Source organism: Lysobacter korlensis (assembly GCF_042434515.1).
In genome coordinates, this window is sequence record NZ_JBHLTG010000003.1 from 169698 (window position 1) to 226430 (window position 56733).

Annotated in this window: 47 protein-coding genes and 1 pseudogene (1 of these 48 cut by a window edge); 26 read left to right on the forward strand and 22 right to left on the reverse strand. The window is 67.9% G+C overall.

The window, feature by feature from the left end:
• The 3 genes from mutY to ftsY form a co-directional block, all read right to left on the reverse strand.
• Window positions 1-1060, reverse strand: partial view of an A/G-specific adenine glycosylase gene (gene mutY / locus ACFFGH_RS13920; RefSeq protein WP_386669221.1) — the 5' portion only. 47 nt of this gene lie to the left of the window's left edge; only the first 1060 of its 1107 coding nucleotides appear in the window; the start codon lies at window positions 1058-1060; its stop codon lies beyond the left edge, outside the window.
• Window positions 1050-2324: an AsmA family protein gene (locus ACFFGH_RS13925; RefSeq protein ID WP_386669223.1), complete on the reverse strand. Its 1275-nt coding sequence runs from the start codon at window positions 2322-2324 to the stop codon at window positions 1050-1052. The genes mutY and ACFFGH_RS13925 overlap by 11 nt, the downstream gene beginning before the upstream one ends.
• A 115-nt stretch (window positions 2325-2439) precedes the next feature.
• Window positions 2440-3849 carry a signal recognition particle-docking protein FtsY gene (ftsY, locus tag ACFFGH_RS13930; protein WP_386669225.1) on the reverse strand — a complete coding sequence of 470 codons (1410 nt, stop codon included), beginning with the start codon at window positions 3847-3849 and terminating at the stop codon, window positions 2440-2442.
• A gap of 65 nt (window positions 3850-3914) precedes the next feature.
• Here ftsY and rsmD point away from each other — a divergent pair, with 65 nt between their 5' ends.
• The 5 genes from rsmD to ggt all read left to right on the forward strand — a co-directional run bounded on the left by rsmD (window position 3915) and on the right by ggt (window position 7995).
• Entirely contained in the window at window positions 3915-4508 is a 594-nt protein-coding gene (gene rsmD, locus ACFFGH_RS13935) for a 16S rRNA (guanine(966)-N(2))-methyltransferase RsmD (RefSeq protein ID WP_386669227.1), read from the forward strand.
• Window positions 4509-4604: 96 nt separating this feature from the next.
• Complete coding sequence (gene coaD / locus ACFFGH_RS13940) at window positions 4605-5102, forward strand: pantetheine-phosphate adenylyltransferase (protein ID WP_386669229.1); 498 nt, start codon at window positions 4605-4607, stop codon at window positions 5100-5102.
• Window positions 5103-5268: 166 nt separating this feature from the next.
• The gene (locus tag ACFFGH_RS13945) at window positions 5269-5769 is read left to right on the forward strand and encodes a hypothetical protein (protein ID WP_386669231.1); all 501 of its coding nucleotides are present in this window, start codon (window positions 5269-5271) and stop codon (window positions 5767-5769) included.
• Window positions 5770-5995: 226 nt separating this feature from the next.
• On the forward strand, window positions 5996-6247 hold the full coding sequence (locus tag ACFFGH_RS13950) for a YfhL family 4Fe-4S dicluster ferredoxin (RefSeq protein ID WP_386669233.1): 252 nt from the start codon (window positions 5996-5998) through the stop codon (window positions 6245-6247).
• Window positions 6247-7995: a gamma-glutamyltransferase gene (gene ggt, locus ACFFGH_RS13955; protein ID WP_386669235.1), complete on the forward strand. Its 1749-nt coding sequence runs from the start codon at window positions 6247-6249 to the stop codon at window positions 7993-7995. Before ACFFGH_RS13950 ends, ggt begins: the two co-directional genes overlap by 1 nt.
• Before the next feature lie 151 nt (window positions 7996-8146).
• Here ggt and ACFFGH_RS13960 read toward each other — a convergent pair whose 3' ends face one another.
• From ACFFGH_RS13960 to lexA, 4 genes are read right to left on the reverse strand one after another with little or no spacing between them, the layout of a single operon-like run.
• Window positions 8147-11272: an error-prone DNA polymerase gene (locus ACFFGH_RS13960; protein ID WP_386669237.1), complete on the reverse strand. Its 3126-nt coding sequence runs from the start codon at window positions 11270-11272 to the stop codon at window positions 8147-8149.
• On the reverse strand, window positions 11269-12696 hold the full coding sequence (locus tag ACFFGH_RS13965; protein WP_386669239.1) for a Y-family DNA polymerase: 1428 nt from the start codon (window positions 12694-12696) through the stop codon (window positions 11269-11271). Before ACFFGH_RS13965 ends, ACFFGH_RS13960 begins: the two co-directional genes overlap by 4 nt.
• A gap of 9 nt (window positions 12697-12705) precedes the next feature.
• The gene (gene imuA, locus ACFFGH_RS13970) at window positions 12706-13323 is read right to left on the reverse strand and encodes a translesion DNA synthesis-associated protein ImuA (protein ID WP_386669241.1); all 618 of its coding nucleotides are present in this window, start codon (window positions 13321-13323) and stop codon (window positions 12706-12708) included.
• Window positions 13323-13940, reverse strand: a complete 618-nt coding sequence (lexA, locus tag ACFFGH_RS13975; RefSeq protein WP_386670210.1) for a transcriptional repressor LexA — start codon at window positions 13938-13940, stop codon at window positions 13323-13325. The genes imuA and lexA overlap by 1 nt, the downstream gene beginning before the upstream one ends.
• Before the next feature lie 207 nt (window positions 13941-14147).
• Between lexA and ACFFGH_RS13980 the strand changes: the two genes are divergently transcribed.
• Together ACFFGH_RS13980 and ACFFGH_RS13985 are read left to right on the forward strand one after the other, a co-directional pair.
• Window positions 14148-15038: an MBL fold metallo-hydrolase gene (locus ACFFGH_RS13980; protein WP_386669243.1), complete on the forward strand. Its 891-nt coding sequence runs from the start codon at window positions 14148-14150 to the stop codon at window positions 15036-15038.
• Window positions 15035-15763 carry a TMEM43 family protein gene (locus ACFFGH_RS13985; protein WP_386669245.1) on the forward strand — a complete coding sequence of 243 codons (729 nt, stop codon included), beginning with the start codon at window positions 15035-15037 and terminating at the stop codon, window positions 15761-15763. The genes ACFFGH_RS13980 and ACFFGH_RS13985 overlap by 4 nt, the downstream gene beginning before the upstream one ends.
• A gap of 89 nt (window positions 15764-15852) precedes the next feature.
• Here the strand turns inward: ACFFGH_RS13985 and ACFFGH_RS13990 are convergent, their stop codons facing one another.
• On the reverse strand, window positions 15853-17349 hold the full coding sequence (locus ACFFGH_RS13990; protein ID WP_386669247.1) for an aminotransferase class III-fold pyridoxal phosphate-dependent enzyme: 1497 nt from the start codon (window positions 17347-17349) through the stop codon (window positions 15853-15855).
• A 118-nt stretch (window positions 17350-17467) separates the two neighbouring features.
• Between ACFFGH_RS13990 and ACFFGH_RS13995 the strand changes: the two genes are divergently transcribed.
• The 6 genes from ACFFGH_RS13995 to secF all read left to right on the forward strand — a co-directional run bounded on the left by ACFFGH_RS13995 (window position 17468) and on the right by secF (window position 24112).
• Window positions 17468-17899, forward strand: coding sequence for an Lrp/AsnC family transcriptional regulator (locus ACFFGH_RS13995; protein WP_386669249.1), 432 nt, complete (start codon window positions 17468-17470; stop codon window positions 17897-17899).
• 66 nt (window positions 17900-17965) lie between these two features.
• Complete coding sequence (gene queA / locus ACFFGH_RS14000; RefSeq protein WP_386669251.1) at window positions 17966-19015, forward strand: tRNA preQ1(34) S-adenosylmethionine ribosyltransferase-isomerase QueA; 1050 nt, start codon at window positions 17966-17968, stop codon at window positions 19013-19015.
• Between the two features lie 356 nt (window positions 19016-19371).
• Window positions 19372-20508 (forward strand): tRNA guanosine(34) transglycosylase Tgt, encoded by a 1137-nt coding sequence (gene tgt / locus ACFFGH_RS14005; RefSeq protein ID WP_386669253.1) that lies wholly within the window; start codon window positions 19372-19374, stop codon window positions 20506-20508.
• Window positions 20509-20703: 195 nt separating this feature from the next.
• On the forward strand, window positions 20704-21042 hold the full coding sequence (gene yajC, locus ACFFGH_RS14010) for a preprotein translocase subunit YajC (RefSeq protein ID WP_386669255.1): 339 nt from the start codon (window positions 20704-20706) through the stop codon (window positions 21040-21042).
• 184 nt (window positions 21043-21226) lie between these two features.
• The gene (secD, locus tag ACFFGH_RS14015; protein ID WP_386669257.1) at window positions 21227-23086 is read left to right on the forward strand and encodes a protein translocase subunit SecD; all 1860 of its coding nucleotides are present in this window, start codon (window positions 21227-21229) and stop codon (window positions 23084-23086) included.
• A 66-nt stretch (window positions 23087-23152) separates the two neighbouring features.
• The gene (gene secF, locus ACFFGH_RS14020; protein ID WP_386669259.1) at window positions 23153-24112 is read left to right on the forward strand and encodes a protein translocase subunit SecF; all 960 of its coding nucleotides are present in this window, start codon (window positions 23153-23155) and stop codon (window positions 24110-24112) included.
• A gap of 93 nt (window positions 24113-24205) precedes the next feature.
• On the opposite strand, the gene ACFFGH_RS14025 is transcribed toward secF, so the two are convergent.
• Entirely contained in the window at window positions 24206-25033 is an 828-nt protein-coding gene (locus ACFFGH_RS14025; RefSeq protein WP_386670212.1) for an inositol monophosphatase family protein, read from the reverse strand.
• A 108-nt stretch (window positions 25034-25141) separates the two neighbouring features.
• Between ACFFGH_RS14025 and ACFFGH_RS14030 the strand changes: the two genes are divergently transcribed.
• From ACFFGH_RS14030 to ACFFGH_RS14040, 3 genes are all read left to right on the forward strand, one after another.
• Window positions 25142-25936 carry an RNA methyltransferase gene (locus tag ACFFGH_RS14030; protein WP_386669261.1) on the forward strand — a complete coding sequence of 265 codons (795 nt, stop codon included), beginning with the start codon at window positions 25142-25144 and terminating at the stop codon, window positions 25934-25936.
• A gap of 128 nt (window positions 25937-26064) precedes the next feature.
• Window positions 26065-26940, forward strand: a complete 876-nt coding sequence (locus ACFFGH_RS14035) for a phosphate/phosphite/phosphonate ABC transporter substrate-binding protein (RefSeq protein ID WP_386669263.1) — start codon at window positions 26065-26067, stop codon at window positions 26938-26940.
• Entirely contained in the window at window positions 26937-29072 is a 2136-nt protein-coding gene (locus tag ACFFGH_RS14040; RefSeq protein ID WP_386669265.1) for a putative bifunctional diguanylate cyclase/phosphodiesterase, read from the forward strand. Before ACFFGH_RS14035 ends, ACFFGH_RS14040 begins: the two co-directional genes overlap by 4 nt.
• A gap of 25 nt (window positions 29073-29097) precedes the next feature.
• On the opposite strand, the gene ACFFGH_RS14045 is transcribed toward ACFFGH_RS14040, so the two are convergent.
• From ACFFGH_RS14045 to ACFFGH_RS14055, 3 genes are all read right to left on the reverse strand, one after another.
• Window positions 29098-29733, reverse strand: coding sequence for an exopolysaccharide biosynthesis protein (locus ACFFGH_RS14045; RefSeq protein WP_386669267.1), 636 nt, complete (start codon window positions 29731-29733; stop codon window positions 29098-29100).
• Entirely contained in the window at window positions 29717-31045 is a 1329-nt protein-coding gene (locus ACFFGH_RS14050; protein ID WP_386669269.1) for a hemolysin family protein, read from the reverse strand. Before ACFFGH_RS14050 ends, ACFFGH_RS14045 begins: the two co-directional genes overlap by 17 nt.
• Window positions 31046-31465: 420 nt before the next feature.
• Complete coding sequence (locus ACFFGH_RS14055) at window positions 31466-31876, reverse strand: hypothetical protein (RefSeq protein WP_386669271.1); 411 nt, start codon at window positions 31874-31876, stop codon at window positions 31466-31468.
• Window positions 31877-31916: 40 nt separating this feature from the next.
• Between ACFFGH_RS14055 and ACFFGH_RS14060 the strand changes: the two genes are divergently transcribed.
• Together ACFFGH_RS14060 and ACFFGH_RS14065 are read left to right on the forward strand one after the other, a co-directional pair.
• Window positions 31917-32246: an MGMT family protein gene (locus ACFFGH_RS14060; protein WP_386669273.1), complete on the forward strand. Its 330-nt coding sequence runs from the start codon at window positions 31917-31919 to the stop codon at window positions 32244-32246.
• 155 nt (window positions 32247-32401) lie between these two features.
• Window positions 32402-33064 (forward strand): rhomboid family intramembrane serine protease, encoded by a 663-nt coding sequence (locus tag ACFFGH_RS14065; protein WP_386669275.1) that lies wholly within the window; start codon window positions 32402-32404, stop codon window positions 33062-33064.
• Between the two features lie 67 nt (window positions 33065-33131).
• Here ACFFGH_RS14065 and ACFFGH_RS14070 read toward each other — a convergent pair whose 3' ends face one another.
• A complete protein-coding gene (locus ACFFGH_RS14070; RefSeq protein ID WP_386669276.1) occupies window positions 33132-35150 on the reverse strand; it encodes a M13 family metallopeptidase in 2019 nt (672 codons plus the stop codon).
• Between the two features lie 184 nt (window positions 35151-35334).
• On the reverse strand, window positions 35335-37425 hold the full coding sequence (locus ACFFGH_RS14075) for a M13 family metallopeptidase (RefSeq protein WP_386670214.1): 2091 nt from the start codon (window positions 37423-37425) through the stop codon (window positions 35335-35337).
• Between the two features lie 597 nt (window positions 37426-38022).
• On the opposite strand from ACFFGH_RS14075, the gene ACFFGH_RS14080 reads away from it, so the two are divergent.
• Window positions 38023-39351, forward strand: a complete 1329-nt coding sequence (locus ACFFGH_RS14080; protein WP_386669278.1) for a DEAD/DEAH box helicase — start codon at window positions 38023-38025, stop codon at window positions 39349-39351.
• Window positions 39352-39588: 237 nt separating this feature from the next.
• Window positions 39589-39906 carry a hypothetical protein gene (locus ACFFGH_RS14085; protein WP_386669280.1) on the forward strand — a complete coding sequence of 106 codons (318 nt, stop codon included), beginning with the start codon at window positions 39589-39591 and terminating at the stop codon, window positions 39904-39906.
• Between the two features lie 231 nt (window positions 39907-40137).
• On the opposite strand, the gene ACFFGH_RS14090 is transcribed toward ACFFGH_RS14085, so the two are convergent.
• The 5 genes from ACFFGH_RS14090 to trxA form a co-directional block, all read right to left on the reverse strand.
• On the reverse strand, window positions 40138-41979 hold the full coding sequence (locus tag ACFFGH_RS14090) for a DUF885 domain-containing protein (RefSeq protein WP_386669282.1): 1842 nt from the start codon (window positions 41977-41979) through the stop codon (window positions 40138-40140).
• Between the two features lie 238 nt (window positions 41980-42217).
• Entirely contained in the window at window positions 42218-42895 is a 678-nt protein-coding gene (locus tag ACFFGH_RS14095) for a DUF502 domain-containing protein (protein ID WP_386669284.1), read from the reverse strand.
• 162 nt (window positions 42896-43057) lie between these two features.
• A complete protein-coding gene (locus ACFFGH_RS14100) occupies window positions 43058-45097 on the reverse strand; it encodes a bifunctional serine/threonine-protein kinase/formylglycine-generating enzyme family protein (RefSeq protein WP_386669286.1) in 2040 nt (679 codons plus the stop codon).
• 129 nt (window positions 45098-45226) lie between these two features.
• Window positions 45227-45676, reverse strand: a complete 450-nt coding sequence (locus ACFFGH_RS14105) for a DUF4442 domain-containing protein (protein ID WP_386669288.1) — start codon at window positions 45674-45676, stop codon at window positions 45227-45229.
• Between the two features lie 77 nt (window positions 45677-45753).
• A complete protein-coding gene (trxA, locus tag ACFFGH_RS14110; RefSeq protein WP_386669290.1) occupies window positions 45754-46620 on the reverse strand; it encodes a thioredoxin in 867 nt (288 codons plus the stop codon).
• A 150-nt stretch (window positions 46621-46770) separates the two neighbouring features.
• On the opposite strand from trxA, the gene ACFFGH_RS14115 reads away from it, so the two are divergent.
• On the forward strand, window positions 46771-47373 hold the full coding sequence (locus ACFFGH_RS14115) for a DUF998 domain-containing protein (RefSeq protein ID WP_386669292.1): 603 nt from the start codon (window positions 46771-46773) through the stop codon (window positions 47371-47373).
• A gap of 36 nt (window positions 47374-47409) precedes the next feature.
• On the opposite strand, the gene ACFFGH_RS14120 is transcribed toward ACFFGH_RS14115, so the two are convergent.
• From ACFFGH_RS14120 to ACFFGH_RS14130, 3 genes are all read right to left on the reverse strand, one after another.
• The gene (locus ACFFGH_RS14120) at window positions 47410-47661 is read right to left on the reverse strand and encodes an SWEET family sugar transporter (protein ID WP_386669294.1); all 252 of its coding nucleotides are present in this window, start codon (window positions 47659-47661) and stop codon (window positions 47410-47412) included.
• On the reverse strand, window positions 47658-49016 hold the full coding sequence (locus ACFFGH_RS14125) for a metal-dependent hydrolase family protein (RefSeq protein ID WP_386669296.1): 1359 nt from the start codon (window positions 49014-49016) through the stop codon (window positions 47658-47660). The genes ACFFGH_RS14120 and ACFFGH_RS14125 overlap by 4 nt, the downstream gene beginning before the upstream one ends.
• 84 nt (window positions 49017-49100) lie before the next feature.
• A complete protein-coding gene (locus ACFFGH_RS14130) occupies window positions 49101-50795 on the reverse strand; it encodes a sensor domain-containing diguanylate cyclase (protein ID WP_386669298.1) in 1695 nt (564 codons plus the stop codon).
• Between the two features lie 188 nt (window positions 50796-50983).
• Here ACFFGH_RS14130 and leuS point away from each other — a divergent pair, with 188 nt between their 5' ends.
• The 5 genes and pseudogenes from leuS to rsfS form a co-directional block, all read left to right on the forward strand.
• A complete protein-coding gene (gene leuS / locus ACFFGH_RS14135) occupies window positions 50984-53746 on the forward strand; it encodes a leucine--tRNA ligase (RefSeq protein ID WP_386670216.1) in 2763 nt (920 codons plus the stop codon).
• Between the two features lie 37 nt (window positions 53747-53783).
• Window positions 53784-54326: an LPS-assembly lipoprotein LptE gene (locus tag ACFFGH_RS14140; RefSeq protein WP_386669300.1), complete on the forward strand. Its 543-nt coding sequence runs from the start codon at window positions 53784-53786 to the stop codon at window positions 54324-54326.
• A 2-nt stretch (window positions 54327-54328) separates the two neighbouring features.
• The gene (holA, locus tag ACFFGH_RS14145; protein WP_386669302.1) at window positions 54329-55381 is read left to right on the forward strand and encodes a DNA polymerase III subunit delta; all 1053 of its coding nucleotides are present in this window, start codon (window positions 54329-54331) and stop codon (window positions 55379-55381) included.
• Complete coding sequence (gene nadD, locus ACFFGH_RS14150; protein ID WP_386669304.1) at window positions 55381-56070, forward strand: nicotinate-nucleotide adenylyltransferase; 690 nt, start codon at window positions 55381-55383, stop codon at window positions 56068-56070. The genes holA and nadD overlap by 1 nt, the downstream gene beginning before the upstream one ends.
• Before the next feature lie 30 nt (window positions 56071-56100).
• Window positions 56101-56514 (forward strand): annotated as a pseudogene (rsfS, locus tag ACFFGH_RS14155) (ribosome silencing factor); the annotation flags it as partial.
• Between the last annotated feature and the right edge of the window lie 219 nt (window positions 56515-56733).

Here is a 56733-nt window from a genome sequence, read left to right on the forward strand (position 1 = left end):
CAAGCTCGCCACGCGATACCCAGCGCAGGGCTTCATTGTCGGCTACGTGAGGCCGTAGCGATGCGTTGCGCCAACGCAGCGGCAGCAGATCGAGCCGGTAGTGGCTGAAGGCATGCGCGACGCTTGGCAGCACCTCGGCGCTGGCTGCAGGCGCGTCGACATGGGTGCGCAACCACGCGTCGACCGCGGCGCTGTCGGCGTCGAGCTGCGGCAACGACCACAGCGATGCCCAGATACCGACCGGCGGGCGCCGCTCGAGCAGCACGCGCCCCTCGGCGTCTTCAAGCCAGAGCACATGCGCATGCCGCTGCGGCAGTAGTTTGCCGGGGCGCGGCGTCGGCAGCTCCGCGACGCGTCCTTCAAGACGCGCGACGCAGATGTCCTGCAGCGGGCAGAGCATGCAGGCCGGATTCGAACGCGTGCACACGGTCGCGCCGAGGTCCATCTGCGCCTGCGTGTAATCGGCCATGCGGGCGGGGGTGAGCAAGGGATCGTCGACATGGCGCTCCGCGATCGCCCACAGGCGCTTTTCGACCGCGGGCAGTCCCGGCCAGCCTTCGATGCCGTGCACGCGCGCGAGCACCCGTTTGACGTTGCCGTCGAGGATCGCGTGGCGGTCGCCCCAGACCTGCGACAGGATGGCCGCGGCGGTGCTGCGGCCGATGCCGGGCAGGGCGATCAGCGCGTCGGGATCGCGCGGCAGTTCGCCATCGTGCTCGGCGACGCAGTGCCGCGCGGCGGCGTGCAGGTTGCGGGCACGCGCGTAGTAGCCCAGGCCCGACCACAGCGCGAGAACGCGGTCCTGCGGCGCGGCTGCAAGCGCGGGCAGATCGGGCAGGGCGGTGACGAAGCGCTCGAAGAACGGCGCCGCGGTCTTGACCTGCGTCTGCTGCAGCATGATCTCCGACAGCCACACACGGTACGGCGTGCGCGGGTTCTGCCACGGCAGGTCGTGGCGACCGCCACTGGCGTGCCATCGCAGCAACCGGCCTGCGAACGACTCGCACGGCGGCTGTGCAGCCCGCTGGCCGGCGGATGTGGGAACCGGGTCAGTCGTCATCGGTGGCAGTGCCGTCGGCGGCGTCAGATGCGGGCGCATCAGGTGCTTCGATTTCGATCTCCACGCCCTCGAGCGTTGCGCCAGCAATCTGCATCTCCGGCGTCTGCATGCGGCCGGTGAGCGGCGGCAGCGGCGATCCTTGATCACGGTGCTCGAGCCAATCGAGGATCAGCGGCAACCGGAAGTCGGTGTCGATCGTCGTGGCTCGGTGTTCGAGCTGCAGCGACGTCGCGCCCGACAGATCCCCCGGCCCGTTGTAGGCAAGCGCGAACGGAACCGGCGTCTGTGGTTTTCCGATCGGCGCCGGCAGCGCGGGCCACGCCTGTGGCCACCGCGCCAGTGCGCCCTGCAGATCAAGGCCAAGGCCGCTTTTCCACTCGATTCGCCCACCCGCGTCGAGTTGCGGCACCGCCCCGGTTCCGCGCAGCGCGACGCCGGCAGGCTGCAGCGAAACGCCCGCCTGCGCGAACCGCAAATTGCCGGCGAGGCCGAAAACAAACGGTGTGGTGGAGCTGCCCGAGCGGTGCTGCGCATCGGCTCCGAGCTTCAGTCCATCGATGCCCGGTACCCGTGCATCCAAACGCAGCTGGCCCGCCGCCTGAACCTGCATCGGCAACTGCCAGTCGCGGCTTTGCACCGCCACGGTGCCGCGCGCTTCGGCGCTGGCATCGCGCGCAGGCTGCGACAGCGCGATGGCCAGATCGAACGGCACGCGCAGCGCGTCGGTTTCGATACGGCCTTCGAGGTTGCCGCGCACCGGGCGCTGCGGGTGCAGTCGCGGCAGGTCGAGCGCGATGTCCCGCACGCGCCAGCCATCGCCGACCAGCTGGCCACTTCGCACCTGCAGCCCATCGGTGAGCGTCGGCACTCGGATCTCGCCCGACGGCGGACGCGTCGCCTGCCATCGCCGCAGCGCCTGCAGATCGAGCACCGGCCCGTCGATCTCGACCCGGTCAGCGGTCAGGTCGCCGCCTCGTGCCTGCACGGTCGACCACGGCAGCGAAAGCGCGATGCGCCGCGCGCTGAGCAGTGGATCGGATGCGCCCGGCTGGCGGGCGACGAGGTCGCGTACGACGAGGCGCGGGCCGCCACGCAGGCGGTACTCGCTGATGCCGGACGCGTTGATCTCCAGGCCCAGCGCATTGCCGATCCGGTCAACCAGCGCACCTGTCAGGCGCTGCGGTCGTGATGCCCAGTGCACTGCGCCTGCGAGGAGCACCAGCAGTACCGCCACAACGAGCAGCAACCGGCGCCTGCGGCTCATCGGCAACCCGCAGCGGATCCGTCATGACCTGCACGCACTACGAGCAAGCATGCGCCTGCACACGCGCGAGCCCGGCAAGCCGTCGCGCATCGACACGCAACGCCGCCGGGGCGCATCAGGCGCCGAGCGCCTCCGGCAGCAGCGCATCCACGAAGGCCTCGGCATCGAACACGCGCAGATCCTCGGGCCGTTCGCCGATGCCCGCGAAACGGATCGGGATGCCGAACTCGCGTGCAAGCGCGAACACCACGCCGCCCTTGGCGGTGCCGTCGAGTTTGGTGACCACCAGGCCGGTCACGCCGACCGCGGCATTGAACTGGCGCAGCTGGCTCAGCGCGTTCTGGCCGGTCGTGCCGTCGATCACCAGCAGCACTTCGTGCGGCGCATCGGCATCGAGCTTCTGGATCACGCGCTTGATCTTGCCGAGTTCGGCCATCAGTCCCTGCTGTGTATGCAGGCGGCCTGCGGTGTCGGTGATCAGCACTTCGGTGCCGCGCGCCTTGGCCGCCTGCAGTGCGTCGTACGCGACCGATGCGGCATCCGCATTCTGGCCCTGCGCGATCACTGGCACGCCGTTGCGATCGCCCCATGCCTGCAGCTGGGCAACGGCCGCGGCGCGGAACGTATCGCCCGCGGCCAGCATCAGCGTGCGGTTTTCGTCCTTGAAGCGGCGCGCGAGCTTGCCGATCGTCGTGGTCTTGCCGACTCCGTTGACGCCGACGGTGAGCAGTACGAACGGCCGCGTCGCGGGATCGATCTGCAGCGGCACGGCAACCGGGCGCAGCATGCCGATCAGATCGCTGCGCAGCGCGAGCAGCAGCTCGCGCGAGTCGGCGAATTCACGACCTTTCATGCGGCGACGCAGGCTGTCGACGAGGTCGGTCGTGGCGGAAACACCGACGTCCGCGGTGATCAGCGCGGTTTCGATCTCGTCGAGCAGGTCGTCGTCGAGGCGCGGGTTGCGCGAGAACAGGCCGCCGAGGCTACGTGCGAACACGCTGCCGCCGAGCCGCTCGCGCCAGACGGCCTTGGTGGCCGCTGTGTCGGCGGCGATCTGCTCGGGGGTGCGGAACTCGAGCTTGGAAAAATCCGGGATCGGCGGCGGTGCAGGCCGCGGCGGGGCCGTCGGCTGCGGGGTGGGCGCGACAGGCTCCGCCGCGCGGGCGACCGCTTCGGCCGCTTCGATCGGAAGCCCGGCCGGCGCCGTCGCGGCCCGCGCGTCGACGATGGGCGCGACGACCTCGGGTGGCAGCGGCGCCGACATCGGCGGATGCGGCTGGCTCGCTTCGAGCAGCGCCTGCGCGGCGCTCTCGTCCAGGCCGGCCGCGGGGCGTTGCCCAGCATCGGCTTCGCGGACGGGAGCGTCTGCAACGTGCCCGGCATCGACGCGGGCCGGCGCTGCCGGAGCGTCGGCTGCGGGAGCCGGCGTGGAGGTCGACGGAAACGCGGCAGCGAGTTCCTCGGTGCTGTAGCGGCGTTCGCTCGTCGGCGTTTCGGGCTTTTTACGTCGGAAAAAACTGACCATCGGAAGGCAGGCGGCCGAATGCGCGAGAATGGTCACATGCTAGCACCGGCCCCTCCCGTCTCCTGATGCAACGACCCTCCCGCCCGGCTGCGTCGCGCGCGGCCCCGTCCGCAGGCAAGGTGCGACTGATCGGTGGCCGCTGGCGCGGCACCAAGCTTGCGGTGCCCGATGTCGCCGGCCTGCGGCCCACTTCGGACCGCGTGCGCGAGACGCTGTTCAACTGGCTGATGCCGGTGCTGCCCGGTGCCAGCGTGCTCGATCTGTTTGCCGGCAGCGGAGCGCTCGGGCTGGAAGCGCTGTCGCGCGGCGCAGCACGTGCAGTGCTGGTCGAACGCGATGCCGGGCTGGCCGCGGCGATGCGCGAAACGACGGCGCGTCTCGACGGCGGCGAGGCGGCGACGGTCGTGCAGTCCGACGCGTTGGCCTGGCTCGGCGCCCAGCCCGACGCCCAGTTCGACATCGCGTTCGTGGATCCACCGTTCGCGGCGGGACTCTGGAGCGCGGCGCTGGAAGCGCTGTCCCCGAAGCTGCGTGCGCAGGGATGGCTCTATGTCGAATCGCCACCGGACGCGCACTGGGCCCTGCCCGCGGGGTGGCAGCTGCACCGCGAGGGACGGACGCGCGAGGTGCGTTACGCGCTGTTGCGACGCGATGCGTAGCGGTTTGTTATAGAGCGGCGTCCGCGTCTGGCGGCCGCGCTTGCGCTGTTACACTGCCGGCGACGCGGCCGGAACCGCCGCTTTTCGTGACCCGACATGAGCCCGGCCCGCCACCGCATCGCCGTTTATCCCGGTACGTTCGACCCGATCACGAATGGTCATGTCGACCTCGTCGACCGGGCCGCGAAGCTGTTCGATCGGCTGATCCTCGGCGTCGCCGAAAGCCCGGGCAAAGGCCCAGCGCTGCCGCTCGATCTGCGTGTCGAGCTTGCACGCAAGGCGGTCGCGCATCACCCGCATGTCGAAGTGCGCGGCTTCAATTCGCTGCTTGCGCATTTCGTCGCCGAGGTCGGTGCCGGCGTGCTGCTGCGCGGCCTGCGCGCGGTGTCCGACTTCGAGTACGAGTTCCAGCTGGCCAGCATGAACCGGCATCTGATTCCCGACGTGGAGACGCTGTTCCTCACGCCGGCCGAGCAGTACGGTTTTATTTCATCGTCGCTGGTGCGCGAGATCGCGCGGCTCGGTGGCGATGTTTCCGGCTTCGTGCCGGCCGCGGTTACCGCCGCGCTGCAGACGCACTGGCGCCGCGGCTGAGCCCACACGCCGCCCGATCATGTCGGGCGATGCCTGAACCGGGCTCGGCCGTTCACCGTAGAATGGCCCGGCACTGCGGCACCATGCCGCGTCCTGCAGCGCAGCTTGAGCGCTGCGCAGGAACCGCTTCCGCAGTCCCACTCCAACCAAGCCAATGGGGAACCCCATGAACAAGTCCACCCGCGCGCTGCTGATCGCCTGCCTCGCACTGCCGTTCGTCGCCGCCTGCCAGAAGGAAGAAGCACAGCAGGAGCAGGCCGCCGTCGAGCAGGCGCCGCTGACCGCGCCGACCACCGATGACGAGAACGCCTGGGGCGAGTATCTGGTCGAGGTCGTGAAGCGCAACATGGAAGGCGTCGTCTCCAGCCCGTACCTCTACACGCTGCCGGCCGAGACGTCCCCGGACTTCCAGGGCTTCTACGACCGCCAGCTCGAGAAGGCACAGCTCGACATCCAGCGCGGCATCGTCGAAGGCAACCTGCTCGCCTACGGCGGCCCGTCGTCGAACAAGACGGCCGACCTCGTGATCGCCGCGTTCCAGAAGGCGCAGCCGGGTTCGATGAAGGGCGTGAAGGTGCTGTTCATCGGCAAGGCGGAAGACAACGAGCGCGTGCAGGCAGCCGTTGCGCCGGCCGGCGTCGATTACAAGTTCGTCGAAGCCAAGTAATTCGCATCGCCGCGCATCGCGGCCTTGCTGCTTTGCTGGACCGGCGCGGTCGAGGCTGCGCCGGTCCTGCAGTTGCATCGCCCTGCCGTTGCGGCAGCGGCATGACAGCATTCCAGTACGACTGCGTGCACATCGCGGCGACCATGCAAGACTCCAGACGCTGCGCCGTGAATCCGGCGACCTGCGCTACCGAGGAGCACGGCGGCCTCACGCCGCTGACGATGCAATGTCCCTGAAGATCAACGACCTCTGCGTGAACTGCGACGTCTGCGAGCCGGCCTGTCCGAACCAGGCGATCTCGCAGGGCGAGTCGATCTACATCATCGATCCGGCGCGCTGCACCGAATGCGTCGGCCACTTCGACGAGCCGCAATGTGTCGTCGTGTGCCCGGTCGAATGCATCGATCCGGATCCGCAGTTCCCCGAAAACACCGAGCAGCTGTTGGCGAAGCTGGCAAGGCTGCAGGAGCAGGGCTGATGCGACATTTCGCGCGTTCGATCATCACGGCTACCCTGCTGGCGGCCGCCGGACTCAATGCCTCATTCGCAGCGCCCGCACCGCCGGCCGCAACCTCGGCCGCGGCGCCGGGGAAGATGCAGGCCGCAACTCCCCCGGGCGCCGCGATCGCAAGCGCGCATACGCTCGCGACGCAGGCCGGCATGCAGATGATCCGCGAAGGCGGCAATGCATTCGATGCGGCGGTGGCGGTGTCGGCAATGCTGTCGGTCGTCGAGCCGATCAGCTCGGGCATCGGCGGTGGTGGATTCTTCCTGCTGCACGACGCGAAAACCGGTCGTGACGTATTCGTCGATGCGCGCGAGATCGCACCCGAGTCCGCCACGCCCGAGGCCTACCTCGACGAGAAGGGCGAGCTCAACCGCGATCGCGCGACGAATGGACCGTGGTCGGCCGGTATCCCGGGCCTGCCTGCAGCGCTGGTGCACCTGAGCGAGAAGTACGGCCGCCTGCCGCTGTCGAAGACGCTGGCACCGGCGATCCGCGTCGCGCGCGAGGGGTTCGAGGTGTATCCCCGGCTCGAGAAGGGCTACGGCGGGCGGCGCGCAGTGATGGAGCGCTATCGCGGCACGCGCGAAGTGTTCCTGGCCGATGGCACGCCGCCGGTCACTGGCGAGACGCTGCGCCAGCCCGACCTGGCCCGCACGCTGGAGCGGCTTGCAGCGCAGGGTTTCGATGGCTTCTACCGTGGCGATGTCGCGCGCAAGCTGCTGGCCGCAGTCAAGGAAGAGGGCGGACGCTGGAAGGCCGAGGAGCTGGCTGGCTACCGCGTGCGCGAGCGCGAGCCGCTTCGGTTCGAATACCGCGACTGGGTGATCACGACCGCGCCGCCGCCGTCCTCGGGGGGCGTGGCGCTGGCCGAGATGCTGCAGATGCTCGAGGGCTGGGACCTGGCCAAGCTCGAGCCCGCCAAGCGCACGCACCTGGCGGTCGAGGCGATGCGCCGTGCGTACCGCGACCGCACGATCTTCCTCGGCGACCCGGACTTCGTGAAGGTGCCGGTCGAACGCCTGACCAGCCCCGCGTACGCGGCCGGCTGGCGCGCGTCGATCCATCCGGAAAAGGCGCTGCCGAGCGAACTGCTGTCCGGCCAGCCGGCACCGCTCGAGGACGAGGAAACCACGCATTTCTCGATCATCGATTCCGAGGGCAACCGGGTCTCGGCCACGCAGACGATCAACCTGATCTACGGCTCGGGCATGGTCGCGCCGGGCACGGGCGTACTGCTCAACAACGAGATGGATGACTTCGCGCTCAAGCCGGGCACGCCGAACGCATTCGGTGTGATGGGTTTCGAGGCGAATGCGCCGAAGCCGGGCAAGCGCATGTTGAGCTCGATGACGCCGAGCTGGATCGAATCCGATGCAAAGCTCGCGGTGCTCGGTGCGCCGGGTGGCAGCCGCATCATCACCCAGGTGCTGCTTGCGATTCTGGCGTACGACACAGGGCTGACAGCGCAGCAGGTCGCGGCGCTGCCGCGCATCCATCACCAGTGGCTGCCGGACGTGATCTCGGCTGAGCCCGGCGCGCTCGGGCCGGAAGTCATCGCTGCACTCAAGGCGATGGGCCACACGGTCAACGCCGGTGAGAGCACCTGGGGCAACCTGCAGACGGTCGCCTGGGACAAAGCGTCGGGCGAGTTGACCGGTGGCACCGATCCGCGCAATCCGGTCGGAAGTGCGCTGGTGTTGATGCGGCCGGAGCGCTGAAGCAGCCGGCGGGCCGTGACGCGGGCGAGGGTGCCGATTACGACGCGAGGGCGCGTTGTGCGCCGCGATGCGGGCAGACGGCGCCGCCGCTGCCCCGGGCCATGCCGAAGAACGCGCCGCAGCCTGCACGAGCGTGCAGCGGCGTCGGTGCTCAGTGGAAATCGCGCGAGTGCATCGCCAGGCCCGGCAGCAGGGCGCCGAGGTCCTCGAAACGGTGCGCGATCACGTGCTGCACGCCTTCGACACGTTCGAGGCGGCCATCGACCTTGAGCAGGCGCGATTCCACCACCTCGCGTCGCTGGCGGTCGGCGACTGCGCGCCAGACCACGACGTTGAACAGGCCGTCCTCGTCCTCGAGCGTGAGGAAGGTGACGCCACTGGCAGTGCCCGGGCGCTGGCGCAGAGTGACCAGGCCGGCCACCTGCACGCGGCGGCCATGCGGCAGCCGGGCCAGCTGCGATGAACGCATGCAGCGGCGTGCATGCAACGTGCTGCGGATCTGCGCGAGCGGATGCCGGCCCAGCGTGGTGCCGGTGAGCGCGTAATCGGCCAGCAGGTCCTCGCCGACGCTTGGCAACGGCAGGTCCGGCTTGTCCTCGGCGATTGCCACGCCGGCGAGCAGCGGCAGCTGTGCCTCGACACCGACGACCGCCCAGCGCGCGCGGTGGCGATGGCCCGCCAGCGCCTTCAGGGCGCCGGAATCGGCCAGCAGGCTGCGTGCCTTCGCATCCAGTCCGGCGCGCACGACCAGATCATCGATGCCCTCGAACGGTTCGCGGTCGCGCGCGCGGCTGATGCGGTTCGCGCTGGCTTCGTCGAATCCCTTGACCAGCCGCAGCCCCATGCGGATCGCATAGCGCGCAGTGCGTTCGTCGCCTTCGACCGATGGGCCGGGTCGGCTGCGCGGGTCGGGCTCCAGCGTGCAGTTCCAGTCGCTGAAGCGCACGTCGACCGGGCGCACCGCGATGCCATGCCGGCGCGCGTCCTGCAGCAGTTGGTCGGCCGAATAGAAGCCCATCGGCATCGAATTGATCACGCTGGCCGCGAACACCGCCGGGTAACGGCACTTGAGCCAGCAGCTCACGTAAGTGACCAGCGCAAAGCTCGCCGCATGCGACTCGGGAAACCCGTAACTGCCGAAGCCCTTGATCTGTTCGAACAGGCGCTCGGCGAACTCCTGCGTGTAGCCGCGTTCGAGCATGCCGTCGAGCAGCCGCTTGCGGTGCGGCTCCAGCCCGCCGTGGCGCTTCCATGCGGCCATCGAGCGACGCAGTGCATCGGCCTCGCCCGGGGTGAAGCCGGCTGCCCTGATCGCGATCTGCATCACCTGTTCCTGGAACAGCGGCACGCCGAGCGTACGCTTGAAGATCTCCTCAAGCTCCCGGCTCGGGTAGGTGATCGGCTCCTGCCCGCGTCGGCGGCGCAGGTAGGGATGCACCATGTCGCCCTGGATCGGGCCCGGGCGCACGATCGCGACCTGGATCACCAGGTCGTAGAAACACGCGGGCTGCATGCGCGGCAGCATCGCCATCTGCGCGCGCGATTCGATCTGGAACACGCCGATCGTGTCGGCGCGGCCGATCATCGCGTAGGTCGGCGCATCGTCGGCCGGAATAGTCGCCATCGACCACTGGCCGTGACCGAGGCGCGCCAGGGATTCGAACGTCTTGCGCACCGCGGTCAGCATGCCCAGCGCGAGGCAGTCGACCTTGAGGATGCCGAGCGCATCGAGATCGTCCTTGTCCCACTGCACGATCGTGCGCTCGTCCATCGCCGCGTTCTCGACCGGGACGATGCCTTCCAGGCTGTGCTCGCTGATCACGAAGCCGCCGGGATGCTGCGAGAGATGACGCGGAAACCCGGTGAGCTCGCCCGCAAGCTCCATGATCTGCCGCAGCAGCGGCGAGGCCGCCTCGAATCCGCGCTCGTTGATGCGCTCGTCCGGCACTTCGCCGCTGCTCCAGCGGTCGGCTGCCTTCGTCAGCTCGTCGATCGAATCGACCGGCAGGCCGAACACGCGCGCGACGTCGCGAATCGCGCCGCGCGTGCGGTAGTGGCTGACCACCGCGGTGAGCGCGGCACGCGCGCGGCCGTAGCGCGAGAACACGTACTGCAGCACTTCCTCGCGGCGCTCGTGTTCGAAATCGACGTCGATGTCGGGCGCCTCCTTGCGCTCCTTCGAGATGAAGCGCTCGAACAGCAGCTCCATGCGCGCCGGGTCGACTTCGGTGATGCCGAGTGCGAAGCAGACCGCCGAGTTCGCCGCCGAACCGCGGCCCTGGCAGAGGATGCCGCGTGATCGCGCGAACTCGACGATGTCGTGCACGGTCAGGAAGTAGGGCTCGTAGCCGAGATCGGCGATCACCGAAAGCTCGTGCTCGATCGAGGCGCGCACCTTGTCCGCGCAACCGTCCGGCCAGCGCCTGCGGATGCCGGTCTCGGTCAGTGTGCGCAGCCAGCTGGTCGGCGTGTGCGCGGCCGGCACCAGTTCGCGCGGGTATTCGTAGCGGATCGCCTTGAGGTCGAAGCGGCAGCGTTCGGCAATGCGCACGGTCTCGGCCAGCAGCTCGCGCGGATAGATCGCGGCGAGCGCCTGGCGGATGCGCAGGTGGCGCTCGCCGTTCGGAAACAATCGTTCGCCGGCATCGGCCAGCGTGGTGTGGTGGCGCACGCAGGCCAGCACGTCCTGCAGGCGGCGGCGTGCACGCACGTGCATGTGCACGTCGCCGCTGGCCACGAGTGGCAGCCCGTACCGTGTTCCCAGTTCGCGCAGCCGCTGCAGGCGCTCCGCATCGTCCACACCACGATGCAGTTCGACCGCGATCCACGTGCGTGACGGAAATCGTGCATGCAGCCACGTGGCATGCGCCTCAAAGTCCTCGTCGAACGAAGGCAGCCACAGCGCCAGCAGGCCCTCGCAGCCGGCTTCGATATCCCTGCGAAGCAGGCGGTATTCGCCTTTCGATGCGCGCCGCCGCGCCGTGGTGATCATCCGGCACAGCGCTTCGTAGCCGGCCTTGTGTTCGACCAGCAGCACGAGTTTCGGCCCGTCGCCGACCGGCATCTCGCTGCCGACGATCAGCGGCACGCCGGTGTCGCGTGCGGCCTCCCATGCGCGCACGATGCCGGCCAGCGAGCATTCGTCAGTGATCGCGAGCGCGCGGTAACCGATCGTTGCTGCACGCGCGAACAGCTCGCGCGCGGTCGATGCGCCACGCTGGAAACTGAAGGCCGACAGACAATGCAGCTCGGCGTACTCCGGCAGTGGCTCACTCATGCGAACCAGCCGTGCACCATCAGCGGCCCGTGCCGGCCGGCGTCGCAGAACACCCAGGCCAGGCGGCCGCGCACGGTTTCGACGAGGTAGTAGTCGCGGCGGATGTCGAAGCCATCCCACCAGCCCGATTCGATCCGCTCGGGCCCGGCCACGATGGTCGCGACGTCGTGATCCAGCGGCTGCGGTTCGCGCAGCAGCCAGCCGGGGCGGCTTCCGGCCGGCGTCAGCAGCAACTGCGGGGCAGGGCGACGTGACTGCACGGCCTGTGCGCGCCATGCGCGCTCGGGACGATGGTCGGGGTGGTGTTCGAGCGTGAGCACCGACTCGTCTCCCAGCCGTGCGCGCAGGCGTTCGCGTAGTTGCGCCCAGGGCAGGCCCTGCTGCGGCCGCGTATCGAACAGGTCGCGCCGCTCCGGCACGAATGCGGGCAACGCGTCGGCGCGCAATCCGAAACCGATCACCGGGGCCGGTATCTGTGCCTGTTCCAGTCGGCCGCGTGCGAGTTCGAACAGCATCGTTGCTTCGCGCTCGGGTGCCAGCAGGCCGACCACGACTTCGCTTGCCGGGCGGCGCTCGTGCTCGAGCACCAGCACGAACCGCGCAACGCCGCCGTCGCGTGCGCGCAGGTGCGCGCCGAGGTCCGCAGTCAGCCGGCGCAGCGGAAACAGCAGCGCCTGGCTGGATTCGACTTCGTAGCCCAGTTCGATGCGGGCCTGGAACACATCCGCAGGCCGGTAGCACGCCAGCGGTTCGTCGATCAGCCCGCTCAGGCGATCGAGGTGGCGCAGCGCCTCCGCACCACACCGCCTGCCGAGCGCGGCCCTGGATTGCGCAAGCACCGCACGCAGGTCGTGCAGGCCCATGCGACGCAGCGTCTGCACGACATCGTGCGCAAGTCCCGAGCGCTCGACCGGCACGCGGTGCAGCATCGAAGGCAAGCCATCGTGGTCGACCGAAAGCCCATCACGCACACGGGCCAGCACATGGGCCGCCCACGGATTCGGCGCGGCGGCCAGCCGGTGGCTGAAGCCCATCGCCTGCAGCTCGGCGCGCAGCTGCGGCTCGAGCGTCGGCCAGTCACCGAACAGGCGCCGGCTGCGCCCGATTTCGAGCACCACCGCATGCGCGAATGCGAGGCTGACCTGCGAGCTGTAGCCGTAGGCCCAGCCTGCGAGCAGTTCGCGTGCCTGCTCGACCCCGGATTCGTCGTGGTCGATGCGGTCGAAGCCATCGGCGATCGCCTGTGCGGTCGCCCACGGTTGTCCCGGATGCAGGCCCAACGCGCGTGCGGCCTCGTTGGCCGAATGCACCACGCGGCGCAGTGCCGGTCCGGTCAATAGGACGAGCGGACGCTGCGGGTCGGGGCGCGTGCGCAGGACGACGTCCAGCGCCAGTCGTGGCAGCAGCAGGCAGGCCCAACGCATCGGCCGGCCTCAGCACGCAACCGGGAATGCGATCGGCTGCGGCGGTGCAAGCCCGCCACGGCACTTGAGCACGCGCAACTGCCGTGGGCGACGGTCCAGCGCGATGCGCAGCGCGGCAGGCGAGGGGTTCTGCGCGGCATCGATCGGCCGCAACGCAAAACCCAGGCTCTGGCCGCTTTCGGCTGCCACCTGCAGGCGCCGCAATGCGCGGTCGTCCACCTGGCGCGGCCAGCACAGCACGGCCGCGCATGCGCCCGAGCGCAGGCATTGTTCGACCGCCCAGAGCGCGTGCTTCTTCTGCGCCTGCAGCAGGTGCAGGCGCTCTAGCACCACGCCGGCCGCGCGCCATGCCGGTGCATACGGCACGCACGGTGGATCGACGAGCACGATCTCGCGCCCGGCCTGCGACAGCCGCGCAAGCGTCGGCCACAGCAGCGACAGTTCGCCAAGCCCGGGCTCCGGCAGCAGCAGTTCGGTCAGCGCGCCCTGCGGCCAGCCGCCGGTCGGCAATGCGGCATCGAGCTGTGCGTGCCCGGTCGGATGCACGGACGGAGGTGGCACCGCGGGCCGGCCGCGCCAGAGCCGGCGTGTTTCGAGCAGGGCATCGAGCGCGACGACCGCGCCCATCAGTCGCGCCTCACCAGGCCGCAGTACAGGCCTTCGATCGCGAAGTCGGTGCCCGGCGCGATCTCGATCGGCGCGAACTCCGGATTGCGCGGCAGCAGCCGGATGCGGTCGTGCCGGATGTCCAGGCGCTTGATCGTGATCTCGTCATCGACGCGTGCGACCACGGTCTGCCCGTGGCGCGCCTCGGATGCGCGCTTCACCGCAACGAGGTCGCCATCGAGGATGCCGTCATCGCGCATCGAATCGCCATGCACGCGCAACAGGTAGTCGGGCACCGGTGTAAACAGCGCACGGTCGATCGGCACAAAGCCCTGCACGCGCGCATCCGCGCCGATCGGGATACCGGCCGCGACGCGGCCGAGGATCGGCAGTTCGAACGTATCCAGATGCCTGCGTCGTATGCGCGGCATCGTCTCGACGATGCGCAGGCCGCGTGCCTGCCCGGGCCTGCGCTCGATCACGCCGGCAGCTTCGAGTGCCTTGAGATGTTTGGCGGCCGCGTTGAGCGCAATGCCCATCGCATCGGCGATTTCCTGCAGGCTCGGCGCAATGCCGGCTTCGTCGATCTGGCGACGGAGGAAGGCGAGGATCTCGGACTGTCGGGGTGTGAGTGGCATGGTGTAAATATTTACACCTGTCGCGGCGGATTGCACCAGACTTTTTTCACCGCATCACGGCCGCGTGATGCCTGCATTCGTCGCACGTAGTGGTGCGACATATCGATCAGTCACTTGCACGCAACGGTTCGTGCATTGCGCACATGATCGGTTCCATGTGCCGCGCCGATGCCCGATCATCCTCTGACTGACCTGCGTGGAGCCGCCATGAAACTCTGGTCCCTGACCGGCAACAGCCAGAAGCTCGACGGTGGTGCAATGTTCGGCAATGCACCGCGGGCGATGTGGCACCAATGGGCGCCGCCGGACGAGCACAACCGCATCGAACTGGCATGCCGCAGCCTGCTGGCAACGCCGCTCAATGGCAGGACCGTGCTGTTCGAAGCCGGAATCGGCGCGTTTTTCGAGCCCAAGCTGCGCGAACGCTATGGCGTGATCGAAGATCGGCACGTGCTCGTCGATTCGCTGGCCGAGGCCGGATTTGCACCCGCCGACATCGACGTGGTCGTGCTCTCTCACCTGCATTTCGACCATGCCGGCGGCCTGCTCGAAGCCTGGCGCGAAGGCGAGTCACCGAAGCTGCTGTTTCCGAATGCGACATACGTGGTCGGCCGCGCGCATTACGAGCGCGCGAAGCAGCCGCATGCGCGCGACCGCGCGAGCTTCATTCCCGAGTTGCCGGCACTGCTCGAAGCCACCGGCCGGCTCGAGCTGGTCGACGGCACGCATTCGCAGGTGCTCGGCGACAGCGTGCGGTTCCATTTCAGCGATGGCCATACGCCCGGCCTGATGCTGTCGGAAATCGTCGGGCCCGAGAAAGTCGATGATCAGCCGCACGGCGGCGTGGTGTTCTGTGCCGACCTGATCCCTGGCCGGCCATGGGTGCACGTGCCGATCACGATGGGCTACGACCGCAATGCGGAGCTGCTGATCGACGAGAAGCGCGAGTTCCTCGAAGACAAGCTCGCACGCAACGTGCATCTGTTCTTCACCCACGACCCCGGCTGCGCGCTCGCGCAGATCGTGCGCGATGCGAAGGGACGCTTCTCGACCGTGCACGAGGTCGAGGCGCTGCGCGCGAGGCCGCTCGCGGCATGAGGTGGGCCGGGCTCGCGCTCGGCCTGTGCATCGCGGCCTCGGCGCCTGCTGCGGCGCCGTCCGCTGCGCCGGTCGACGTGGAGGCGCAGCCGCAGTCCGGTGGCGTCCTGCGCGATCGCGAGTTCGGTGTGCGCAGCGACCAGTTCGGGCTCGAGCGCCGCGTCGAGATGTACCAGTGGCGAAGAATAGAGCAGGGTTTCCAGCCGGTCTGGAACGCCGCGCCGATCGATTCGACCGGCTTTCCGCCCGAGTACGGCAACCCGCCCAAGCTTCCGATCGAAAGCGAGCGCTGGTGGGCGAAGGAAGCGACGCTCGCGGGCCGGCCGATCCATCGCGAAGTGCTGTCCACGCTCGGGCGCTGGGTGGAGTTCCGCCCCGACTTCGCACGGCTGCCGGCCAACCTCGCAGCCGCGTTCCAGCCCGAAGGCAACGGCCTGGGCAGCAGCGAGAACCCGCTCGAGCCCGGCATCGGCGATCTGCGCATCCGCTGGCACGAACTGGTCCTGCCCGAGCTCGAAGGGCGCGTCGAATTGCGCGACGGCACATGGCGGCTGGCCCCCGATGCCGTGGTGCCGGGCGTCGCCCCGGCCGATCCACTGGTCGTGATCACGCCGCCGAATTCGCGCCTGCTGCGCGATCCATGGGCCTGGATGGCCGGTACGTTCGCGATCGTGCTGATGCTCGTGGCCGTGCTGTACGGCCGTCGTGACCGCGGCGACGACTGAGCCACCGCAACGCCCGGCCGCTGGCTACTGCTGCGCCGGAAAAGAAAAAGGCCGGCATCGGCCGGCCTTTTCCATCGATACCGCAGGCCTTAGGCCGCTGCGGCCTGCTGCAGGCGCGGGCCTTCCTGCACGGCGCGCCCGACCAGGCTCACCATCAGGTCGATCTCCTCGCTGGTGATCGAGAACGTCGGCGTGAAGCGCAGCGAGTTGGTGCCGCCGTGGATCACCCCGAGGCCGCGCTCGCGCAACCATTCCTCGGTCGAGTTCGAGCCGTAGCACTTGAACTGCGGCGCGAGCTCGCACGAGAACAGCAGGCCGGTGCCCTGGACCTTGGTGATCAGCCCGCCGAGTTCGTCCTTGAGCTGTTCGAGCTTGCGCACCGCCTCGGCGCCGCGCGCACGGATGTTCTCACGCAGCTCGGGCGTGACCTGCGCCAGCACCGAGCAGGCGACGTCGAGCGCACGCGGGTTCGTCGTCATCGTGTTGCCGTACAGACCCTTGCGATAGAGGCTGGCGACGCGTTCGCCGACCGCGAGCACCGACAGCGGGTACTGGCCTGCGTTGAGCGCCTTCGAATACGTCTCCATGTCGGGCGCTTCGAGATTCTCGAAACCCGGGTAGTCAACGATCGACAGCACGCCGTGTGCACGCAGGCCGGCCTGGATCGAGTCGACCAGCAGCAGCGAGCCATGCGCCTTCGTGAGCTCGCGCGCGGCGGCATAGAACTCCGGCGGCACGCTGCGGCCCGGGTCGCCTTCGCCCATCACCGGCTCGAGGAACATCGCCTCGATGAACCAGCCGTTCGCATCGGCATCGGCGAACGCCTGCTTGAGTGCGTCGACGTCGTAGGGCGCGATCGAGATCACCGACTGCTCGCCGCGGTAGCTCGCCAGGTGCTGCAGGTAGGTTTTGCGCGTGGAATCGGAGTACAGCGCCGGCCGGTCGGTGCGGCCGTGGAAGCTGCCCTTGACCACCAGGCGCTTGATCGTGGCGCCGGCACGGCGACCGTCGGGGTCGGTCATCGTCTTCGCATTCGTATCGGCGATGCGCGCGGCGAGCGTGACCGATTCCGAGCCCGAGTTCAGGCAGAAGAACTTCTCGTACGGGCAGCCGCCGCGCTCGATACCGATCGCCGCGCGCAGGGCGCGCTCGAAGCGCAGCTGCGACAGCGACGGCGTCATGATGTTCGCCATCACCTGCGGCTTGGCCATCGCATCGATGACCTGCTGCGGCGTGTGGCCGAAGCCGAGCATGCCGTAGCCACCGGAGTCGTGCAGCACGGCGCCTTTGAGGGTGACGATCCACGGTCCGCGTGCGGCGAGCGCGACGTACGGATTGACCGCATCGTCGGGATAGAAATTGACGTAGCCGGCCTGGATCGCGTGCGCCTGGGCTTCTTCATCGAGATCGAGCAGGTTGGCGAACTCGTCCCGGATGCGGGCGTATTCCGCGGCGGCGGCATCGATCGCTTCCACCAGCTCGGGGTGCGAAGCGGTGAACTTCTCGATGGTGGCGTCGTCGAGCCCGGGGGTGCGGCGCGTGCCGCCGTGGGCGCGCAACGGCGCGAGCGTGTCGATGGCGGCCATGCGAATCTCCTGGAGTGGGACCATCGGCCTATTATCTGGATAATTTCGTCGATCAAAACCCCTGTTATGGACGAAAATACGCCCGTGTATCGGCGTTTCGACGAAAAATTCCCGCTCCATGAAGATCACTTCCGCTGACCAGCAGCTGCTGACCCTGCTCCGCGAGAACGCCCGCGCCTCGACGGCCGAGATCGCGCGCCGCCTGAAGCTGTCGCGCACGACGGTGCAGAGCCGCATCGAGCGGCTCGAGCGGGAAGGCGTGATCGCGGGCTATACGGTGCGCGTGCACGATGCGGCCGAACGCAGCCACATCCGCGCCCACATCATGATTACCGTGCTGCCGAAGCAGGCCGCATCCGTGGTGGAGGCATTGCGCGCGATGCCGGAAGTCCGGTCGCTGCATTCGGTCAGCGGCCCGTTCGACCTGGTCGCGCTGGGCGTAACGCCGGGCGTGGCAGAGATGGATGCGCTGACCGACCGCATCGGCGATCTCGAAGGAGTGGAGCGCACCACGTCGTCGATCATCCTGTCGGCGAAGTTCGAGCGGTAGCGCTGCCGCGGCGTCTAGGGCGCGGGGCTCTACAATGCCGGGTTGATCCCGCAATCGCCGCCTGTCTTGAAGAAGTCCGATTTCCATTACGACCTGCCGCCCGAGCTGATCGCGCAGGCCCCGCTGGCCGAGCGCTCGGCCAGCCGCCTGCTCGAAGTGCCGCCCGAGCCGGGCGCGCTGCGCGACCGCGTTTTCCGCGAGCTGCCGCAGCTGCTCGAGCCCGGCGACCTGCTGGTGTTCAATGACACGCGGGTGATCCCGGCGCGATTGTTCGGCCAGAAAACGACCGGTGGCCGGGTCGAGATCCTGATCGAGCGGCTGCTTGGCGCCGACCAGGCGCGCGCGCAGCTCGGCGTCAGCAAGTCGCCGAAGGCCGGCGCGCGCATCGCGCTCGATGCCGGTGGCGAAGCCGAGGTGCTGGGGCGCGAGGGCGAGTTCTATGTCCTGCGCTTCCACGTGCCCGAGTCGCTGGAATCCTGGCTGCTGCATGCCGGGCGGTTGCCGTTGCCGCCCTATATCCAGCGCGAGCCCGGCCGCGACGACGCCGAGCGCTATCAGACCGTGTTCGCGCGAGAGGCCGGCGCCGTCGCTGCGCCGACCGCGGGGCTGCATTTCGACGAACCGCTGCTGGCCGAGCTGCAGGCGCGCGGGGTCGAGTTCGGCCATGTCACGCTGCATGTGGGTGCGGGCACGTTCCAGCCGGTGCGCGCGGACGATCTGTCGCAGCACGTGATGCACAGCGAATGGATCAACGTCGGCGCGGCGCTGGTCGAGAAGATCCGCAGCACGCGTGCCGCGGGCCGGCGGGTGATCGGTGTCGGCACGACGGTGGTGCGGGCGCTCGAGTCGGCCACGCGCGACACGCCGGAAGGCGGGCGCGAATTGCAGCCGTTCGCGGGTGAGACGCGGCTTTTCATCCTGCCCGGTTACCGCATCACGTCGGTCGATGCGATGGTGACGAACTTCCACCTGCCGGAAAGCACGCTGCTGATGATGGTGTCGGCTTTTGCGGGCAAGGAACGGGTGTTTGCGGCGTATGCGCATGCGATCCGGGAGCGGTATCGGTTCTTTTCTTATGGGGATGCGATGCTGCTTTGGGCGAAGGGTTTGGCTTGAGTTTTGCGCGCTTTGTGCTTGGAACAGGTTCCGCCTGGCGGCGGGTCACTTTTCTTTGCTGGCCCAAAGAAAAGTAACCAAAAGAAATGGCCTTTCCTCGTGAGGTCAAAACCTTCGGTGATCGGCGACGTTGCACCGGGATTTTTCGAAGCGACGTCCCTGTCGCTTCGAAAAACGCTCGACGTCCTGTCGAGCGCCCTCCGGGTCTTTGGACTTCGCAGGTGTCCGAAGTGTCGGAAATAGGCGATCGGTCGGGCTGCTGGCACGCGCCATCGGTAACAGATGCCGCTCTGGGGTCTACGGGCAGCACTTTCCAGAACAACAACAGGCTCTTGTGGCCTCGATGAGATGACGGCATGAGCCGAATGAATTTCGAACTGCTCGGCACCGATGGCGCGGCGCGCCGTGGTCGCCTGACTTTCCCGCGCGGTACGGTGGAAACGCCGGCGTTCATGCCGGTCGGCACCTACGGCTCGGTGAAGGGCATCTTCCCCGAGCAGGTGCGTGAGCTCGGTGCCGAGATCATCCTCGGCAATACGTTCCACCTGTATCTGCGCCCGGGCCTGGATGTGATTGCCGACCATGGCGGCCTGCACGGGTTCTCGCGCTGGAACGGGCCGATCCTGACCGACTCGGGCGGCTTCCAGGTGTTCTCGCTCGCGCACCGTCGCAAGATCACCGAAGCCGGCGTGACGTTCGCTTCGCCGACCGATGGCGCGAAGGTGTTCCTCGGGCCCGAGGAGAGCATGCACATCCAGCGCGTGCTCGATTCGGACATCGTGATGATCTTCGACGAATGCCCGCCGGTGCAGATCGATGGTGTGCCGGTGTCGGTCGACGTCGTCAAGCGTTCGATGGAGCTGTCGCTGCGCTGGGCCGAACGCTCGAAGAAAGCGCACGAGGGCAATGACGCCGCGCTGTTCGGCATCGTGCAGGGCGGCGTGCACCATGAGCTGCGCACGCGTTCGGCGGACGGGCTCAAGGCGATCGGCTTCGATGGCTATGCGATTGGCGGGCTGGCCGTCGGCGAGACCGAGGACGAGCGCAACGCGATGCTCGATCACACCGCGCCGCAGCTGCCGGAAGACCGTCCGCGCTACCTGATGGGGGTCGGTCGGCCGGAGGACCTTGTCGAAGCGGTCGCGCGCGGCGTCGACATGTTCGACTGCGTGATGCCCACCCGTAACGCGCGCAACGGGCATTACTTCACCGCGACCGGCACCGTGCGCGTACGCAATGCGAAGTACGAGCGCGATACGCGGCCGATCGAGGAAGGCTGCGATTGCTATGCCTGCCGCAACGGTTACAGCCGCAGCTATCTGCGCCATCTCGACCGATGCAACGAGATGCTCGCGCCGATGCTCGGCACGCTGCACAACCTTCGGTATTACCAGCGCCTGATGGCCGGCATGCGCGAAGCGATCGCGGCCGGACGGTTCGGTGCGTTCCGCGAGGCGTTCTATGCGGCGCGACAGGGGAGCGCCGAGCGGTAACTTCAGCGCGTCGCGTCGCACAGCCCCGGCGTTACACGGGTCATCCGCAGCGGCCGACGTGGATGTGCGATCCAAGCTGCGCGGGTGTGCTACCCGTGCTCGGTGTGGCGTCCTGCTGGTGCGGCTTCCGGACAGCCCGGCGCGCGCGGGACTGCGTGGCATAATCCCGGGCTATTTGGTTTCCGGACGAAAGTCATGACCCTGCTCGACTTCCTGATCGCCCCCGCACATGCCCAGGCCGCGGCCCAGCAGCCGGGCGGCGGTTTCGGCACGCTGCTGTTCCCGATCCTGCTGATCGGCGTCATGTACTTCCTGATGATCCGTCCGCAGATGAAGCGTGCGAAGGAACACCGGGCGATGCTCGAGAAGCTTTCGCGCGGCGACGAGGTGCTGACGAACGGTGGCATTGCGGGCACGGTCTCCGATATCGGTGAGAACTTCGTCACCGTCGAGATCGCCGCCAACGTGCGCATCCGCGTGCAGAAGGCCGCGATCGCGAACGTGCTGCCGAAGGGCACCTTGAAGTCGGCCTGACCCGGCGCCAGTACAGTTCCAGACTCGACCGTGAGGCCGTCCGGGCCGCGGGCCCGGGCATCCGGTACCGCGACGCGGGGCCGGCACAGCAGGGCCGGTAGGTCCTGCAAGATCCCCCGGGTTTCGCGCCCGGGCGGACACCAACCAGATCCGACGGCCGGGGAGGTCGTCGCAGGAAGCCAAGATGCTTACGTACGCGCGCTGGAAATACTTCGTCATAGTGATCGTCCTGCTGCTCAGCGTGCTGTACGCACTGCCGAACGTGTTCCAGAAAGTGCCGTCGGTGCAGGTCACTGCCAGCCGCGGCGCACAGGTGGACCAGGCGCTGCAGTCGCGCGTCGCGCAGGCGCTGCAGCAGGCCGGCATCACGCCGCAGGCGATCGAGGTTGACGGTGACGACCTGTTGGTGCGGCTCGGCAACCCCGAGGCCCAGATCAAGGCCGCTGACGTGTTGCGCCCTGCGCTGGGCAGCGATTACGTCGTCGCGCTGAACCTCGCCTCGACGGTGCCGGAATGGCTGCAGAAGCTCGGCGCCGAGCCGATGCTGATGGGCCTGGACCTGCAGGGCGGCGTGCACTTTCTGATGCAGGTCGACCAGAAAGCCGCGCTCGACAAGCGGCTTGATGCGATCGCCGAGGACGTGCGCGTGCAGCTGCGCGACAACCGCGTGCGCTATGAATCTGTCGAGCGCACCGCCGGCAATGACGTGATCGCCACACTTGCCAACGCGGCCGATGGTGAAAAGGCCCGCAAGCTGCTGCTCGCCAGCCAGCCGAACCTGCAGATCGAGGCCGAGGGCCGCGCGCTGCGTGTGCGGATCCCCGAGGCCGAGCTGCAGCGGTTCGCGCTCGAGGCGATCGAGCAGAACGTCAGCACGCTGCGCAACCGCATCAACGCGCTCGGCGTGTCCGAGCCGATCATCCAGCGCCAAGGCGACGACCGCATTGTGGTGCAGCTGCCGGGCGTGCAGGACACGGCGCAGGCCAAGCGCGTGCTCGGCGCGACGGCGACGCTGGAGTACCGCGCGGTCGTCGAAGGCAATGCCGCGGAGGCGGTCGCAACCGGCAATGTGCCGCCGGGCGCGCGCCTGTATTACGAGATCGGGCCGAACGGCGAGCGCACGCCGGTGCTGCTCAGCAAGCGCGTGATCGCGACTGGCGACCAGCTGGTCGCAGCAAGCTCGACGTTCGATTCGCAGACCGGCACGCCGGCAGTGTCGGTGCGCCTGAACGCCGTCGGCGGCCAGCGCATGTTCGATTTCACCACCGAGAGCGTCGGCAAGCCGATGGCGGTGGTCTACATCGAGCGCATTCCCGAGGTGCGCATGGTCAACGGCCAGGAAGTGCGTACTACCCGCGTGAACGAGGAAGTGATCTCGGTTGCGACGATCAACGGCGTGTTCGGCAAGGAGTTCCAGACCACCGGCCTTGAGAGCTCGAAGTTCGCCGCCGACCTCGCACTGCAGCTGCGCTCGGGCTCGCTCGCGGCGCCGATGGACTTCATCGAAGAGCGCATCGTCGGCCCGAGCCTGGGCCGCGAGAACGTCGAGCGCGGCGTGCAGGCCGTCACCGGCGCGTTCGTCTTCGCGCTGCTGTTCTTCCTCGTCTACTACCGCATGTTCGGCCTGATCACGGTCAGCGCGCTGCTGATGAACCTGCTGATGCTGGTCGCGGCGATGTCGATGATCGATGCGACGCTGACGCTGCCGGGCTTGGCGGGTATCGCACTGACGGTCGGCATGTCGGTCGATGCGAACGTGCTGATCAACGAGCGCATACGCGAGGAGCTCCGGAACGGGCTGCCGCCGCAGACAGCGATCGCGACCGGCTATGAACGCGCCTCCGGCACGATCGCCGACGCGAACCTCACCGCCATCCTCGCGGGCATCGCGTTGCTTGCGTTCGGCACCGGGCCGGTCCAGGGCTTCGCGATGACGTTGATCATCGGCATCCTGACCTCGATGTTCACCGCTGTCGGCGTGTCGCGCGGCATCGCGACGCTGATCTACGGCGGCCGCCGCAAGCTCAAGTCGATTGCGATCTGACCCCGCGCGCGGGCCAGGCCCGCGCCGATGCGCCGCTGGCGGCGTGCATTCCTAGGACTCCGGTCAATGAAACCTTTCAATGTTTTTCCGTACGGCAGCAAGTTCAACTTCATGCGCCTGCGCTGGGTCTCCCTGGCGATCGCGCTGGGGCTGATGCTGGTCTCGATCGGCGCAATGGTGTTCAACGGCTTCAACTTCGCGATCGACTTCACCGGCGGCACCGCGGTCGAGTTGCGCTTCCAGAAGCCGGCCGATGTGGACGCCGTGCGGCAGGCGCTCGAACGCGCCGGTTACTCCAGCCCGCAGGTGCAGACGTTCGGCACGAATGCCGACCTGCTGATCCGCTTGCAGCCCAAGGCGACCGAAGGCGGGCAGGGGATCGACACATTGGCCGTCGTCGCGGAGGACGTGCGGGCGTTGGCCTCCACGCCGGATAACCCGGCCGAGATCGCACGCCGCGAAACCGTCGGCGCGCAGGTCGGTGACGAGCTGGCATTGAACGGCATCTGGGCGCTGATCTTCGTGGTCGTCGGGTTCCTGATCTATATCTGGTTCCGCTTCGAGGCAAAGTTCGCGGTCGCGGCAGTGGTCACTTCGATGCACGACGTGGTGGTGGTGCTGGGCTGGTTCGCGCTGACCGGACACGAGTTCGACCTGACCGTGCTGGCCGGTGTGCTGTCGGTGCTCGGCTTCTCGATCAACGACACGATCGTCGTGTTCGACCGCGTGCGCGAGAACTTCCGTGGCATGCGCGGTGAGCCTGCCGAGATCCTCAACATCTCGATCAACCAGACGCTCTCGCGCACGGTGATCACGTCGTTCGTCGCGCTGCTGACCGTCGTGGCGCTGTACCTCTACGGTGGTGGCTCGCTGCGTGGCATGGCCGAGGCGCAGATGATCGGCATCGTGATCGGTACGGTGTCGACGATCTTCGTCGCCTGCCCGCTGCTGCTGTGGATGGGCGTCAGCAAGCAGGACCTGATGCCGAAGGTGCGCAACGAGGAAGAGCTCGCGCGCCGTCCGTAAGCGGCCCGCAGGCACCACGGAAAAGGCCGCGCAATGCGCGGCCTTTTTCATATGGCGAGGGCGCTGCCGGAGTGGCAGGCCCGGTGCGTGATCTCAGTCAAACGCGGCCGCGTAACCCGAATTGACGATCTTCGTCTGCAGCGCATCGGCGATCTTGAGGTTGCCGGCGACGAGCTGCCGGCCAGCAAGGCCGCGGTTGTCCATCGGTCCGGTGCTGCGGCCGCGGAAATCGACGACCTTGCCGCCGGCCTCGCGCACCATCAGCGCGCCGGCGGCGATGTCCCACGGCTTCACGCCGGCCTCGAAGTACGCATCGACGCGGCCGCAGGCGACGTACGCGAGATCCAACGCGGCCGAACCGGTGCGACGGATGTCTTCGGCCTCGTTCAGCAGTACGTCCAGGCATTTGAGGTGCGCACTCGCGCGCGGGCGCTCGCGCGGCGGAAAGCCGGTGATCAGCATCGCCTTGTCGAGGTCCTTGCGCTCGGACACGCGGACGCGCTTGTCGTTGAGCGTGGTGCCACTGCCGCGGCTGGTGGTGAACAGCTCGTTGCGCAGCGGATCGAAGATCACGCCGTGGATCGGCTCGCCGTTCTCGACCAGCGCGATCGATACGCAGAAATGCGGAATGCCGTGCAGGTAGTTGCTGGTGCCGTCGAGCGGGTCGATCACCCAGGTGTAGCGCGCCTGCCGCCCGCTGTTCAGCGGACCGCTCTCCTCGCCGAGGATCGCGTAGTCGGGCGTCGCGCGCCGGAATTCCTTGATGATTTCCTTCTCGGCCAGTTCGTCGACCTCGCTCGCGTAATCCATGCGGCCCTTTTCGACGACGTTGAGCGCGTCGAGGCGATGCATGTGACGCAACAGTACGTTGCCGGCGGCGCGGGCTGCCTTGACCATGAGGGTGACGGCGGGTTTCTGCATGGGCAACGGCCTCGGCGGGGAGGTGAATGAACGGCTGGCGGGAGTAAAGAGCGACCGGCGATCGCACGGGCTGGGCCGTGGCCGGGGCGCGGAGTTTACCATTGCACGATGAGTCCTGATTTCACCGCCAACCCCGATCCCGCCGCGCCCGCGCTGCAGCGCCTGCGCATCGTCCTCGTCGGCACCCAGCACCCGGGCAACATGGGCTCGGCCGCGCGGGCGATGAAGACGATGGGCCTGTCCAACCTCGTCCTGGTCGCACCGGAAAAGCCGCCGGACGCCGAGTCGTACGCACTTGCGGCTGGCGCGGACGATCTCCTCGCCGCCGCCGCAACCCATGCAACGCTCGCCGAAGCCGTGGCCGACTGCACCCGCGTGTACGGCTGCACCGCGCGCAGCCGACGCATTGCGCTGGACGAACTCGCGCCGCGCGAGGCAGCCGAGCGGGCACTCGAGGCGGCCGGGTCGGAAGGCGAGGTCGCGCTGGTGTTCGGCCGCGAGCGCACCGGGCTCGACAATGACGAGCTGCAGCTGTGCCACGCGGCGGTACACATTCCCGCCAACCCGGGCTACAGCTCGCTGAACCTCGCCGCGGCGGTGCAGGTGATCAGCTACGAGCTGAGGCTGGCCGCGCTTGCCGTGCAGGCCGCAGCGCCGCGTGTCGAAGACGATGCGCGGCGCGAGCCGCCGGCCTCCCATGCACAACTCGAGGGAATGTTCGGCCAGCTGGCCGAAACGCTGGACGATATCGATTTCCACAAGGGCCGCACGCCCGAGGCGGCGATGCGCAAGCTGCGGCGCATCTTCCTGCGGGCCGGACTGGACGAGCGCGAGGTGCGGCTGCTGCGCGGTGTGCTGTCCGATGCGCAGCGCATGGCGATGCTGGCAACGCGCCCGCGCTGACGCGTTGCACCAATGACACGATTAATCGCGACGGACGGCACGTTTTTCGATTAGGCTGCCGCCACCCTGCGATCCGAACCGCGTCCGTGCCCCAGTGTTTTCGCCGCGTTGTCCTGGCGTTTTTCGCCATGCTGCTGCCTGTGCAGGCGGCACTGGCCGGCGACGGCGGCGTATTGGTGCTCGGTCGCATCAGTGACGATCCGAAGGCGCATTACGAACAACTGCGCCCGCTGCTGGATTACGTCGTTCCGCGCATGGCCGATGTCGGCATCCGCGAGGGCCGCATCCTCATGGCGCGCGATCCGCAGCAGATGGCCAGCTACCTGCGGCGGGGGCGCGTGGACTGGGTCACCGAGACCTCGGCGACCGCCGTGCTGCTGCGCCAGCGCGCAGCCGCACGCCCGCTGCTGGTGACCGAGCGCGACGGAAGCAGCCACTACCACAGCGTCTTCTTCGCGCGCCGTGACAGCGGGCTGCGCACGCTCCGTGACCTGCGCGGACGCAGCGTCGCGTTCCAGCGGCCATCTTCGACCAGCGCGTATTTCGTGCCGGCTGCCGAGCTGCTCACACACGGCCTCGGGCTGGAGATCCTTTCGTCGCCCAGCGAGCGGCTCGGAACCGATGCAGTGGGCTACGTGTTCGCGCGCTCGGAGCTCAACATCTCCACCTGGGTGCACAAACGCCTCGTCGATGCGGGCGCGATGAGCCACCTGGACTGGAACAACCCGCAGCGGATGCCGCTCGCGTTCCGTCGCGACATGGTGGTTCTCGGCCGCACCGGCAGCTATCCCCGCGCGGTCGAACTCGTGCGTGACACGCTCGATCCGAAGGTCGCGATGCGTCTGAAGACGGTGCTGCTCGCCGCCGAGGACGATCCGAAGGCCGGCCCCGCGTTGCGGCAGTTCTTCGGCACCACGCGATTCCTCGCACTCGACGAGCCCTCGTCGCGCGCGCTCGACCAGCTGGCAACGGGCGTGGCCCGGGTGCGGACCGACGTCGAATGACGCTGCGTTATGGCCTGCAGGCCAAAGTCCTCGCGATGATGGGGCTTGCACTGCTCGTAGTGCTGGCGCTGATGGCGCTGCTGTGGAACCGCCAGCACGTGATGCACGAGGCGGTCGAGGACATCAGCCGCTCGACGATGGACGAGATGGCGCGCGAGACCGTGCGGCGCCGCGGCGCCGCGGTGGTAGCACAGCTCGGCGACGCGCTCAGCAACCCGCTGTACTACTTCGACCTCGATGCGATCGGTGCGCTTGCCCGTGTCGCGCTGAGGCAGCCGGGCACGCGCTACCTCATCGTCTACGACAGCGAAGGCAACGTGCTGCACGATGGCAGCGAGTCGATCCCGAGCTACGGCAGACGCATGGACGATGCGATGGCTGCCGGCGCGATTGCCGCGCGCGAAACGACCACCCAGGTGTCGGGCGAGGTCATGGATGTGGCGACGCCGATCATGCTCGGCCCGCAGAAGCTGGGCGGGGTGCGCATCGGGTTCGATCTGCGCGAGCTGCGCCAGCAGCAGGACCAGGCGGTCGCGCGCATGCACGCGCGGCTGGACCAGCTCGGCCAGCGGCAGTTGCTCTGGGTCGGCGTGCTCAGCGCGGCGCTGATCGCATTGGGTGCGGTGATGCTGTGGCTGCTGCAGCGCTCGCTGGTACGGCCGATCCGGCAGCTGGCCGATTCGGCACGCGCGATTGAATCGGGCCACTTCGATACGTCGATGCCGGCAAGTGGGCGTGCGGATGAAGTCGGTGACCTGATGCGCGCGTTCGGGCGGATGAGCGAATCGGTCGCGCGCCACGATCGCGAGATCCGCCGCATCGCCTACACGGACTCGCTGACCGGGCTTGCGAACCGGCTCGCGTTTCGCGAGCTGCTCGACGAGCGCCTGCTCAAGCTCCGCGATGCTGGCCGGCAACTCGCACTGCTGTTTGCCGACATCGATGACTTCAAGCGGGTCAACGACACGTTGGGGCACGACGCCGGCGACGAGGCACTGCTGCAGTTCGCCGCGCGTATCGGCGAGGCCGTGCGCCGCCACGGCGGGCCGGATGCGGTGCTGGCGCGCTTCGGCGGCGACGAGTTCGTGATCCTGGTACAGGCCGCGCCGACGCGGGGCATCGACGTGCGCACTGCAGCGAGCGGGCTGGCCGAGGCGCTGGTCGAGGCGTTGAGCGCGCCGGTCGAACTGCATGGCAGGCAGGTGTTTCTCGGCACCTCGATCGGCGTGACGCTGTTTCCGGACGATGCTTCCGGCGCGACCGCGCTGATGAAGAACGGTGACATCGCGATGTACCAGGCAAAGCTGGCCGGCAAGAACTGCTACCGCTTCTACAGCCGGGCCATCGACCAGGCCGCCGAGCGCCGCGTCCAGCTGGAACAGGAACTGCGTGGCGCGTGGGACCGGGGCGAGATGAGCCTCGCGTACCAGCCGGTCTTTCGCCTTGCGGACCGCAGGCTGGTCGGTGCCGAGGCGCTGCTGCGCTGGCAGCACCCGCAGCAGGGGCTGGTGTCGCCGTCGGTGTTCATCGAGGTGGCCGAGCAGAGCGGACTGATCGACACGCTGGGCCCGCAGGTGCTGCGCGCCGCCTGCCGCGATGCGATGCGGTGGCGGAAGGTGCAGGCGCGTGATGACGAGCCGTTGTTCGTATCGGTGAACGTATCGCCGCGCCAGTTGCGCAGCGGCGATCTGCCGGCGACCGTCGCCAGCTGCCTGCGCGAGACCGGGCTTTCGGCGCACCAGTTGCACGTCGAACTGACCGAGACGACGGTCATCAGCGACGAGCCCCATGTAATCGAGCTGCTTGCCCGGCTGCGACTGATGGGCGTGAAGGTGTGGCTGGATGACTTCGGCACCGGGTTCTCCGGGCTCAGCCATCTGCGTCGCGTGCCGGTGGATGGCGTCAAGATCGACCGCAGCTTCGTTGCCGACATTCCGCGTGATGCTGACGATCTGGCGCTGACGACCGCGATCATCGCGATGGCGCATTCGCTGAACATCGTCGTCGTGGCCGAAGGCGTGGAGAAGCCCGACCAAGCGGCGGTGCTGCGTGACCGCGGCTGCGACCTGGCGCAGGGCTACTGGCTTGGCCACCCGATCGACATCGACGGTTTCCTCGAGCTTCTCGCCTGAGGCAGGACCGGCCGCCCGAAGGGCGTCAGATCATCAGGTCGATCCAGTCCGCGAGCATGCTGGCCAGGCTGCCCGACAGTACGGCCACGAACGTGCCGACCACGGCGCCGCTGACCCAAGCGCCGAGCATGAGCCGCCCGTCGCGCTCGATCAGTGCCAGCGCGACCAGCAGCAGTACGACCGCGAACAGATAGTTGGTCAGCGGAATCGGCAGCAGCAGCAGGATGCCGAGCACGACCAGCTGAAGGCCCGTGAACGCGCTCGCAAGCCGGTGATCGAGGATGTTCCGCTGTCGCGGCCGCACGACGCGTTCCAGCCGCGCGAGCAGCGGGGAGATGCGGTCGCGGAACTGCGCCATCCGCGCGCGGCGCGGCCCGCGGCGCGCCGCAAAGGCAGGCAGCCACGGCTGCCGGCGACCGATCAGCAACTGCAGTCCGATCAGCACGACGAGCGGACCGCTCGCGGCGCCGGCGAAGCCCGGGATCGGGATGAACGCGGGCAGCGTGGAGACGAACAGCAGCATCCCGAACGAGCGCCGGCCGAGCCCCGAGAACACGTCGCCGAGCCGCAGCACGTCAGCCGGGTCGCCCGTCGCAAACCCGTCCAGCAGCGCGCGAGTGCTGCTTTCGACGGCCGTGTCGCGATCAGCCCGTGAGGTCATCGCCGTCGCTGTCCTGCGTTTCCGGTCGGGCCTGCAGCAGCAGCTTGTCGATGCGTGGCCCATCGAGATCGACCACTTCGATCCTCCAGCGGCCCCACTCGAAGAACTCACCCGCATGCGGGATGCGGCCGAAGTGCGCGATCACCATGCCGGCCGCGGTGTGGAAGTCATGCTCGTCCTCGTCCGGCAGCCGGCCACCTCCCGTCAGCTCGCGCAGGTCCTCGAGTGGCAGCGACCCGTCGAGCAGGTAGGAGCCGTCAGCGCGTTGCACGATCGGCGTATGGCCTTCGTCGGCTTCGTTCGACAGCACGCGGCCGATCACTGCGCCCATCAAATCGTTCACAGTGACCAGGCCAGTCACGTCGCCGTATTCGTCGACCACAAGCGCGATCGATTGCTGCTCTTCGCGGAAGATCTCGAGCAGTTTCAGCGCGTGCGTCGACTCGGACACGAACAGCGCCTCGCGCAGCTCCGCGAACAGGTCGAGCTGGTCACCCTGTTGGCCGAGTTCGCTGAGCAGCGACTTCGCCTCGAGCACTCCAAGCACATCCTGGTCGCTGCCCTGGTAGACGGGGAAACGCGAGAACGGTGATTCGCGCATGGTCGCGAGGTTCTCCTCGCGGCTCGCCGCGGCGTCCAGCCAAGTGATCCGCGTGCGCGGCGTCATCAGGCTGTCGGTGGTCCGGTCCCCGAGGCTGAGCACCCGGTTGACCATCTTCCGCTCATCGGCGTCGATGACACCCTGCTCGTGGCTTTCGGTCACGAGCATGCGGATCTCTTCTTCGGAAATGTCCGAGCGCACGTCGCTGCGGATGCTGAGCAGGCGTAGTACCGCGCGATTGATCGCGCCGAGCACGAAGACGACCGGCCGCGCCGCGCGCGCCAGCCCGTCGAGCGGAATGGCAACGGCGCTGGCGATCTTTTCGGGATTGGTGAGCGCCAGCCGCTTGGGGACGAGCTCGCCGAAGATCACCTGGCCTGCCGTGATCAGGCCCACCGCCGTACCGATGCCAATGCCGCGCGCGTACTGGGCGGCGTCCGGCCAGAGCGCCCGCAGCCAGTCCGCGATCATCAGCCCGATCGCGTCACCGCCGAACACGCCCGTCAGCACGCTGATCAGGGTGATGCCGACCTGGACCGTCGACAGCAGGTTGTCGGGCGCTTCGGCCAGTTCAAGCGCCTTGCGCGCGCCGCGGTGGGTCTCACCGAGCTGGCGCAGGCGCAGCTTCCGCGAGGTCATCAGCGCCATCTCGGACATCGCGAAGAACGCGTTCAGCACGATCAGTGCCGCGACGATCATCAGCTCGAGCATGCGCCCTCCCACCGTGCGGGACGGGCGACCACGGCCTTGTGGTCAGGCGAAGCGTGTTGCTGTACGGCGCGAGGCGACGCAGCCCGCGGCGCGGCAAGCGGAAGGACGTGACGGCTGGAGGTGCCCGGATTGCAGGACGGGGAAGGCGGGTGTGGCTCGCTTCTCAATCGCCTGAAAGGGTCATCGTCCATCGAGGGGGAGGGCAGCCGTAACGGCATTCATCTTAACAGGCGGGTTTGAGGCCCCCTGGTGAAGGCCCGGCCATACCGACCTCGGCCCTGAAGATGGTGCACGCATGCGGGATCGTGCTCCGGCCGGTGCCTCCTCGGCTCGCCTGTGCGCTCGTGTGCCGCTCGGTCGCAGCCCGGACAACGAAAAAGGCCCGCGCAGGCGGGCCTTCCAAGTGCGCCCGTGAGGGCGTTAAAGCAGGTCGCCGCCGCCCGAAAGCATGCGCTCCATCCGGTCGCCCAGGCCGCCGAGCTCGAGTACGAGCCGGTCGACCTCGGCCGCGTCGAGGCCGTCATAAGGCCGGTTCTCGCACAGCTGCAGGTATGGCACGCCGTCGAGGTCGCCGATCGCGAGGTAGCCGACCCGGCTCTGCCAGTTGAACGCCAGCGCGCGTCGCGCGTCGAGTCCGGTGGTCGGCGCCACCGCCGTGCTCACGCGCAGGTAAGGGCGGCCGTCGTCATCGTCGAGTTCGGAAAGGAAGATGGACTGGTGGCGCGTGCCCTGCTCGAGCGACAGTTCGATGCAGACCACGTCCTCCTCTTCCATCGTCGTGCGGAAGCCGGCGGTCTTGAGGTGCTTGCGGATGGAGTCGAAATTGCGCACTGACGGCCTCGCTCGTGAATCAGGCCCCTATGCTAACGCGATGACCACCGCTGCCGACCGCATTCTGGCCGCCGTACGCGAGATTCCGCACGGGCAGGTGGCCAGCTACGGGGAAATCGCCACCCGTGCCGGCCTGCCGCGGCGGGCGCGGCTGGTCGCGCGCGTGCTCAGCCATAACGACGACGCGGCGCTGCCGTGGCATCGCGTCGTGCGTGCCGATGGGTGCATCGCGCTCGAGCGCGACTCCGCGGCGTTCAACGAGCAATGCGGCCGCCTGCGCGCGGAAGGGCTTACCGTCGATAACGGGCGCGTACGGCGTCAGCGTCGCGAGCCCGACCTCGACCAGCAGGTCTGGGGCCCGGCGGACTGAGCCGGGCGGCAGGCCCGCCCGCGCAGACCCTATTGCCGCAGAACGCGTGCGCCGCGACACGGTGAATAGATGGCGCTGCGTGACGCTGCATTCCGCACCCCGCCCGCGCCCTCACAAACCAGCGGCTACCATGGCGCCTCGTCCGAGGAGCCGTGATGTTTTCCAACCTGCCGCCGATCACCAAGGCCCTGCTGATTGCCAATGCGCTGGTTTTTCTGTTGCAGCTTGCGATCGGCGACCGCACGCTGGCGCCCTTCATGCTGTGGCCGTTCGGCAGCGGCGATGACGCGTATGCGATCAGCCAGTTCCTGCCGTGGCAGGTGCTCACGTACGGTTTCATGCACGGCAGCCTCGCGCACCTGCTGTTCAACATGCTCGCGGTGGTCATGTTCGGCGCACCGCTCGAGCATGTCTGGGGCGATCGCCGCTTCCTGACTTACTACCTTGTCTGCGTGGTCGGCGCGGCTGTCTGCCAGTTGGCGGTCGGCGCGTGGACGATGTCGCAGGGAGGCGAGGCCTATCCGACCGTGGGCGCCTCCGGCGGCGTGTTCGGACTGCTGCTGGCATACGGCATGCTGTTTCCGCAGCAGCGCATCATGCTGCTGATCCCACCGATCCCCATGAAGGCACGCACGCTGGTGATCGCGTACGGCCTGATCGAGTTGTTCCTCGGCGTGACCGGCCGCATGCCTGGCGTGGCGCACTTCGCGCACCTGGGCGGCATGCTGTTCGGCTGGCTGCTGATCCGTTACTGGCGTGGCCAACCGCCTTTCGGCCGAGGTCGCGGCGGCCCGCCGCGGATGCGCCGCGTGCACTGATCGCCAGCGGTGCCTGAAATGAAAACGGCGCGGAATTCCGCGCCGTTTTTGCATTGCGTGCCCGGGCTTATGGCCAGAGCCGGACCTGCTGCTCGGCCGTCAACTGCATCGGCGTACCCGCCTTGCAGTCGAACGCTTCACCGAAGCCCGGCTGGTTCATCAGCGGCCCATTCGTGCGCCACTTGCCGGGCGTATGCGCGCTGGAAGCCGCGCGTTGGGCTGCGACATCGGCGCTCAGCTGCTGCGGCCACAACCCGGCCCAGGCGCGGTAGAACGCCTGCTTCGATGCCGTGTCGGCGTCCGGCTGGGCGGTCTGGTATGCGGCCCAGGCCGCTTCGACGCCGGCAAGGTCCGCGATGTTGATGTCGCGCGTCAGCGTGCCGTTGACGTTGACGCCGGTGAGCTCCGGATAACCGTGGGCGCCGTACTGCGAAACCACCCGGTTGCCGAGCTGCTGCCACGCGGCCACGTCCTGCGGCGTCCACCAGTCGCGCACCTTGCCCTTCGAATCAACCAGGCGCCCCCGGTGATCGATCGCATGGCTCAGCTCGTGACCGACCAGAGCACCGAGCGAACCATAGTGCGCAGCAGGCGGCTGGGTGGTGTCGAGCACCGGCGGCTGCAGCATGGCGGCGGTGATGATCAGGCGGTTGTGCGGCAGGTCGTAGGTGAGTGCAGGCTGCTGCGGAAGCACGTCCCAGCGGCGGTCAGCATTGCCGCGACCGATGCGCTTCATCTCCTCGCGGTGGTGCCAGGTGGAGGCGATCAGCATGTTGCCACCGAAGCTGCCACGGCCCATCGGCTGCACGGTGTAGTCGAGGTCGCGACGCGGCGCTCCGACTTCGATGCGCAGATCGGCCAGCTTCGCGCGCGCCTCGGCCTTGGCCTGCGCGCCCAGACGCGGGTCGCGTTCGATCGACGCGGCGAGCGCGTCACGCACCTGCTTCGCAACCTCTTCGGCACGCGCACGTGCCGCCGGCGGCACGTAGCGGCCGACGTACTCGCGCCCGAGCATCGGGCCGGCGGCGAGGTTGATCGCGTCGAGCACCTGCTGCTGGCGCGGCGCGGGTTCGCTCGCGCCCGCCAGCGTGCGGCCGCGGAACGCGAAGTGCGCGTCACGCCAGGCCTTGGACAGGTACGGCGCCATCGCATCGCCGACGCGCCAGCGCAGGTAGGTCTTCCACTGCTCGGGCTTCAGGCGGTCGACCAGCGTGTCGAGCTGCGCGAACAGCTCCGGGTTCGCGATCGAAACGCTGTCGTCGCTCACGCCCTGCGCCTTGAGGAACGCGTCGAGCTGCAACCGCTTGTACTGCTTGCCCAGCCCTGCCACCGGCACCTGGGCGTAGTTCGCGCGCGGGTCTCGCAGTTCTGACAGCGGGCGCGAAGCCTGCGCGATACGCGTCTCGAGGTCGATCACCTGCTGCGCCTGCGCAGCGACCTGGTCCTTCGGCGTGCCGGTCAGCGCGAGGATCTGCTGCACGTAACTGTTGTACTGGCCGAGCAGTTCGCGGGTTTCCGGGTCGGTGCGCGTGTAGAACGCCGGGTCCGGCAGGCCGAGGCCGCCCTGGCTGAAGTAGCCGATATGGCGGTCGAGGTCGCGAAGGTCGACGTCGGCGCCGAAGTTGAACGCGACCGGGATGCCGACCTGATGCAGCGCGGCAATTGCCGGCGCGATGTCCTTCGTGCGACGGATCGCGTTGATGCGCGTCAGCAGCGGTGCGATCGGCTGGGCGCCGTCGCGCTCGACCGCGGCTTCGTCGAGTCCGCTGGCCCAGAAGTCGCCGAGCAGCTTCTGCACGTTGCCCTGCGGCGACGACATCGAGCTGTTGAGCAGGTCGACCTGCTGCTGCCGGGCGCGTGTGGTGAGCTGCTCGAGCGCCGAGGTCGAGCCGCTGTTCTCGGGCGGCGTGTTCGTCTTCAGCCAGTCGGCGTTCGCCGCGGAGTAGAAGTCGCTGCACTCCGCGCTGATTTCCGGCGCCTTCGCCTTTGCTTTCGAACCGCGCCGCTTCTGTGCGTCCGCATCGGGCGCGGCAAGCGCCGCGATCAGGCTGAGGGCGAGGGCACAGGCAAGCGGTCGTGGCGTCATGGTGAGCGTCCGGGCAGGGGTCGCGGGAGTTTAACCAGCCACACTACTTCGACAGTGAACGGTGTACCGCCAGCAGACCTCGACCGTAACGCCGCAAACGCCCCGGACGATGGCGGCCTGGCCAGCGCGCAAAAGAAAAGGCCCGGGAAATCCCGGGCCTTGCTGGACCTACGGCAGCGCTGGCTTACCAGATGATGACCTGCTGGTCGCCCTGGCGCACCATCGGCTGGCCCGGCTTGCACGAGAACGCCGTCGCGAACGCAGGCAGGTTCGACGGCGCACCGATCGCTCGGAAGTTCGCCGGTGCATGCGAGTCCGTCGCCAGCCGCACGTTGAGCTCTTCGGGCGTGAAGTTGCGACGCCACACCGTGGCCCAGTTCGCAAAGAAGCGCTGGTCGCGGGTCAGGCCGTCGGTCTTCGGGTCGGGCTTGCCCTCGGTCGCTTTCTTCATTGCGTCGTAGGCCACGGCCAGGCCGCCGAGGTCGGCGATGTTCTCGCCGAGCGTCAGCTTCCCGTTGACCTTTTTGCCCGGCGCCGCTTCATATGCATTGAACTGGTTGACCAGCTTGTCGGTGCGGCTGCTGAAGCCCTTGGCATCGGCATCCGTCCACCAGTTCTCGAAGTTGCCGGTCGCACCGAAGCGGCTGCCCTGATCGTCGTAGCCGTGGATCATCTCGTGGCCGATCACCGCGCCGATGCCGCCGTAGTTCATCTCGTCCGTGGCATTCGGGTCGAAGAACGGCGGCTGCAGGATCGCCGCCGGGAACACGATCTCGTTCTGCAGCGGGTTGTAGTACGCGTTGACCGTCTGCGGGCTCATGCCCCATTCGGTCTTGTCGACCGGCTTGCCGATCTTGCCCAGCTGCCACTTGTAGTTGAACTCGTTCGCGGCGAGCACGTTCTCGATATAGCTGTCGCGCGTGGTCTCAAGACCGTTCCACTCGCGCCACTTGTCCGGATAGCCGACCTTGGGCGTAAAGCTCGCCCACTTCTCCATCGCCTTCTTCTTGGTCTCGTCGCTCATCCAGTCGAGGTTCTCGATGCGCGTCTTGAGCGAGGCCGAGAGGTTCTTGACCAGCTCCTGCATGCGCTCCTTTGACTCGGCCGGGAACGCAACCTTGACGTACATCTGACCCAGCGCTTCACCAGCGTTGTCCTCGATCGTGTCGAGCACGCGCTTGCCGCGCTCCTTCATTTCCTTCTGGCCGCGCAGCGCCTTGCTGTAGAAGTTGAAGTGTTCCTGCGCAAACGCGTCCGACAGGTACGGCGATGCGCCGTCGACGGTGTGGAAGCGCAGGTAGGCCTGCCACTGCTGGGCCGGCACGTCGGCGAGCATCTTGCTGACTTCCTGGTGGAAGCCCGGAATCGCGAGCGAGAACATCTCGGGCGTCTTGACGCCCTGCGATTCGAAGAACTTCGTCCACGCGAAGTTCGGCGTCAGCTTGTCGGCCTGCGCCGGGCTGACCGGGTTGTAGTACAGCGATACGTCGCGCGAGAGCTCCTCGCTCGACTTCGACACCTTTGCCAGGCGCGTTTCGAACGCGATCACGTCCTTGGCGAGGTTCGCGGCATCGGCGGCCGGCACGCCCGAGAGTTCGAGCACCTTTGCAACGTGCTGCTCGTACGCGGCAAGCTTTTCTTTCTTGTCAGGATCGAAGTAGTAGGTCTTGTCCGGCAGGCCCAGACCGCCCTGGCCGGCGTAGGCGATGTTCATCGACGAATTCTTGAAATCCGCCTCGGGGCCGAACGAGAACAACAGGTTCTCGCCACGCGCGGCACTCGCGCGCAGGTAGTCGGCGATCTTTTCCTGGCTGTCGAGCGCGGAGATCTCGTTGAGCCTGCCCTGGATCGGCTGGATGCCGGCCTCGTTGATCTTCTTTTCGTCCATGCCGCTGGCCCAGAAGTCGCCGACGATCTTCTCGACGCCCGCGGGGTCGTCCATCGCGGCTGCCTGCTCGGCGAGCTGGCGCTGCACGGCCGTCGAGCGCTCGTCGAGCATCTCGAACGCGCCCCACGAGGTGCGGTCGCCGGGGATCTCGTTCGCGGCAAGCCACTTGCCGTTCACGTAACCGCCGAAGTCGGTACAGGCGTCCTTCGCGGTGTCGATGTCGGCCACGGCGAAGCGGTTCACCGGCGGCAGCTTCGATTCGTCGAGCTTGAGGCCACCCGCGTCCGCCTGCGCGGCCGGGGCGGGAGCGTTCGCTGCTGCGGCGGCGACCGGGTCTTTCTCCGGGCAGCCGGTCAGCACGCCGGCAATCGCGAGGGATAACAGCAGGGGTTTGGTCAGGGTCACGGCAGGCTCCAGCCAACGGGCTCGGGAATTCGGGAGGTTTCGGGCAGGGCAGCGCCGGGGTTGGCGCGCACGGCCCCGGCGCGACCTTAGCCTGTCACGGGCCGGTCCGGGGGTGTCGAAGGTCATACGGGGTTGGTCGGGGCTCGGGTTCGATGTTGCGCCGGGCCCGTCCCGCAGCCGCCTGCCGGGGCATTTGCAGCCCGTCCGCATCCAATTGCAACGCGTTCCGGCCAGGCGTCTGGCTAGCTGAATCGAAGGGTCCGGCCGCGCTGGCGGCTGGGGTCGCTTTGCCGTACCATCCGCCCCGTTCAGCGCACGGCTGCCGCTCCGCAAGGAGTACGGTTTCCCGAGTTTTCTGTCGCTCCCATGCTGGTCTATCGCCAGCCACCCGAATCCTCCAACGAGGGCATCGTGACCGATGCGGGTGTTCCGGGTGCGCCTGCATCCCGCACGTCTTTCGTCGCGCCGACGCGTACCGGAGCCTCCGGTGCGTTCAATTGATTACTCGCAGCGCGGTCTAGGGAATGCTCCGAGTTACTTCGTGCCCACGGGCGCGAATTCATTAGCTTGGAGTTCCAGATGACGTTTGAATCCCTCGGCCTTGGGCCCGCACTGCTGCGCGCGCTTTCCGAACAGAACTACACGACCCCGACCCCGATCCAGGTCGAGGCCATTCCCTACGCACTCGCAGGCGACGACCTGCTTGGCGGCGCACAGACGGGCACCGGCAAGACGGCCGCGTTCGGCCTGCCGCTGCTGAACCGCCTGTCCAAGGTCACGCCGGTCAATGGCTTTCGCAAGCCGCGCGCCCTGATCCTCGTGCCGACGCGCGAGCTCGCGGTGCAGGTCAGCGAAAGCCTGCGTGGCTATGCGCGTTACCTGCGCATGAGCATCGGCGCGATCTACGGTGGCGCCGGTATGGGTCCGCAGACCGACATGTTCCGTCGCGGCGTCGACGTGCTCGTCGCCACGCCGGGCCGCCTGATCGATCACATCGACCGCGGCACCGCCAAGCTCGACGAGATCGAGATCCTCGTACTCGACGAAGCCGACCGCATGCTCGACATGGGCTTCCTGCCCGCGATCAAGCGCATCCTGCAGCGCCTGCCGCGTGATCGGCAGACGATGCTGTTCTCGGCGACGTTTGAAACCGAGATCAAGAAGCTCGCGCTGGAGTTCATGCGCAATCCGGTGCAGGTGCAGGTCGCGGCGAACAACACGATTGCCGAGACGATCGCGCATCGCGTGCACCCGGTCGAAACCGGCCGCAAGCGTGACCTTCTTGTGCAGATCCTCACCGATCGCCACACCGACCAGGTGCTCGTGTTCGGCCGCACCAAGCATGGTTGCAACCGCTTGGCCGAGCAGCTTGAAGAGGCCGGCCTGAAGGCTGTTGCGATCCACGGCAACAAGAGCCAGGCGCAGCGACAGAAGGCACTGAACGCGTTCAAGGCGAACAAGGCACGCGTGCTGGTCGCGACCGACGTGGCCGCGCGCGGCCTCGACATCCCGAACCTGCCGCTGGTCATCAACTTCGACCTGCCGATGGTGGCCGAGGACTACGTGCACCGCATCGGCCGCACCGGCCGTAACGGCGCATCGGGTGAAGCGCTGTCGTTCGTTGCTCCGGACGAAGGCGGTTTGCTGCGTCAGATCCAGCGTCTGCTGAAGGTCGACGTGTCGGTCGAGAACGTCGAAGGCTTCGAGCCGAGCCGGCCGATCCGCCTCGACGCACCGATCCCGAAGAACGGTGGCGGACAGCGTGCAGGTGGACGTGGCGCCGCAAAGCCCGCGCATCGCCCGCATGCGAAGCCGGCAATCCGAGGTGCCCACGCCCATGCAGGCCCGAAGCAGCACCGCAGCGGTGCAGGTGCCGGCCTCGGCGGGCGCCGCGACTCGCGCGCGTGATTGGTTGAATCGCTTCGGCAATGCCCCGCGCAAGCGGGCGGCGCAGAGAGCGTAAGGAAGGGGCCGGCACTTGCCGGCCCCTTCTTTTTTTGGTGCGGTGACAGCCCTTCCTGACGGCACGAGGCGGGACGGGTCGGGAATTCTGAACGGCAGCCAAGCCCGTTCAGTCTCGTCACCTTTCGTCAACAAGGGGTACCTGAACATTGCCTCGGCCATACGCTCACAAGGAGCACCACCATGAACAAGGCAATCCTGAAATCCGCCGCTCTGGCAGTCGCCCTCGGCTCCGTTCTGTCCCTGTCCGCCTGCAACGTCGAGAAGACGGAAGAAGGCAAGCTGCCTGACGTGGACGTGGATGCGACCGCAGGCGAGGTGCCGGAATACAACGTTGAAACCGCCGATGTGGACGTCGGTACGGAAGCGGCTACGGTCGCTGTCCCGGACGTCGATGTCGACGTCGGCACGAAGCCGGCCACGATGTCCGTGCCGGATGTTGACGTCAACATGCCGAACGAGAACGACGCTGCCGAGGCCGCGCCGGTCGTCGAGGAGTAATAACGACGAACGCCGGGGGCGTCCGCGCCTCCGGCCCGTCAAAGAGGTGGCCTACCGCGGCGGCGCTTGCGGTGGGCGCCTGCTCCGATGAGTTGCCTGACTTCGGACCGGCCTTGCCGGTCCGAAGTCGTTTCTGGGCTGTCACTTACGCAGCAGTACCCGGTGTACATCGTTCCGCGATGCGCGGGGCCGGAAATTCCCGGCCCCGCGGTTTACCAGGCTCACTGAGCCTCAGGCTTTGCGGCGTGCGATCCAGCGGTCGATCTTGCCTTCGAGGATCTCGAGCGGCACCGCACCGTCCTTGAGGACCTCGGCGTGGAATTCGCGCACGTCGAACTTGTCTCCGAGCTCGCGCTCCGCACGCTCACGCAGCTCCTGGATCTTCAGTTCGCCGATCTTGTAGGCGAGCGCCTGGCCCGGCCACGCGATGTAGCGCTCGGCCTCGGCAGTGGCCTGCGTTTCGCTTTCAGCCGAGTTGTCGAGCATGTACTTGATGACCTGGTCGCGCGTCCAGTCCTTGCTGTGCAAGCCGGTGTCGGTCACTAAGCGGATCGCGCGCCACAGCTCGTTCTGCAGATAGCCGAAGTAGTTGTAGGGGTCGGTGTACAGGCCCAGGTCCTTGCCCAGCGATTCGGCGTACAGTCCCCAGCCCTCGGCGAATGCGGTCTCGCCGCCGAAGCGGCGGAACTTCGGCAGGTTGGTCAGCTCCTGCTGCAAGGCGATCTGGAAGTGATGGCCCGGGATCGCCTCGTGCAGGTACAGGTCCTCCGCGTCCCAGGTCTTGCGGGTCGGCAGGTCGTACGTGTTGACATAGAAGATGCCGGGACGGGTTCCGTCCTCGCTCGGGCTGCGGTATTCGCCACCGGCCGCGGACTTCGCACGGAAGGCCTCGACCGGGCGGATTTCAAACGGCGCCTTCGGGATCAGCGAAAACTGCTCGGAGACCTTTTCGTTGACCTTGGCTTCGAGCGCACGGTACTGCGTCAGCAGGTCTTCCTCGTTCTTGAAGCTGAAACGCGGATCGTTCTGCATGAACTTGAAGAAGTCCTGCAGCGAACCCTTGAAGCCGACCTGCTCCATGACCTTGCGGATCTCGCCATGGATGCGAGCGACCTCGCTGAGCCCGAGCTCGTGGATCTGCTCCGGGGTCATGTCCGTGGTCGTGCTGTTGCGCGCGTTGAACGCATACCACTGCTTTCCGTCGGGGAGCTTGTCGACGCCGACGCTCTGGCGCGTGGCCGGCAGGTAGTCCTTCTGGATAAATGTGCGCAGCTCGCGGTAGGCGGGCATCAGCTGCTTGGCGATCACATCGCGGTAAGCGGCGGTCAGACGCTTGCGGTCGGCTTCGGAGAACTCCTTCGGCATGTTCTCGATCGGCCCCCAGAACAGCGTCTGTTCCGGCTTGTCCTTGATCAGTGCGTCGAGCTGCGGCACGACCTTGACCATCAGTGCGCGCGGCTGCACGACGCCGGCTTTCATGCCTTCGCGCATGTTCGCGATCGCGGTGTCGAACAGCTCGGGCAGCTTGCCTGCGCGCGCGAGCCAGTTCTCGTAGTCCTTGACCGTCTTGAACGGCTGCGGGCCGGTGCCCGAGCCGAACTGCACCGCGAGTGTCGGCAGGCTGCCCATCTGGTTGATCGGCATCATCCAGCCGGGGAACTTCTCGGACTCGAGCGAGTTTTTCGCGTCGCGGACGAAGATCTGATAGCTCAGCAGATCCTGGCCGGTCAGGCCTTCGTCGCCCACCGCCTGGACGGTGTCGAGCCAGCGCTGGGTGAACGCACGGGATTTTTCGCGATATTCGGCCGAATAGACGTTCGGAAGCTGGTCGTTGTAGCGCGGGTCGCCCTGGAAGGTGGCCTGGATCGGATTGAGCTGCAGTACCTCTTCCCAGTACTGGTCGTACAGCGCCTGCAGGCGCTTGGCCTTGGCGGAATCGGACTTCGATGCGGTAGCCGCAGCGGCGGGCGCTGCGGAGCCCATGTCATTGGCCGCAGGCGCAGTGGCGCAGCCTGCGACGGCCGCAGCCAAGGCAAGGGCAAGCAGGGAGCGGGAAGCACGCAAAGCTGGCATCGCAATCTCCAGACGGGAATCAGACGTCGAGCCTCGCCGTTTGCGCGTCGTCAGGGCATGAGCCAGAGGTCATGCGCCGCGGTCAAGCACTTCGTGCGGTTGCCGATCTGCATCGGTCCGGGCCCGTCGGAGCGCAGCACACAGCAAGCAGGCGCTTTCCTCGGACTCGAATGCTCCCGTTTGGCAGGCGAGGGTCGTGCTGGCAACGCCGCGTCGTCTGGACGCCCTATGAAAGCGGTCAGCTGCCCGGCGCGGGCTGCCCCGGAGGCGAGAACGGAATCGTTTCCGGCGAAACCGCGCCGCCGGAGATGATGAAGCTCATGGCCTGGTCGACTGTCCAGTCGGTCGGCGTGATCTTCTCGACCGGGACGATCTCGAGGTAGCCGGACGTCGGGTTCGGCGTGGTTGGCACGTACACCGCGGCCAGTTCGCGCCCGGTGCCGTGCTCGCGCAGCACGCGCGTCACGAAGCCGATCGACTTCATCTCCGTGTGCGGAAAGTCGACGAGTACGACGCGCTGCGTGCCGTCCGGCTTGGTCTGCAGGATGTCGAGCAACTGCCGTGCGCTGCCGTAGATGATGTTCGCAAACGGAATACGCGCGACCAGCGCTTCGAACCAGCGCAGCATGCGCTGGCCGAACACGCGGCGGGCCATGATTCCCGACAGCAGGATGACCGCGAGCGTCGCGGTCAACGCGAATGCATTGAGCACCCAGGGCTGCACCAGCCAGATCAGCCGTGCGTCGGTTTCGACATAGCCCTGCAGCACCGGCTGGATGATCGGCCGGCTGATGTCGGACAGCAGTACGAACACGAACTTGACCACGACCCAGGTCAGCCAGATCGGAAGAAGGGTCAGCAGACCGGTCAGGAACAGCCGCTGCAGGCTGGCGCGGGGCATCGTCGACGTGGGCATGGCGCGCATTGTAGGGCCCGCACAGTTGCACCGGCGGGCGGCTGCCGGGATCTGGCTGCGGTGCGGTTGGCTGCCGCTTGGCTGTGCCGGCGCATCCGGTCCATTTTCCGAGCTGACGCCGACCGAGCCCCGTGGCCGACGGCTCGCTCGCGGGGCCGGTGTTTACAGTTCGCGCACCAGCCGGAAGCCGACGTCGTCGTAGCCGCGGTCCGCGTCCAGCGGGCGCATCAGCTGCTTGCTGCGCCATGACGGGCCGCCGACCTGGCGCTGCACGCAGGTACGACCGCAGTCACGAAGCCACAGCGACACGTTGCGGCCGCTGATGTCCGACGCGACCTGACGCGCTTCCGACGCCGTCGGTACCCGGTAGCGGTGGCCGGTCTGCGCGCTGTACCAGCGTGCATAAGCCTCAGCATCGGCCATCGAAACGCAGACCACCGGGTCGCTCGCACCCTGCTCGAACCCGGGCGATTTCCAGTCGCGCGGGGCCAGCATGCGCAGCGGTGATACGCGCTCGCGGCACAGGCTGGAGGCACGGCGTGTGGCTTCGACGAATCGTCCGTAGTCGCCGCGGTCCACCGGGCGGCGGCCGATCACGATCGCGCCGTCCTCGCCCTCGCGAAACACGCCGCGCGCGGGGTCGCCCGGCATGGTCTGCCCCTGGCGCGGGATCTCCTCGGCCTGGGCCGTGAAGCGTCGGGTAACGGCGGCAGGCAGGCCGAAATCCTTCGCGACCCGCGCCGTGCGCTGGGCCGCCTTGCGGTCGAAGCGTTCGACCGCGTCTTCCATGCGTGCCTGCAGCGTTTGCGTGGTGCGCTCCTGCAGCCGCGTGAGCGCGCCTGCGCCGGTGCCGCCGGTCTGACGCGCGAGGTTCTGCGCACGCATGTAGTAGTCGCGGGCGCGGGTGTCGTTGCCTTCGCCGAGGTTGCGCACCAGTTCCTCGGCGATTGCGTCGGTCACCGCCGCGATGACCTGCTGCACTTCGGGGTTCGTGCTGTCGGCATGCCAGGCCTCGAGCGCGGTCGCATATGCGTTGTCACCTTCGGGCGCGGTGAGCTTGCGCTGCTCGAGCTGGGCGCGTGCGCGTTCAAGAGTGCGCTGCAACGGCGCTTCCGGCAGCGGCTCGAGCATCGCCTCGGTGGGATCGGCACGAACGGTAACTGCCGGGGAGACCGCGGGCGAGGCGGGCTGCGTGTCCGCCCGGAAGAACTCGCCGTCGCTGGAGCGATCGAACAGGCCCACGCTGGTGCCGACCGTCACAGCGATCGCGCTGGCCACGGCGGCTACCGCGAGTGCGCGTGCGACGCGCTTCTTACGCAACGCCGCCGTCACGCGCATCAGCTGCGGGAACTGGCGACGCGGGCGAATGGCGTCCATCGCGCCGCGCATCTGGGTGACGTCCTGGAAGCGCTGGTCAGGGTTCTTCGCCAGCGCGCGGTTCATGAAACGCTGCCAGTGGCGCAGGTGTGGCGGCAGCTTCGGAATCGGGTCCTGGGCGTGCATCACCGCCATCGACAATGCGTCGGCGGCGCGGAACGGAAGCTGGCCGGTCAGCATTTCCCAGATCACGACGCCGAGGCTGTAGAGATCGGCGCGGCCGTCTACCTCCTCGCCGCGCGCCTGCTCCGGCGCCATGTACGCGGTGCTGCCGACGGCCATGCCGGCGGCGGTGACGCGCGGGCCGAAACCGCGGCGCAGCGCAATGCCGAAGTCGGCGAGTAGTGGTCGCTCGGCCTCGTCGAACAGCACGTTCTCGGCCTTGACGTCGCGATGCACGACACCGCGCGAATGCGCGTATTCGAGTGCGGCGAACAGCGCGTGCGCGGTCTCGCGCACCTTCGCTTCGTCCGGAATCCCTTGCTCGTCGACGAACTTGCGCTGGCCGAGATGGCCGCGCGAGAGGTAGGGCATGGTGTAGAACGGCAGCCCGTCGCGCGTGCGCCCGAGTTCGTGGATGCGCACGACGTTCGGGTGTTCGAGCCGCGCGATCGTGCGGACTTCGTTCTCGAAGCGGCGGCGGCTGACCTCGTCGGCCAGCGCCTGCGGCATCATCACCTTGATCGCCACCTCGCGCGACAGCGCCAGCTGCTCGCCTAGATAGACCGTCGACATGCCCCCGTGGTTGATCAGACGCAGCAGACGGTAGCCCTGGATCTCGGGCAACTGCGTCGAGGCGTCATCGCTGTTCACGTGCACGGGCATTCGGCTTTCCCATCAGGCGGCCCCGAGGATAACGCCAGACCCGAGCATTCGGTGTCACGGTCGGGTCGCGTGCGCTTCATGAAACACGCGGTTTGGGACAGCCGGCCGGAATCGGCGGCGCGCGGCGCCTCAGCGACCGCGCTTGCGCCGCACGTAGAGCTGCTTGCGAACGCGTGCGACCACGTCGCCATCGGCATCGACGACGTCGGTGTCGAACCAGCGGAGCACCTTGCTGCCGTCGGCCGCCGAGTCCCGCAGCTCAGCCAGAACGGTCTCGTCAAGCTCGAAACAGGCGCGGACGGTACCGCGGCCGGGCTTCACGAATTCGATCTCGCCGGCCTTGTCCCAGACGATGTAGTCGCGGCCGAGCGATTGCAGGACCAGCAGCATCCAGAACGGATCGGTCATCGAGAACAGGCTGCCGCCGAAGTGCGTGCCGACGTAGTTCCGGTTCCAGGGTCGCATGCGCAGTTCGACCCGGGCGCGGCGGTAGCGCTCGGCGACCTCGGTCACGCGGATCCCGGCGAACAGGAACGGTGGCCAGAGGTTGAGGATCAGGCGGAAGACGGCGGGATTCATGGCGTCGGCAGCGGCTGCGGGGCGCACAGCCTGCCATACGCATGCGTATTGTCAACGCGCCACGGGGGCGGCGCCGCTTAGAACAGCAGCGACGCCATCTTGCGGCGGTAACGGCCGACAAGCTCGGCGTCCTCGATTACGCGGAACGCATCGATCAGCGCCTTGCGCGGCAGCCCGTCGTCGAAGTTGCGATCACGGCGGAGCATTTCCAGGAACTGCTCGAGGCCGTCCTCGGCGCGCCCGGAGACGATGTGGTGCACACCGAGCAGGTGCCGTGCACGCAGGTTGGCTTCGTCAGCCGCGATTGCCGCTTCAAGTTCAGGCACCGCCGGCGCGCCGCGCAGCAGCGACCCGAACTGCAGCTGCGCGCGGGCGCGATGGGTGCGTTCGTCGGTCGCGAGGTTTGCTGGCAGGGCATCGAGCAGGGCCCGCGCCTCGTCAGTCTCTCCGATGCGGATCAGCGCCAGCGCGAGGTCCAGCCTGAGTTCGGCCTGATCAGGCGCCGCGGCGGATTCGCCGCGCAAGCGTTCGACCTCGGCTTGCGGGTCGAGCGCGGGCTCGGGTGCGGCCTCGACCGGTTCGGGCGCCGCCGCCGGTTCGATGCCGTGGTGCGCGAGAAACTGCCGCAGCTGGCCTTCGGGCAGCACGCCGGGGAACCCGTCGACGAGCTGCCCATCCTTGACCAGGAACACAGTCGGGATCGAGCGGACCTGGAATGCGCCGGCCAGTTGCGGCTCTGCGTCCACGTCCACCTTCGCAAGCAGGAACGCGCCGTTGAACTCGCCCGCGAGCTTTTCGAGAACCGGGCCGAGCTGCTTGCACGGGCCGCACCAGGCGGCCCAGAAGTCGACGAGGACCGGCGTCTGCAGCGACTTTCGAAGCACTTCCTCCTCGAAGGTCGCGGTGGTTGCGTCGAATACGTGGGGCAGGGCGGCAGCGGTCATGTCGGGTTCCAAAAAGGCGACGGTCGTCGAGATGGAGGTCGATGCGCCGCATTGCAAGTCGGTCATAGGGTGGGTCAGCGTCGGTGTCGACCGCGTCTTGGCGGGCGTTATGGTGTGCTGGTTTCTCTACCGGGCACGAGGGACAGCACGATGAGGTCACAACGCGGCACTGCCGGCGCGATCGCGGTCCTGGCCGGCCTGCTCTGGCTGGTTTCGCTGGTGGGCTTCGGCGCCGCGCTGCCTGCGTATTCGCATGCGCAGCATCCGGTCGCGCTGGCAGGGGCACAGGGCATTCCGCATGCGCTGGCGTTCAACGTGCTCGCGCTGATCCTGCCCGGCCTGCTCGCGGCCTGGAGCACGTGGCAATTGCGCAGCGCGCTTGACGGGACGGGGTGGCCGGCGCGCATCGGTGCGCACCTGTTGCTGTTGTCGGCGCTCGCGTTCGCAGCGCAGGGGCTACTGCCGCTGGATGTGGAGGACCTGGATGCCGCCTCGAGCCGCCTGCATGCAACCGCGTGGTCACTGTGGTGGATCTCGTTCGCGCCGGGCGCGTTGCTGCTCGCGCTGCGCTCGCGCGCATTCGCGGTGGCGCTGCTGCTCGTGGCGATCATCGTCATTGCCGGCACGGCGATGCTGCCGGTGGGCCTGGCGCAGCGCCTTGGCATTGCGGGCTGGTTCGCGCTGCTCGCACTGGCGGGCCACTGGATTGGCCGTCGCAGCACGTCGGCGGCAGACGCCCCGGCTTCCCACTGACCGCAGGGGCGGGCACAACGCCCGCCCCGTTTGCGTCTACTTGTAGCGCAGCTTGAGCGCCAGGATCGTGGTCGACAGCAGCAGCGTGACCGTATTGGCGAGGATCATCGGCCACGAGTCGAGCACCAGTCCGTAACCGAGCCAGAACCCGACGCCGATCGTAAACACCGCATACATGCTGAGCGAAATGCCGCGCGTGTCACGGCTGCGGATCGTCTTGACCGCCTGCGGGACGAACGCCAGCGTGGTCAGCGTCGCCGCGACGAAACCCAACCATTCTCCGGTCATTGTGCGTCCTGGCCCGGACGGCGGAACACCTTGCCGTCCTTCATTACGAAGTCGACGCCCATCACGGCCTCGATGTTTTCCACCGGATTGCCGGGCATCGCGATGATGTCGGCGCGCTTGCCGGTCTCGATCACGCCCTGATCGTCGACGCCCAGCACTTCGGCGGCGTTGACCGTCGCCGTCTGCAGGGCCTGCGCCGGCGGCATGCCGGCTTCGACCAGGTACATGAACTCGCGCGCGTTTTCGCCGTGCGGGCCGACGCCCATGTCGGTGCCGAAGCCGATCTTCACGCCGTTCTTGTACGCCTGCGCCGCGGTCTGCTGGATCAGCCCGCCGATGCGCGCTGCCTTCGGCCGCACGACCTCCGGGAAGTACCCTTCGGTCTTCGCCTTTTCCGCCACGAACTTGCCGGCCGAGATCGTCGGCACGTACCAGGTGCCCTTCTTCTTCATCAGGCTCATGACCTCGTCGGTCATGTAGGTGCCGTGCTCGATGCTGGTGACGCCGGCCTGCACCGCCCGCTTCATGCCCTCGGTGCCATGGGCGTGCGCCGCCACCTGGAAGCCGTAATCCTTCGCGGTCTCGACGATTGCGCGCGCCTCTTCAGGCGTGAACTGCGGAGCATCGGCGGACTTGGCATACGAGAGCACGCCCCCGGTCGCGGTGATCTTGATCAGGTCGCTGCCTTCCTTGTATCGCTGGCGCACAGCCTGACGCGCTTCGTCAACCGAGTTGATCACGCCCTCGGTCGGGCCCGGCGGACCGATCAGATGGGAAAGCGCTTCGTTGTAGCCATTGGTCGGGTCGGCATGCCCGCCCGTGGTGGCGATCGATTTACCCGCCGCCCAGATCCGCGGACCCGGCAGCAGGCCCTGGTTGATCGCATCACGCAGGTGCAGCTGCACCGTGCCGCCGAGGTCGCGCACGCTGGTGAACCCGGCATCGAGCGTCTTCTTCGCGTAGCCGACCGAGCGGTAGGCGAAGTCGATGTCGTCGAGGCGGAAGCCTTCGGAATAGCTGTCGGGGCTGGATTCGCCGTCCAGGTGCACGTGCAGGTCGGTCCAGCCCGGGCTGCAGCTGCGGCTGGACAGGTCGATCACTTGTGCGCCGGGCACATCAGCCCGACCCGGCAGCACCTGCTCGATACGCCCATCGCGGACCACGACCGTGCGGGCGTCGAGCATTCGGCCGGCGCGCGCGTCGAACAGGCGGCCGCAATGCAGCGCCATGGCAGGTTTGGTCGCCGATGCGGCCGGAGCAGGGGCTACACCCGGGGCCGACTGGGGTGAACCGGTTGCGCTGGCAGTACCGGCGAACAGGGCGAGGGTGGCGATCAGGGGGCGGACAGTGCGCATGGGGAGCTCCAGCAGGCAAGGGCCCGATTGAAGCACAACGGAATGCAAGGGCCGGACGCTTCGCGCAATCGCCAGAGTCGGCAATCAGACGGTGAGGACCACGCGGTCACGACCCTCGGCCTTCGCCCGGTACAGCGCACTGTCGGCCGCGGCGAGTAACCGCTCCGGGCTGCCGCCATGCTGCGGGAAGCACGCAACGCCGATCGAGACCGTCACCGGCCCCAGCACGCGCCGCAGGTGCACCACGCTGATGCCGGCGATCGCCTCGCGGATCTGTTCGCCTCGGCGCAGTGCGACTTCGTGGGTGGCCTCGGGCAGCACGAGCGTGAATTCCTCGCCGCCGTAGCGGCAGGCGATGTCCTCGCCGCGCGTGAGGTCGAGCAGCACCTCGCCAACACGCGCGAGAAACGCATCGCCGGCCGCATGGCCGTTCTCGTCGTTGAAGCGCTTGAAGTGGTCCACGTCGAGCATCATCACCGCGACCGGCAGCTCACGTCGCTCGCAGCGCTGCAGCTCGCGGTAGAGGTTTTCCTCGAGATAACGCCGGTTGTAGAGCCCGGTCAGCGGGTCACGCAGCGACTGCACCCGCAGCGATTCGCGCAGTTGCAGGTTTGCGATCGTCTGGCTCAGCTGCTCGGCTATCGGCTCGAGCGCCTCCCGAACGGCGTGCGGGTCGATGCTGTCGGCGCGCCCGCTGGCATGCAGCAGCCCCAGCGTCACGCCATGCGCGGTCATCGGTACGCAGACCGTCCACTCGTCGGCGTGGGTGGCGGGGCCCAGGTGGCCACAGCGCATTCCGGTGTTGCCGGGCTCGGTGCGGTGAACCTGGCCGCGGCGCAGGGCCCAGCACTGGTCGGGCTGCATCAGTTCTTCGCTCGCAGATGACGGCGTGCCGAAGGACGATGCGGACTCGAGCAGGTTCTGGGAGGGATGCACCATGTAGCAGCGCCCCCCGGCTGCGGGCAGCAGCTCGGCCGTCGCACTCGCAGTCAGCGTCATCACTTCGTCGAGGTTCTGGCAGCTCTGCAGCAGGCCCGCATAGGCGCCGAGCGCGCGGCGCTGTTCGGACAGCCGGTCGCGGTGGACCGCTGCCACTTCGAGCTGGCGCATCGCCTCGCGCGCCTGCCGTTCAAGCTCGCGCACGCGACGGTTCTCCCGCGCCAGGCCGGCCAGCATCAGGCCGAGCAGGGCGACCGCAAGCAACGTGCCGGACGCGACGAACCCGATCAGCATCGGCACCGTGCGGCGCGTTCCCGCTTCGCGCTCGGCCAGCACTGCGCGTTCGGCGGATTCGAATGCGTTATGCGCGTCCAGGAACGAATCCATCAGCCGCAGGCCGTTGCTTGACGCGGTGAGCGCACGTGCCCGTTCGGCGCCTTCGGTGTTCTGTATCACGACTAGGTACTGCAGCTCGTCCAGCCGCTCGAGGGCCACCCTGCGCAGCTCGACGGCAAGCGCAGTGCGCTCGGGGCTGTCGGCGACCATGCGTACCAGTTCGCCGGTGTTGATCGTCACCAGCGGGACGGTGCGCAGGTACTCGGCGTATTGCGGCTGCGCAGCGGTCAGGCGGTAGGCCCGGGCGGCGGACTCGGTCGCGCGCAGGCTCGCCTTCACCTCTTCGTTCTTGGCGAGCACCTCGTAGGAGTGCTCGATCCACTTGGCCGCCTTCGAGAACTCCACGATCCCCCAGATCGCCGAAAAACCGACGCCCGCAAGCAGGACGACTGCCAGCAGGAAAGCGGATGTCCGGAATTTGACTAGTCGTTCGGTCAGCGTCATGGCGGTATGGGGTGAAGCGCGAGCGTTTGGCCCGGCCTTTGTGGCCAGGGGCGCGAAGTCTGCGCCTGGCTTCCCTGCATCCCACGTGCCAGCCGTCTCAGAACCGCCTCCGGCGACGCCTGAATGGCGGCGTTTTGTGCACTGCGGTAGGCTTCCCGGTCCCGTTTTCGCCGCCGCCCGCCGTGTCCATCGAAGCCAGTTCGACCGAGTCCCCGACCACCGACCCGCGCACCTACGACCCCCGTGGGGTCGAGGCGGCTGCCCAGCGCTACTGGGACGCGACCCGTGCATTCGAGGTCGACGAGTCCTCGGCCAAGCCGAAGTACTACTGCCTGTCGATGTTGCCGTACCCGTCGGGCGCGCTGCACATGGGCCACGTGCGCAACTACACGATCGGCGACGTGATCAGCCGCTACAAGCGCATGACGGGCCACAACGTGCTGCAGCCGATGGGCTGGGATGCGTTCGGCCTGCCGGCGGAAAACGCGGCGATCAAGAACAACACCGCGCCGGCGAAGTGGACCTACGCGAACATCGAGCACATGAAGGCGCAGCTCAAGCAGCTGGGCTATGCGATCGACTGGTCGCGCGAGTTCGCGACCTGCCGCCCCGAGTACTACGTGCACGAACAGCGCATGTTCGTGCGCCTGATGCAGCAGGGGCTCGCGTACCGCCGGAACTCGGTGGTCAACTGGGACCCGGTGGACCAGACCGTGCTCGCGAACGAGCAGGTGATCGATGGCCGCGGCTGGCGCACCGGCGCGATCGTCGAAAAACGCGAAATCCCGCAGTGGTTCCTGAAGATCACCGATTACGCGCAGGAGCTGCTGGACGGCCTGGACACGCTGCCGGGCTGGCCCGAGGCGGTCAAGACGATGCAGCGCAACTGGATCGGGCGCAGCGAAGGCCTGGAGATCCGCTTCGACGTGGTCGACGCTGACGGCAGCGCGCTCGAGCCGCTGACCGTCTTCACCACGCGTCCGGACACGCTGATGGGCGTGACGTTCGTGTCGGTCGCCGCCGAGCACCCGCTGGCGCTGCATGCGGCCAAGAGCGACGCGCTGCTGGCCGAGTTCATCGCCGAGCTGCGCCAGGGCGGCGTGTCCGAGGCTGAGCTCGAAACGCAGACCAAGCGCGGCCGCGATACCGGCCTGCGCGCCGTGCATCCGGTCACCGGCGAGCAGCTGCCCGTCTTCGTCGCGAACTTCGTGCTGATGAACTACGGCACCGGCGCGGTGATGGCCGTGCCCGGCCACGACGAGCGCGACTGGGAATTTGCGCGCACCTACCAGCTGCCGATCCGCATGGTGGTGGTGCCGACCGACGTACGCGACGCGATCGCCGAGGTGCAGCACGACCTGAACGCCCCAAGCGATGCGATGAGCACGGCGCTCGGCGACCAGGCATCGATCGATGCGTACGACACCCGCATGGCGGTGGACGTGTTCACCGACTTCGAGCGCCGCATCCAGGAAGAAGGCGCGTACACCGAGCGCGGCTGGCTGGTGAACTCGGGCGAGTTCGACGGCATGGAATTCGAGCAGGCGTTCGAGGCACTGGCGTCGCGCTTCGAAGCCGAAGGCCGCGGCCAGCGCCGCGTGAACTACCGCCTGCGCGACTGGGGCGTGAGCCGCCAGCGTTACTGGGGCTGTCCGATCCCGGTCATCTACTGCGAAGGCTGCGGTGCCGTCCCGGTGCCGGAAGACCAGCTGCCGGTGCTGCTGCCGGAAGACGTCGCCTTCAGCGGCGTCAACTCGCCGATCAAATCCGACCCCGAATGGCGCAAGACCTTCTGCCCGTCCTGCGGCGCAGCCGCCGAGCGCGAGACCGACACGTTCGACACGTTCATGGAGTCGAGCTGGTACTACGCGCGCTACACCTCGCCAGGCGCGCCCACGCAGGTCGACGAACGCGCGCGCTACTGGCTGCCGGTCGACCAGTACATCGGTGGCATCGAGCACGCGATCCTGCACCTGCTGTACTTCCGCTTCTATCACAAGCTGCTGCGCGACCAGGGCTTCGTCAGCTCCGACGAACCGGCGACGAACCTGCTGACCCAGGGCATGGTGATCGCCGAAACGTTCTATCGCGAGAAGGACAACGGCGCGAAGGACTGGATCAACCCGGCCGACGTGGAAATCCAGCGCGACGAGCGTGGCCGCATCACCGGCGCGACGCTGAAGTCCGATGGCGAGCCGGTCGTCATCGGCGGCATCGAGAAGATGTCCAAGTCCAAGAACAACGGTGTCGACCCGCAGATCATGGTCGGCAGGTTCGGGGCCGACACAGTGCGGCTGTTCTCGATGTTCGCCGCGCCGCCGGAGCAGTCGCTGGAGTGGAACGAGGCCGGCGTCGAAGGCATGGCGCGCTTCCTGCGCCGCTTCTGGCGTGAAGTGAACACGCATGTGCTGCAGCCCGACCATCCCGAGGTCGACGCCTCGCTGCTCACCCCCTCGCAGAAGACGCTCCGACGCCAGCTGCACGAGACGATCCAGAAGGTCGGCGACGATTACGGGCGCCGCCACAGCTTCAACACTGCGATCGCTGCGCTGATGGAAATGCTCAACGCCGTGTCGAAGTTCGACGACATGAGCGACCAGGGGCGCGCGGTGCGGCACGAGGTGTTGCAGACGATGGTGCTGCTGCTCAACCCGGTCACGCCGCATGTCTGCCATGCGCTGTGGCAGGCGCTCGGCAACCCGGAAACGCTGCTCGAGGACGTGCCGTTCCCGCAGGCGGACGCGGCCGCGCTCGTGCGCGATGCGGTGACGCTTGCGGTGCAGGTCAACGGAAAGCTGCGCGGCACGATCGAGGTGCCGGTCAACGTCGCCAAGGAGGAGGCCGAACGGCTTGCGCTCGCCGAACCGGGCGTCGCGAAGTTCCTCGAAGGCCAAAGCGTGCGCAAGGTGATCGTCGTGCCCGGCAAGATCGTCAACATCGTCGCCGGCTGATGTTGCTGCCTGCCGCCGCCTCGTCCAGACTCCGCGCATGATCCGTCGCTTCGTTCCCGTCGCCCTCGTGCTGGCCTTGTCGGCCTGCGGTTTCCACCTGCGCAGTGCGCTGTCGCTGCCGCCGGACCTCGGCCCGGTGCGCGTGGTGGCGGCTGACCGCTACAGCCCACTGGCCGACACCCTTGCACAGGCGCTCGAGAGCGCTGGCGCAGTGCCCGCGGAGGCCGGCGACACCGAGACCGCGGTGCTGGACCTGCTGTCCGAGCGCTGGGCGGACACGCCGGCAAGCGTCGACGAGTTCGGCCGTTCGGTGGAGTTCAGCCTGCGCTACGCAGTGGTCTTCGAGCTGCGCCGCGCGGATGGCAGCGTGATCGTGCCGCAGCAGGTGATCGAACTCTCGCGCGACTACATCTCCAATCCCGTCAATTCGATTGGCACCGAAGGCGAGCGCGAGATCCTCGTACGTGAGCTGCGGCGCGAGATGGCCGCCTCGGTGCTGCGTCGCATCGATGCGGTGACCGAACTCGCGGTCGCGCCGGCGCCGGCGGTCGAGGGAACGCCGGTCGTGCCGTCGCCCTGAGCATGGAACTCAAGCCGGAACAGCTGGTCTCGCAGCTCCGGACCGGCCCGCTGCGGCCCGCATACCTGATTGCCGGCGCCGAGCCGCTGCGTGTGCTCGAAGCGGCCGACGCGGTTCGCGCGGCCGCGCGGCGCGAGGGCTTCACCGAGCGCGAAGTATTCGAGGCCGAAGGCAACCAGCGCGAGCCGGACTGGGGTGCGATGTCGGCGAGCTTTCGCGCGCCGAGCCTGTTCGCGAGCCGGCGCCTGCTGGAACTGCGCCTGCCCAGCGGGAAGCCGGGCAAGGAAGGCGCGCAGGTCATCGTCGACTTCTGCGAGTCGCCTCCGTCGGACGTGACGCTGCTCGTGACCGCAGGCGAATGGAGCCGCCAGCACGGCGGCAAGTGGAGCGAGGCGATCGGCCGCGTCGGTCAGATCGCGGTGGCATGGCCGGTCAAGCCGCACGAGTTGCCCGGCTGGATCGAACAGCGGCTGCGCATGCGCGGCGTCAAGGCCGAACACGCGGCCGTGCAATGCCTGGCCGATCGCGTCGAAGGCAATCTGCTGGCCGCCGCGCAGGAAATCGACAAGCTGGCGCTGCTCGCCGAAGGTGAAGTGCTGGACGTCGCGCGCATGGAGGAGCTCGTTGCGGACGCTGCGCGCTTCGACGTATTCCGGGTGATCGATGCAGCCATGAACGGGCAGGGCGCACAGGTCTCGCGCATGCTCGCGAACCTGCGTGCCGAGGGCGAGGCGGTGCCCGCACTTCTCGGCATGGTGGTGATGGAGCTGCAGCGCGGCGCGACGCTTGCGCGCGTGCAGGAGCGCGGTGGCAACCTGGCAGCCGAGTTCAAGGCGCTGCGCATCTGGGACACCAAGCAGCCGATGTACAAGCGCGCGCTGCAGCGTCACGGCCCGGCGCGATGGGACGCGCTGGTGGCCGAGGCCGGGCGTGTGGATCGCATCGCCAAGGGCCGGCCGCGGATCGGTCAGGAGCCGGCCGACGCCTGGGTTGCGCTCGAACGCCTGCTGCTCGCGTTGGCCGACACGAAGGCGATGCGCCTGATTGCAGGTTGATGGCGTCCGGCGAGGCCCGCGCCGACGAGTTGCTGCTGCTGTACGGCGGCACGTTCGACCCGGTGCACCATGGCCACCTCGCGATCGCGCGCAGCGCACGCGACCGGCTGGACACCGTCGTCAATCTGATGCCGGCCGCCGACCCGCCGCATCGCTCACTGCCAGGCGCGAACGCCGGGCACCGGGCGAACATGCTCGATCTTGCCGTTTCGTCCGAGCCCGGTCTGGTCGTCGACCGGCGCGAGCTCGTGCGGTCCGGACGTTCCTACACCGTCGACACGCTGCGCGAGTTGCGCGCGCGGGCGCCGCAGTCGCGGCCGGTTGCATTGCTGCTCGGCGCCGACAGTTTTGCCGGCCTTCCGCAGTGGAAGCAGTGGCGCGCGCTGTTCGGGCTGGCGCATTTCGTCGTTGCCGAGCGCCCGGGCAGCGACCTGGCGGCCGGGCTGGCAGCGGAGCTTGCGGCTGAACTCGCCGCTCGCGAGACCGCGGATCCGCAGCGGCTGAGGACACGACTATCGGGTGCGGTACTGCGGCTGCACCAGCCGCTGATAGCGGCCTCGGCCACGCAGGTGCGGCAGGCGATAGCGGCCGGCGGCGACTGGCAGGCACTGGTGCCGGCGTCCGTTGCGGAGTACATCGTTCATCACCGGCTCTATGCAGCCGAGGGCGCAGCATCGGCCCCGCTATAATCTCCGTCATCCGTTCGTTCGAGCCTGACCTTGACCAGCCAAGCCCACGTCATCAAGACCCAAATGCCGAGCCCGCCACCGGCGCTCGATACCCTGCTCAAGACGGTCCACGACGCGGTCGAGAACCTCAAGGCAAAGGATGTCGTCGAGATCGACGTGCGTGGCAAGAGCAGCGTCACCGACTACATGGTGATCGCCTCGGGCACTTCGACCCGGCATGTGAAGTCCATTGCCGACGAGGTCATCAAGTTCTCGAAGAAACTCGACGTCATGCCGCTCGGCGTGGAAGGCGAGCGCGAGGCCGAATGGGTGCTCGTCGATCTGGGCGATGTGATCGTCCACATCATGCTGCCGCGCGTGCGCGAGTTCTATGCGCTCGAGCGCCTGTGGACCGTGGGCGACCAGCCGCCGGACAGCATCGACGAGTACGGCGACGAGAGCCGCGGCCCGCGCGGATCGGCCGGTGATTTCGAGGATTCGGACGAGTTCGAGTTCGGCGACGAGGGCGACCGGCAGCGCTGAAGCGCGAGTCCGGGTCTGTTACAGCAGAAAACGGCGCCTTGGGGCGCCGTTTTTGCTTCCGCTGGACGGTTGGGTGTTGGATGGGTCGCAGCGGCTGCTACGCCCCGGCGTAATGCCTTTCGTGGAATCGGATGCCGGCAA

Excerpts from the sequence above, each read along its gene's own strand:
- ACFFGH_RS13985 (WP_386669245.1), top strand. The coding sequence starts at position 15,035 with ATGAGGTGGGCCGGGCTCGCGCTCGGCCTGTGCATCGCGGCCTCGGCG.
- ACFFGH_RS13990 (WP_386669247.1), bottom strand. The coding sequence starts at position 17,349 with ATGGCCGCCATCGACACGCTCGCGCCGTTGCGCGCCCACGGCGGCACG.
- ACFFGH_RS13960 (WP_386669237.1), bottom strand. The coding sequence starts at position 11,272 with ATGAGTGAGCCACTGCCGGAGTACGCCGAGCTGCATTGTCTGTCGGCC.
- ACFFGH_RS14080 (WP_386669278.1), top strand. The coding sequence starts at position 38,023 with ATGACGTTTGAATCCCTCGGCCTTGGGCCCGCACTGCTGCGCGCGCTT.
- ACFFGH_RS13945 (WP_386669231.1), top strand. The coding sequence starts at position 5,269 with ATGAACAAGTCCACCCGCGCGCTGCTGATCGCCTGCCTCGCACTGCCG.
- ACFFGH_RS13925 (WP_386669223.1), bottom strand. The coding sequence starts at position 2,324 with ATGAGCCGCAGGCGCCGGTTGCTGCTCGTTGTGGCGGTACTGCTGGTG.
- ACFFGH_RS14065 (WP_386669275.1), top strand. The coding sequence starts at position 32,402 with ATGTTTTCCAACCTGCCGCCGATCACCAAGGCCCTGCTGATTGCCAAT.
- ACFFGH_RS13980 (WP_386669243.1), top strand. The coding sequence starts at position 14,148 with ATGAAACTCTGGTCCCTGACCGGCAACAGCCAGAAGCTCGACGGTGGT.
- coaD (WP_386669229.1), top strand. The coding sequence starts at position 4,605 with ATGAGCCCGGCCCGCCACCGCATCGCCGTTTATCCCGGTACGTTCGAC.
- ACFFGH_RS14060 (WP_386669273.1), top strand. The coding sequence starts at position 31,917 with ATGACCACCGCTGCCGACCGCATTCTGGCCGCCGTACGCGAGATTCCG.
- trxA (WP_386669290.1), bottom strand. The coding sequence starts at position 46,620 with ATGACCGCTGCCGCCCTGCCCCACGTATTCGACGCAACCACCGCGACC.
- ACFFGH_RS14070 (WP_386669276.1), bottom strand. The coding sequence starts at position 35,150 with ATGACGCCACGACCGCTTGCCTGTGCCCTCGCCCTCAGCCTGATCGCG.
- ACFFGH_RS13950 (WP_386669233.1), top strand. The coding sequence starts at position 5,996 with ATGTCCCTGAAGATCAACGACCTCTGCGTGAACTGCGACGTCTGCGAG.
- ACFFGH_RS14115 (WP_386669292.1), top strand. The coding sequence starts at position 46,771 with ATGAGGTCACAACGCGGCACTGCCGGCGCGATCGCGGTCCTGGCCGGC.
- ACFFGH_RS13965 (WP_386669239.1), bottom strand. The coding sequence starts at position 12,696 with ATGCGTTGGGCCTGCCTGCTGCTGCCACGACTGGCGCTGGACGTCGTC.
- ACFFGH_RS14030 (WP_386669261.1), top strand. The coding sequence starts at position 25,142 with ATGAGTCCTGATTTCACCGCCAACCCCGATCCCGCCGCGCCCGCGCTG.
- ACFFGH_RS14035 (WP_386669263.1), top strand. The coding sequence starts at position 26,065 with ATGCTGCTGCCTGTGCAGGCGGCACTGGCCGGCGACGGCGGCGTATTG.
- ACFFGH_RS14100 (WP_386669286.1), bottom strand. The coding sequence starts at position 45,097 with ATGCCCGTGCACGTGAACAGCGATGACGCCTCGACGCAGTTGCCCGAG.
- lexA (WP_386670210.1), bottom strand. The coding sequence starts at position 13,940 with ATGCCACTCACACCCCGACAGTCCGAGATCCTCGCCTTCCTCCGTCGC.
- ACFFGH_RS14095 (WP_386669284.1), bottom strand. The coding sequence starts at position 42,895 with ATGCCCACGTCGACGATGCCCCGCGCCAGCCTGCAGCGGCTGTTCCTG.
- rsmD (WP_386669227.1), top strand. The coding sequence starts at position 3,915 with ATGCAACGACCCTCCCGCCCGGCTGCGTCGCGCGCGGCCCCGTCCGCA.
- ACFFGH_RS14025 (WP_386670212.1), bottom strand. The coding sequence starts at position 25,033 with ATGCAGAAACCCGCCGTCACCCTCATGGTCAAGGCAGCCCGCGCCGCC.
- secF (WP_386669259.1), top strand. The coding sequence starts at position 23,153 with ATGAAACCTTTCAATGTTTTTCCGTACGGCAGCAAGTTCAACTTCATG.
- ACFFGH_RS14045 (WP_386669267.1), bottom strand. The coding sequence starts at position 29,733 with ATGACCTCACGGGCTGATCGCGACACGGCCGTCGAAAGCAGCACTCGC.
- secD (WP_386669257.1), top strand. The coding sequence starts at position 21,227 with ATGCTTACGTACGCGCGCTGGAAATACTTCGTCATAGTGATCGTCCTG.
- ACFFGH_RS14105 (WP_386669288.1), bottom strand. The coding sequence starts at position 45,676 with ATGAATCCCGCCGTCTTCCGCCTGATCCTCAACCTCTGGCCACCGTTC.
- ACFFGH_RS14130 (WP_386669298.1), bottom strand. The coding sequence starts at position 50,795 with ATGACGCTGACCGAACGACTAGTCAAATTCCGGACATCCGCTTTCCTG.
- nadD (WP_386669304.1), top strand. The coding sequence starts at position 55,381 with ATGGCGTCCGGCGAGGCCCGCGCCGACGAGTTGCTGCTGCTGTACGGC.
- ftsY (WP_386669225.1), bottom strand. The coding sequence starts at position 3,849 with ATGGTCAGTTTTTTCCGACGTAAAAAGCCCGAAACGCCGACGAGCGAA.
- ggt (WP_386669235.1), top strand. The coding sequence starts at position 6,247 with ATGCGACATTTCGCGCGTTCGATCATCACGGCTACCCTGCTGGCGGCC.
- ACFFGH_RS14090 (WP_386669282.1), bottom strand. The coding sequence starts at position 41,979 with ATGCCAGCTTTGCGTGCTTCCCGCTCCCTGCTTGCCCTTGCCTTGGCT.
- holA (WP_386669302.1), top strand. The coding sequence starts at position 54,329 with ATGGAACTCAAGCCGGAACAGCTGGTCTCGCAGCTCCGGACCGGCCCG.
- imuA (WP_386669241.1), bottom strand. The coding sequence starts at position 13,323 with ATGGGCGCGGTCGTCGCGCTCGATGCCCTGCTCGAAACACGCCGGCTC.
- ACFFGH_RS14140 (WP_386669300.1), top strand. The coding sequence starts at position 53,784 with ATGATCCGTCGCTTCGTTCCCGTCGCCCTCGTGCTGGCCTTGTCGGCC.
- ACFFGH_RS14050 (WP_386669269.1), bottom strand. The coding sequence starts at position 31,045 with ATGCTCGAGCTGATGATCGTCGCGGCACTGATCGTGCTGAACGCGTTC.
- ACFFGH_RS13995 (WP_386669249.1), top strand. The coding sequence starts at position 17,468 with ATGAAGATCACTTCCGCTGACCAGCAGCTGCTGACCCTGCTCCGCGAG.
- ACFFGH_RS14125 (WP_386669296.1), bottom strand. The coding sequence starts at position 49,016 with ATGCGCACTGTCCGCCCCCTGATCGCCACCCTCGCCCTGTTCGCCGGT.
- ACFFGH_RS14040 (WP_386669265.1), top strand. The coding sequence starts at position 26,937 with ATGACGCTGCGTTATGGCCTGCAGGCCAAAGTCCTCGCGATGATGGGG.
- tgt (WP_386669253.1), top strand. The coding sequence starts at position 19,372 with ATGAGCCGAATGAATTTCGAACTGCTCGGCACCGATGGCGCGGCGCGC.
- ACFFGH_RS14120 (WP_386669294.1), bottom strand. The coding sequence starts at position 47,661 with ATGACCGGAGAATGGTTGGGTTTCGTCGCGGCGACGCTGACCACGCTG.
- ACFFGH_RS14085 (WP_386669280.1), top strand. The coding sequence starts at position 39,589 with ATGAACAAGGCAATCCTGAAATCCGCCGCTCTGGCAGTCGCCCTCGGC.
- yajC (WP_386669255.1), top strand. The coding sequence starts at position 20,704 with ATGACCCTGCTCGACTTCCTGATCGCCCCCGCACATGCCCAGGCCGCG.